Genomic DNA, 53721 nt, shown 5'->3' with positions numbered 1-53721 from the left:
GCTGGAGCAGAGTTACGCCATCAACCCGGCTGCGCCCTACCGGATCCGGGTGTTGCGTCCGGCACGCCAGGGCGACGGCCTGGTGATCCACAACCAGGCGGTGATCGATGAGCAGCGCTTCTGGGGTGCGGTGGATGATGCCGAACGCCGCAGCCGGATCCAGGCCCAGGATCTGCGCCCCCTGGACGGTTGCACCTACCGGGTGCGGGAAGAGCGTGAGGGGTTCATCGGTGAAGTGGAGCCCGGCTGCCGCTGCCTGGTGGAGCGCAAGGGTGCCACCACCTACCTGGTGAGCCGGCTGGAGCTGGATGCCCATGGCATGCGCACCATCGACACGGGCCATGACCCCACCACCCACGAACAGGTGTGGGGATCGCTGGCCGGGCCCTTCGAATTCAGCCGCACCGACGATTACAGCGGGGAGATTCCCGCCGCCTGGCAGGCCGCCTTCAGGCCGTGAGGAACCCGCGGTAGTCGTGTGCAGGGCCTGTTGGGGGCTCGGGGCCGGCCTCCAGTTCATCGAGGAAGGGCTGTTCAGGTTCCTCCGGAAACGGTCCATCGATGTCGTGAACACCGGCGGCACGGGCAGCTGGCCCGGCAGGGCTGTCAGTGGCTGGCTCGATCCCGGTGAGCAAGGCTTCGACCCGCTTGAGGCGCTCCTCGGTCTCCTCCAGACGCCCCTGGGCGGCGGCGCCCATGCCCAGGTCCGGCTGTGGGGTCTCGGCCAAGTCCTGAAGGCGTCGATCCTGAACCGAGAGCCGTTCCTCCAGCTCCAGCAGGCGGTAGGTGAGCGTCTCCACCACCTGGGAGAGGGTGTGCAACTGCTGGGCCAGCCGCTGGCTGGCTTCAGGAGTGGGAGGCGTGGGCAGCCGGAGGGGCGAAGGGCTGGGCGACTGGAGGGGCATCGCTGGTCACAACCGGCGGTGGATCAAAGCTAAAGCTGAAGCCCCAGGGTTCCGGAGCAGGGTTTCCAGAGCAGGGGTGTCCAGAGCAGGGTTTCCAGAGCAGCGAAGCTGGTGGTGGCGCTGGATGCACAGGAACGGAATGTGCGCCGATGGTATCGATGTTTGCCCGCGACGCCAGGGCGAGGCCCATGGCCGGGTTTGTAACGATTCGGGAAAGCCTGTGAAGAGGCTCAGGCACACCCATAGGATCGGTCAGCAATTCCTGTCACGCGCTGCCTGTCACGCTGAGAGCTGCCTAGCGATGGGTACACGAAGGCCGCGAACGAACTCCATACGTCGCACTCCATACGCCCGTCCCCGCAAGTTCATGACCCTCGCCAACGCGTCCTACCTGGGCATTGAGCGTTTTTCCAACGACCGCACCAAGGAAAACTGGACCAACGCCTCTGAAAATGACAAGGAGGGGCTGATGCGTGCTGTCTACCGCCAGGTGCTCGGCAACCAGTATGGGATGAAGAGTGAGCGGCTCGAAGGGCCCGAATCACTGTTCAGGCGCGGCTACCTGAGTGTGCGTGAGTTTGTTCGCCAGGTGGCCAAGAGTGGGCTCTACAAGCAGAAGTTCTTCGAGAACTGCAACCCCTACAGGATCATCGAGCTCAACTTCAAGCATCTGCTGGGCCGTGCCCCCCAGAACAAGGCCGAGATGCTCGAGCATTTCACCATCCTGCAGGAGCAGGGCTACGACGCTGAAATCGACTCCTACATCGATAGCGCCGAATACCAGGGCCGCTTCGGTGAAGAGGTGGTGCCCTTCCTGCATCGTTTTAACGACAACGCCGGCCAGCAGGGGCTGCAGTTCTCCTACATGCTGCAGCTCACCCGCGGGGTGGGCGCTTCGGTTCGGGGCGATCTGCTCAAGACCCAGTCAGGCCTGAACCCGGCGGTTCACGCTGAGCAGCCGATGGCCGTGGTCAGCCCCAACGCCAAGGGCGCCGTGTTCCGCAAGGTCACCAGCGATGGCGTGACCCGTCAGGGCGTGGGCTCAGGAGAGGAAGGTCGCACCTTCCGGGTGGAGATCACCGGTTACAACAACTACAGGCTGCACAAGCGCAGCAACCCCGTCCGCTTCATCCCCTTCAACAAACTGCTGCAGACCCAGCAGCAGATTCTGCGTGAAGGTGGCCGCATCGCCAGCATCACCCCGGTGAACTGACCACCAGCGGCCAGTTCTCCCTCCCTTTCTTGCCATCCACTTTGCTTCGTCAGCCATGAAGGTTTCTGCAGGTAGCCGCGGCACCAGCTTCAGCAGCGGTCGCCAGGTCACGTTCACGGTGACCGGCCTGGCCAACAACGACTATTCGCGCACAGCGGACATGGTGATGAATGTGCCCTACACCCGCATGAACGAAACCATGCGCATGGTGCAGCGCATGGGCGGCAGAATCACCGGGGTGGCTGTAAACGGCGGCGATCTGGCTGCCACCAAGGTGGCCCCGGCCCGGAAGAAAACCCGCTCGAAGGCCGAGAACAACTGAGGCGCGCTGAGCGGCGCGGGCATCCCCAGCCATCCATTGGGGGCCCGATGGGGCTCCTTTGTCTGAGGCGCACCGGAATGCACAGGCCTGGCCAACGAACCCGTGCCACCCCGACCCATGCAAGCCAAGGGCAATGACCGTTTGTGAACCAGATCCCAGTCATCAGCCCCTTGGCGTCAGCATGATCAGGTCAAGTTGACGAGTACCTGGCGCAGCGGGTTTGCCCGCCGGCTGTGACTGGTTCAAGTCAACCTGCCCCCGTATCCACCCTCCCCGACAGCCCGTCGAGAAAAGGAGCTCCTCAATGTTCGACGCCTTCACCAAGGTCGTTGCCCAGGCTGATGCCCGCGGCGAATTCATCAACGCTGGTCAGATCGACGCCCTCGCGGCGATGGCCGCCGACAGCAACAAGCGGATGGATGCCGTCAACCGCATCACCTCCAACGCTTCCGCCATCATCACCAACGCGGCCCGCGACCTCTTCGAGGCCCAGCCCTCTCTGATCGCCCCCGGTGGCAACGCGTACACCCAGCGCCGCATGGCTGCCTGCCTGCGCGACATGGAGATCATCCTCCGCTACGTTACTTACGCCGTGTTTTCCGGCGACGCTTCCGTGCTGGAAGACCGCTGCCTCAACGGCCTGCGTGAGACCTACCTCGCCCTCGGCGTCCCCGGCGCTTCCGTGGCTGAAGGCGTGCGCAAGATGAAGGATGCCGCCATCTCCATCGCCAACAATCGCAGTGGTATCACCGCTGGTGACTGCTCCGCTCTGATGAGCGAGATCGGCACCTACTTCGATCGCGCTGCCGCCGCTGTCGGCTGAATCCCTCAGGACTTCACCTCCTGATCATCGGATCCAACTCCTTCTCTCAACCCAATGAAGACCCCCCTCACCGAAGCCGTCGCCTCTGCCGATTCCCAGGGCCGCTTCCTCTCCAACACCGAGCTCAATGCTGCCTTCGGTCGTTTCGAGCGCGCCAAGAACGCCCTCGAGGCCGCCAAGGGACTCACTGCCAAGTCTGATCAGCTTGTGAACGGCGCAGCACAGGCCGTCTACAGCAAATTCCCCTACACCACCCAGATGCAGGGGCCCAACTATGCCTCCGACGCCCGCGGCAAGGCCAAGTGCGCCCGGGACATCGGCTACTACCTGCGCATGGTCACCTACTGCCTCGTGGCTGGTGGTACAGGCCCTATGGATGAGTACCTGATCGCCGGTCTCGACGAGATCAACCGCGCCTTCGAACTCTCCCCCTCTTGGTACGTCGAAGCCCTCAACTACATCAAGGCCAACCATGGTCTTGCCGGTGAAGCTGCCACCGAAGCCAACAACTACCTGGATTACGCCATCAACGCGCTCGTCTGATCCAACCCTTGGTTCAGATCTCTCGCCAGGCCTCCCCACCGGGAGGCCTTTTCTATGGTTTTCCAAAGCGATCAAAACTGTAGCTTGCCCAGCCTGTCCCACAACAATGGGGGGAGTTAAGGGCAATCATAAGCAAGGGGAGGAGATGCCTGCCCGAAGTACAACGATGTCACGGCTGTGAATATGACAGAAAGTCCTGACTGTCGTGACACTCCACAGATTGATCGTCCATTGACAAGAGCACAGTCTCAGTTCCTGATCAGACCGAAAACACTCCCATCTGCTCAATCCCACACCATGCCCAGGCGCGAAGTGAGCTTCTGACCCCCTTGAGAGCTTGATCCAGAACCCTTTGCAAACCACCGCCGTCGGCGAATCCTCGATTCAGACGGCCACGAGGTCGGTTACGATGAACACAAGTGGGCCGCTGAGGCCGCCAGAGTCCTCTCCAGCTCCACATCCGCAATGTCACCTGAAGGAATCCCAGGCATCGAACGCTTGATCGAAGAAGCCGGGAAAGGGCAGGAACTTCAGTATGGAACCAACCAAGATCGTCTACGCATCGACCTCAGAGTTGATGACATCGAACTCTGGCAGGCCCATCGTGCATCCCATCCTGACAACGCCAATCTTCTACTGGCCTGCGAAAGCGGCAGCGGAGAACTTCTCGATACCCGTCTGACATGGGTCGTAGGGGCGGCCATCCGGCCAGCCTGGGTTGGAGGGTCAGCCCAGGCCATGGATCTGCTCAGGACGCTCGGGGTATCGGCGCAACTCGTGGAATTGGCATCTCTACACTGTCCTGGGCTGGGTGAATCGATCATCTGGGCATTCCATCTCGAACGGCATGGCTGGCTCACCGCTACCCCTGTGCAATCGTGGACCTGACTGCAGACCCACAGCGAGAGTTCCAGATCGGCCAACTCGCCCAGGCGGCTCAGGTGTGCGGTCTGAGCCAACGAACCACTGTTCCCTCAGAAGCGAGAATACTTGTCGCCAGAGCCGATGCGGCCAAACGCCCCCTGAGCCCAGACGAGCTGAAGATAGTATGCAAATATTGCGGAACCTCTGAGCATGCCGTTCGGGAGCTGATGGCGCAGTCAATCCAGCTGGTCGATGAGGCAAGGCGGCGCTTGCTGAACCAACATCCCCATCTTGTTCTTCCTGGGGGACAGCTTTACCCAGAGCAGCGAGCCGAGGCTTGCTGGCGGGATTGCCAGCAGTTTCTGCGGGTGATCACCTACGGAGTGGCGTGTGATTGTGCAGAGATCACTGACAAGGACGGGATGAACCCCTTGCTAGCGCTGTACAAACTTGTTGATGTCCCAGTGCCGGCTCTGCTATACGCCCTGACCCAGATGCGAGCCCTGACGACACACCTGCTAGAAGGAACAGGGCATGCCCGTGAGATCCGCTGCCTGAACATGGCAATTGATGATCTGATGAAGGCTCTGCTCCCTGCACAGATCTGGTGACGCAAGGGTGATGGCGCCCCAGCCATCCACTGCAATGCATCGGAACTGACCCGAGAGTGGGGCACAATCGCAAATGGCTCACACACTGTCCAAGCGCATGGAACAAACCAAAGGCAATACAGGTCTGCTGCCGAAAGACCCCGGGCAGTGGCTGGCTCCGGAGAAGCGCGAACCTGATGGTTCGCAGCCGCCGCCGGTTGACGCACGAGGGGCCCGCTGGGATCACCGTGTTCTGCCACCACTGGATTTGAGAGGGGCGAACCTGTGCCGTACAGACCTGAGGGGCACAGACCTTTCGGCCTGCCTGCTGGAAGGCTGCAGACTCACACTGGCCCGCTATGACAGCAAGACCCAGGTACCGGAAGGATTCAATCTGGGCAAGTCAGGAGCCGTGGGCCCCGGGGCAATTCTCAACGGCGCCTTTCTCAATGGCGCCGATCTCAGGGGGATGGACCTGCGTGCCGCGAATTTTATGGGCGCCTACCTGAGCGGCTGCGACCTGAGTGGCGCCGTGCTGAACGGTGCGCGTTTTGTAGGTGCCGACCTGAGATTTGCAAAACTACAAGGCTGCCACTGCGTGGGGGCACGCTTTGGCGGCAGCCAGCTCAATCAAGCCGACCTCCGGGCGGCCGAGTTCACGGACGCAGCCCTGGACAGGGCGGAGAGCATTCAGGGTGCTGATTTCAGCCTGACTACGGGTATCGCCATGGAGCAGCTGGAGAACCTCCTATCTCGTGCGCACACCGAACTGGATTGCTGGAACCCGCTCACCCGCGAGACCACCCGCAGCTCACTGGAATCGCTGTTGCAGTCAGCAAAGCAGCCCTGAAACCGGCCCAAAAAGTGACGGTTGACGGGGCCCTGCCAGGAGCCGCGGGCAGCGAGGACAGGAGTCAGGCAACACAATGATGTAAAAGATTGAGGTTTATAAAGTTCGACCGTGGAGGCACTGGATGAAAGCGATGATGACCATGTTTCGCCAGCAATGACATGCCCTTTGGCCCCGCCTCCATACTGGGTGTTGAACGGTTCTCACAGGAGTGTGAGGCGCCACTAGAACTCATCCCCGGAGACGATAACGAGAAGAAGGAAGCTATTGTCCGGGCAGTTTATAAACAGGTCCTTGGCAATGCTTACGTCATGGAGAGTGAGCGTCAGGTCGTCGCCGAATCGCAATTCAAACTTGGCGAGGTGAGCGTACGGGAGTTTGTACGTAGCATCGCAAAGAGCGACCTCTACCGCACACGGTTTTTCGACAGCTGCACGCGCTATCGGTATATCGAGCTTGCTTTTCGGCATCTCCTTGGTCGCGCACCAGTCGACTTCGAAGACATGCGCACCCATGCTGAACGGCTAGACGCCAGCGGCTACGAGGCAGATATCGACAGCTTCCTGGACTGCGACGAGTACCAGAACAGCTTTGGTGAGTGGACGGTTCCATTTCAGCGGGGCTGGAAGACTGAATCCTGCACAACACTACAGGAATTCACCTGGTCATTCCAGTTGCTGCGGGGTAACAGCAGCAGCAGCCTGAAGGGCAATCTCGCAGGAAACAAGAGCCGCTTGGGTGGCGCTGCTTACCAAAACCGGGCGCTTCCGGTGGTGCCTCCATCGTCACAAGATTCCCAAGGCTGGAGCTTCCGTCCAGCAGCCAACCTCACGGATCCAGTCACGCGCATTGGCGTGATTGCTGGGGAAGAAGGCAAGATTTATCGCGTTGAATGCACGGCCTATCGCGCTAATGATATACGGCGTGTCTCTCGTTACAGAAAAGCTAACCGGGTATACTTCATACCCTTCAACAAGCTTTCAGAGCAGTATCAGCGCATTCACCGTGAAGGTGGCAAGATTGCCAGTATCACGCCAGTAAGCTGATTAGCCAGGCTGGCTTGAGCTCTCCTGAGCCACCAGAAAAGCTCAAGTCTGCAACCTAGAACGCAATCACAATCATCATGCTGCTTGCAGGTACACATCCAGCACCAGCAGAACACCACTCCCTTCCTGCCATGACTGTCAACCAATCCAAAGCCCTTGGCTTTGGCGCCACACAGTTGCTTGACGCTCCAGCCACCTTCTCGCGGAATCGAAACGGAGCCGCAGAAACTGCCACCAGCGCTGATCGGTTCCGGAATCAGCAAGAACTCAATGCGCCTTCACCATTCACAGCAAACGACAACACTGCCTATCAGATTGCGGTGACAGCCGCCTATCGCCAAGTGTTCGGCAATGTTCAGCCGATGGAAAGCGAACGGCTGCTCAGCTCTGAGTCTAAGCTCCGCAATGGCGATATCAACGTACGAGAATTCGTGCGTCGATTGGCACAGTCGGGATTTTATCAATCACGCTTTTTTGATGCCGTGTCTCCGCATCGGGCGGTTGAGTTGAACTTCAAGCATCTGCTGGGTCGCCCCCCGCACAATGAAGCCGAAATATCCAACCATGTGGCACTGATCGCCTCCAGTGGTTTCGCAGGCGAGATCAATAGCTATCTTGACTCTGATGAATATATTCAGACGTTTGGTGAGGACACTGTTCCATACCCCACCAGCTGGAACTCTCCAGTAGGTCAGCCACAGTGTGTCTTCAACCGGATGGCAGCACTTGAGCAGAACTTCGCAGGTAGCGACACAGCCATAGGATCGAAGAGTCAGCTGCTGGGTAATCTGGTGAGCGGCTATAGGCTCTCAATCAAGATTCCCGCACAGGTATACCGATCTGATTCGTCTCAGCTGATGGGTAGATCAGGGACTGGTTCGGCGCGTGGCATGTTTGAACCTGTGAAGCGGAACAGTGCCGACGGCGGCGACTCGGCACCCATGCGGGGTGATCTCTACGTAGGTTTTGGGCTTGGCCAACGTCAGCAGGAAGTGTTTGAGCGCTGCAGCGGCGATTCAGCTGATCAGATTGCCGCGCTAGTCCGCTCGGTGTACCGGCAAGTTCTGGGAAATGCCCACGTGATGGAGAGCGAACGCAGCCTCACTGCCGAAAGCCAGTTTGCAGAGGGAAGGCTCAGCACCCGCGAATTCGTGAGAGCTGTGGCAAACTCGGCAGACTATCGCCGCCGCTTCTTTGAAGCCAATGCTCCCTACCGATTTGTAGAGCTCAACTTCAGACATCTTCTTGGACGTGCACCTGCTAATCAGGCCGAGGTGAGCGAGCATGTGCAAAGGCTTGCAATGCAGGGCTACGAAACTGAAATCAACAGTTACGTCGATAGCGAGGAATATCAGAATACGTTCGGCGAAAATACTGTTCCCTATCTACGCGTAGCAACTGAGAGTGGCCGCAAACAGGTTTCCTTCAATCGGCAGATCGCGCTCGTTCAGGGCTATGCAGCAAGTGACACCGTGCAATCTGGCTCGAGTCTGCTGAATTCTGTGGCCACAGGCTCGTCACCCTCAAACTGGTCCACCACCACGGTGAGAGTCAACAGACTTGCCGCAACCTCTGGATCTGCGGATCCCACAACAAAGCGGTTCCGGATTGTCGTCAATGCCCAGCCTGCAGGCGGTCGCCAGCGCACCCCCAACGCCAGTTACGTGGTCAGCGGCAGCGACATCACCACCCAGTTGGGATACATCCATCGGCGTGGTGGAAGGATCCTCTCGATCACCGAGATCGCCTGAACCCAAGCGTACCCACCTTCCCGCCACGCCAGCTCGCTTTCTCCCATCCTCTCCCCAAGCCCCCATAAAAGCCATGCTCAACTCAACTCTCGCCGGCCCCAATTCTGATTTGCGCCAGTCAGAGGCCCAGGCCCAGCTGAATGCCGCCTACCGCCAGGTCTTCGGCAATGCCCACCTCTTTGAGGAAGATCGTTCCCTCACAGCCGAAAGCCTGTTTTGCAATGGCGATCTCACTGTGCAAGGCCTGATCAATGCCTTGGCCCTGTCTGACACCTATCGCCGCCTGTTTTTTGATGCCAATGGCCCCTATCGCTTTGTTGAACTCAACTTCAAGCATTTGTTGGGCCGGGCCCCACGAAATCAAGCTGAACTCAGTGAACATGTACAGATCCTGGCTGATAATGGCTATGAAGCAGAAATTAACAGCTATATGTACAGCGCTGAGTACTTGGAAGTCTTCGGATTTGACACAGTGCCTTTTGACCGAGGCGCCATAAGCCAGTGTGGCGAATCAAACGTGACGTACAACAGAACGCGTGCATTAGCTTCAGGTTTTGCTGGTTTTGATGGTGATCAGCAATCACAATTGCTGATCAGCCTGGCCACCGGCTCAACCCCGAGAGACAGCCAAAAAACTCCAGGCCCAGGTGGCCGTGACAGCCAGCGCTTTGTGATTCGCTGGACAACTGCCAATCCTGTTGGCGTCAATCGCCGAGTCAAACAAATCACCACCGTTCCCTTCAGCTCGCTCTCATCCGCCATCCAGTCGGTTCATCGGCGTGGAGGTCGAATCGCATCAGTCACCGAATCCTGAAAAGGATTACAAAGAGGCGGGAAGGGGGGTGAAACGAGCCCCATGCCAAAAAGATTCTAACCATGATTCGGCAGGGCCTTATCGCCCCAATCCCCATTCTCACCGATTTCGTAAATGACAACTATGAACTCCAGAAACAGCAACAATCGATGGCTATATGTGCCACAGGCGAATCAAAGCACTGACGCACAACCACCCGCCATCAACATGATGATCGAAACCTGGGTGCATATGGTCCAAGGAGGTCGTCTCCCATCCGGGAGGACAGCTCACCAAGACAAGGCCTGATCAGCGTTGATGCAGCTTGAAACCTTCATTGCACGCAGTCTGGGCCGCTGGCGTTCCATGAGAAGCGGTCATTCTCTTGCTTTTCAGCAATTTGAGGACGTCCGCAGTTCGGTCTTGATCGAAGCAATGGATCCCCAAGATCCACTGGTTCTTCAGCTACTGCACGAATCCTCAGTCAGCACCACCGAACCATTGCTTCCTTTTAGAATGGAATGGCATGCTGAAAGCGACTGGGAACCCGATGACCCCAGCGAGATATCGGCTGGATCATGTGTTCTCGTCCCAGTGCCATCAGATCATTGCAAGGGGATCATGCTGCGAAGCGCCGGATACGCAGAATCTGAACAAGCAATATCAAACTACACATTTCTCGAAGATGATACTTTCATACTGCACACACAATATGGTCAATCCATTGCAGAGGAGCGGATTTGGTTCGTATCTGAGAATGTTCGCTGCCGCTCTTCAGTGCTGCGCACCTCGGCCGGTTCAGGGGTACTGCAGACATCCTTCGCATCCGAAATCCGGCGCTTGGAGTCATTAGATTAAACAAGAACCAACGTGACTGAACTTGCCTTGAGATTCGCGAAGACACTGGCGGGCCACTATAGCAATGCCGCCCAGTCACAATGTGACCCCATAAAGTATGCGCACATCAATATCTATTTCCGACCTCTTCCATGGGAAGTGTTTAACGGCCCTGGTTTTTACTCTGAACAAAGCTACGATCACGATCCTTGGCGACCCTATCGACAGGGCGTTCATCGACTGATTCCATCGGAACAAACTCAGGTCGTTGAGAACTATGGATTCGACACACCGATACGGCTGGCTGGGGGAGGCTTCACACCTGAACTGCTCAAGATCATTCGTGCTGATCGGCTCAAGCAGCGCTGTGGTTGTGCTATGCATTTCCGTGAGACGGCTCCAGGCTGTTTCAGCGGTGGATTGGAACCTGGTCAGATCTGCTTAGTGCCACGCAATGGACGGCGCACCTATCTGGTGAGCGAGGTGTTGGTCGACCGCGAGCGTTGGATCAGTCGAGATCAGGGTTTTGATCCAGCCACCGATGAGCTGCAGTGGGGCTCCGAACATGGGCCGCTGCAGTTTGAACGTGTTGCCAGCTTTGAGAGCGACATCACCGCCGAGTGGGTGAGCCGAATGGCAGAGAAAGAAACAGACTCAAATATCATTATTTAGCACAGGGATTATGGATATTGATAGGGCTAACCAGCAATTCCGTAGCTGGATCCGCTCGCAACACCTGATCTGCCTAGGACAAGACTTTGTGTTTGAAACAGTCGATCAAACGCAGTTGGAGCGATTTCAAGACTGCCTTAGAGTTCTAGGCGGGGACGTACGTGTGGTACGCGCCGTCGGCAACTGGCCCATGGGACCGCGGCGCACATTCAAGATCTTGAGGGCAGAAGCAGGTGTACCACGCCCGAGAGGGCTGGAGATTCAGCGCTATTGGGCAAATCATGGTTCCTTCCAGACCCGATTTTCAGAGATCAGTAGCTGACGTTTTCGGTCAACGAAAGGATCAGGGTCTTGACAGGTCAACACTTCCGGCAAGTTCGCAAGGAGGCGATCAAGAACTTTCCCACCACCGATGGATTCAACACCCATCCAGGCTGTATAGCGGAGCTCCCAGTTCGGTGAGCGATCAGGGGAGAGCCAATGCTGGAGGTCATTGCTCCAGATAGCGTGATAGTGCTTATTCAGCGCCAGACAGGCAGCCGGTTTTGACTTCATAAATTGTGGTCGCTTGCTGTTGATGGCCTCAAGCAGCAGGGCCTGAATGGTTGGTAAGGCATCGGAAGGCCAGTCGACCACACTGCCGAGGAGTTTAATGAAGAAGTAGTGGGCGCCATAGTCGTTATGGGCATCCTCCAGCCATCGCTTCCAGAAAACAGGCCAGAGCTCAGCTGGGGACCTCTGCTTCAATGTGGCCAGAGCTAGATAGCAACGACTGAAATCGGTGCCAAAGAATTCCTCAAACAGGAAGGACGTGGTCGGCTCCGTGTCGTAACAGTGCACCAACACGAGATCTTCGGGATGGTCGCGCATCAAGGCATCCAGACAGGCCAGTAGATCGAGGCCAGCGTGTTGTGTGTCCTGCACCGGCCAGAGTGCCCGCAGGGCGCGTAGCCTGAACACAGGTGAAACAGGCGCTTTGAGGATTGAAGGCAGCAACCAAGAAGCCCGGCTGTCGATCAGATCCTGAATCGCCGACTGCCGGTCCATCTGGTTCGGCAGGGTGAGATGATCCTCCAGGTCCTGCAGGCGACTGCCATCGCCAGTGAGCTGGGCCACACCCGCCAGAGCCGCCCCGCGCACCCCTGGATTCTCATCGTCCTGCAGCAACTGAAGCACGGGCAGCGCAGCACGAACTCCCAGCCCCGCCAGAGCCTGAATCAACACCCTGCGGCTCTGGCTTGGATCGCTGAGACGCTGACACATCGCCTGGTGCAGTTCGGCGTCCTGACACTGAAGTTGCAGAAGAGCCCAGGCGGCATTTTCAACAAGATAGCGATCATCGCTCCGCAGACAGCGGCCGATGCAGGGGATGGCCCGCTGAGTCCCCAGTCGCCCCAGAACTTCCACGGCTTTTCGGCGCGCGTGGTTGACAGCCTGTTCAGCTGAAGGATTCTCGATGAGCCGTAGCAGCGCGTCTTCCGTGACCTTGCCCGGGAAGTTCACGAGATGAGCAGCCGCCATGTAGTAGTCGCTGGCGGAATCAAGCTCACTCAGGGACTGCTCGAGAATGGCCAGCGCATCGCGATGACTGAGCCCCGGATGAATATTGTCGTAGCTGTTGCTTGAACTGGGCACAATGCTGTTCTCAGGTTTCGCAGCGGTTGAAGCCGTGCAGCTCGAGGGGGAGCTGATTCCAACTCTGCTCGGCAGCGGGGCGACAGCGACGCAGTTTTAAGAACTGTGAGGCTTGATACGGTTCACCCAGAAGACGACCAACCTGAAGCCAACCAAATCGGAGACGCCATGGGCCCCCATCTCGCTGATGCACTTCTGGTTGTGACCGGTGTGCGCTCTGAAACGACCCAGAGGCCGTGCCAACAGCTTCGGGTTCCACGAGAGATGCTGAGCCACAGCCTGCAGCAGCTCCACCAGAACGGAATCACGGTTGCGACCGTGCGCGGCTTGGAGGGGGATATAGCGGCGACCGGACTGGCCATGGAGCCTGGTCAACCACCTGTGTCCGAACCGAAACCGCCACGCCGCCGGCGCAAACAGCGCTGATCACCCCCGAAGCTCAAACACACCATCGGCAGCACGCCCCTGTTTGAGCTGTTCCCAGTTAATCGACTGCAAGAACGCGACAACATCCAGCGTTTCCACCACATCAACTCCCCAGTCACCTTGTTGCAGCACAGCCCCAGGGCCGGCGGGATCATCCTTGCGACCGCCCAAGGCCAGCAACTGGCAAGTGTCAACGGAAGCGCCCGCACTGGAGCGCAACCGTCTCCAGGCCAGGAGCACGGCTTCGGCCAGATCGGCGGGCAGCAGATCGGCTTCCACCTGAACCAACCAGTGGGGGTGACTGAGGGCCTGGGCCTGGATACCGGTGGGCACGTGTGCCGCAAGGCCAGTCGCCAGATCCACGGCACTCAGAGCAGGCAGGCGGTCGGAATCGACCTGGAGATTGTGGGACAGCAGAAAGCGGGTCATGGCCTGATCTTGTTAAGCACACCATAGAAACACCACGGCTGCCCCCGATAATTCAGATTGAGATGAGCGAGGCCCTTGTCTGACGAGCTGTCCATGGCCCCCGGCTCTGGGAACCAGAAACTGAGCGTGGAGGAGGCCAACACCTTGGCGGCAGAGCTCCGCTCCCAACTACGCGAGGGGCTGGTGCCTGCCTCCGACAGCGAAGCAATTGAACGCATGGTGGCCGGCCTGGGTGATGCCAGGGGCTTGATGCGGCTCACATTTGCCGAAAGCCTTGGCGTGGTGGGTGGGGCGGCTGTGCCCGCACTCTGCCGTGCATTGCGCTGCCATGAAAATGTCACCGTTCGCCGCGCCGCGGCCAAAACGCTGACCCTGATCGCCAATCCCGCTGCCTTGCCCACATTGCTCGAGGCCTTGCTGGCAGATTCGGATCCCGTTGTGCAGGGATCGGCTGTCGGAGCGATGGCTGCAGTCGGTGAGCTTGCCCTCGATCAGCTCTTCTCGGTGCTGGTGCATCCAGAAGCTTCAGCCATGCAACAGGGTCTGGCCAGCTGGGGGATCGCCTTCATCGGCGCCAAGGCCCCCGAGGCACTTCGCCAGGCAGCCAGCTCGCCGGATGCCGGGATCAGGGCAGCGGCGGTTGCAGCCCTCGGCGATCAGATCCAGGCCCTGGGAGATGTTCGGGCGAGACAACTGCTGCTGTACGCGCTGGATGACCCGGACACCGAGGTGCGCGCAGAAGCGGCAACCTTGCTGGGGAAGCTGCACGAGCCCGAATGGGCCTGCCCGCGTCTGCTCCCTCTGCTCACCGACGCGGAAGAACAGGTCCGCAAGAATGCAGCCCTTTCGCTGATGAAGCTGGGAGCCAAGCACGCACTGCCTGCTTTGCAGGCCAGTGTGGACCGGGAAGAACACCCTGATGTCCGGGTTGTTCTGGAACTGGCCATCAATCAGTTGAACAGATGACGAGGTTGTTCGCCCCGCATCAGCGCGACTGCGGTTGACGAGCACGCAGATCGCTCATGCGAGACAGGGCCGACTCCAACGACTCGAGCACATAACGGTCGACCTGTGGCTGCTGCTGCAGATCACGCAGACTCTGCACAACGGCCGGATCATCAATCTGGGCGAGTGCATTCACAGCAGCCACGGCCTGGGCTGGGTTGTCACCGTTCACCACGTTCAGCAGCAGTGGCAACGCCTGCTGTCCCACCTGCCCAAGGGCCATCACTGCAGCCACAGCAACAACCGGTGAGGGATCGCTGAGGGCCTCCTCGATGGCCTGCATAGCCGCCTCGGGAAACTGAATCCCCGGCTTGTTGGAGGCCACCTGGGCATAGGCCTTCACGCAGCTGGCTCGGATGGTGCTGTCCGTGCTGGCCTGCAGCAGATCAGCCAGGGGCAGCAAGGCGGCAGCGCCAAAGGCGCCGATGCCGCGCACGGAAGCCCGGCGCAAGCTGATGTCCGGTTGGGCCAAGAGACCGAGCAGACGGGGAAGAGCCTGCTGGGGCCAGTCGCGGACCATGGCCGTGAAGGCCTGGTTCTGGATGTAGGGATTGGGGTGAGCCAGATCCTCAAACAACAGATCCAACGGTTCCATGTCCATCCAGGGGAAAGGGGTCAGTGAAGGTTTATTTTCTCACAAAAAAAGGAGGCCCTGAGGCCTCCTGGTTTCTCCTCAACAAATGATCAGAGACTGATCAGGAGAGGGCATTGATGGCATAGTCAATGTAAGACTTGAACTCATTCAGGGCCTGGGGGCTCATGTCGCGAGGGGAACAAGCCCGGTCACGGGTGAAGGTGAGAGCTTCCACGTAGGCAGCGGTAGGCAGTCGCAGGCTGCGATATACCTCCCGGGCACCAGCAATGCCCCACTCATCCAGAGGGCCGGTGCCGCCAACCACGAGGCAGTAGTTGATCAGGCGCATGTAGTGGGCAATGTCGCGGTAGCACTTGTCCACCTTGGTCTGGTTCTCACCAGCCTCGCCGGCTTGCTTGAGGTAGGGGTACTTGCTGAAGCAGGCATCGCCGGCTTCCTTGGTCACCTTGTCGAGCCCGGCAGCCAGCTTTTCAGCAGCCTCAAGACGCGCAGTAGCTCGTTGAATGTTGCCCTGAACAGCTTCGAGGTCGTTCTGGGAAGGGAAGCGACCGGCGGCATCAGCGGCGGTCACAACGGTGGTCACAACGGACTTCATCGTGGAGATCCTAGGTTAAGGGTGTGGTAGTTGGTGAAAAGAGAGCAATCTCTTCGGATGAATTAGCTGAGGCCGCCGATCACGCGGTCAAAGTAGGTAGCGGCTTCAGCCACCAGAGCGGAGCAGTCGCCCTGAACGGTTTCCATCTTGCGGAAACGGGTCTCCACAGGGTTGGTTCCGGTGGTGTTGGTCTCGTTGATGTGGGCGGTGGACGAGGCCTTCATGATGGCCACGGCGCGGGCGGCAGACTGAAGGGGAACGCCCAGAGCGATGTAGGTTTCCTTCAGGCCGTTCAGGCAGCGGTCGTCAAGTACCGAAGCGTCACCGGCAAGCAGCGCATAGCTGATGTAGCGCAGCACGATCTCGCCGTCGCGCAGACAGGCGGCCATGCGCCGGTTGGGGTAGCAGTTCCCGCCCGCCTGGATCAGACCAGTGTTTTCGCAGATCATGCCGGTGACCGCATCAGAAACGATGCAGGAGGCATTGCTGGTGATGGCATTGACAGCGTCGAGGCGCTTGTTGCCTTCGGCTACATAGTTGCGAAGTGCAGCAAGTTCGCCGCCACCGATCGGAGCATTTTTCGCATCGGCGCTGACGACAGCGCGTGAAAAGGCGTCGAGCATGGGGGGTAGGGGGCCAGGGATGGTTTCGAACAGCTGGTATCAACCAACAAAGGCCTGAGCTGCCTATGGGGCTGACTATCAGCTGAGCGGCCTCTTGGGCGAGGCACTTGTCCAAGTTACGCTCAGGCCCTGCAAAGCTCAGCTCTCAGCCCGATCACGCAAACTTTCGACACCACGAAGAGGGCGGGCCTGAAAAGCCAGATGGGGCCAAGCAACTGCCGGAGAAGCCAACAAGCTCAGGCGACGATCCGCCGAGCGGACCGCAGCGAATTTTCTTTTTGCTTCCAAATCTCCTCCTTAAGGCTCCGAGAGGGGGCCTGAGGGGTGGGCTGGCGGAGCGCGGCGATCGACTCCGTATGCTTCTCTTGAACGGATCCGACCCATGCCCGACGGCACCCCTGCTCGCGCCGACACGTCTGCGATCAACGCCGCCGTACCCAGCCAGGAGGAGCTGGAGGAGTCGATTGAGCAGCTCACGGCCTATCGCGATCGGCTGATCAAGGATGTGATCGGAATGGGCCAGAGGCTGAAGCTGCCGCAGAAGCAGGTGGATTTCACCCTGACGCAGCACCCGGAGCTGGCGAGGATCGAAGCCATCCTGGCCCAGCTTGAGTCTCAGAAGGCCGAACAGGCCTAATCCCACGCCCCTTTCCTCCTGCTCGAGACACCCAATGGACCCAGCCCGATCGATGGCCCAGTTCCTGGCGGCCAGTCGAGGTGTCTGGCTGACAAGGCGGGCCGTGCACCACTTCGATCACCAGGACGATGAGTTCGGCGATTCCAACCTGGTGATCGAGCCCTTCTGCGCTCTGGATCCCGCCGTCGAGCAGATCTGTCTTGCCCTTGGCATCGATCCTGGATTGGCCGCCGGCGGGGCCCGCTTCTGGTGGGAGAGCAATCTCAAACCCCTGGCCAGAACAGAAGACCAAGCGGCTCTACTCATTGACATACCTTTGGTGGGAGATCCCTCCCAGGGATTTCTTGTCCGTGACAAGGGCTACGTGGAGAAACAGCCCGTGCTTAGTGAATACACATTTTCCCCAGATGGCGTCATGGCTGTAACCACTCGCTACGACAGCAATGTGGGTACGGAGCGCTGCTGGTTCGTGACGGATCAGGTGCGCATGCGGGTGAGTTCGGTGCAGTGCCTGGATGGTGTGTCGATGACCACCTTCTGCACGGAGCTTCGCTGCCCCTCTTTCGAGGCTCTTGAGTCGCTTCGGGAAAGCGCCGATGCCCTGGCCGCCGGTCTCAGTTAACCCCCCCACTGCTCTGTAGCGCTCCGAGATGTTTGACCCTTTTCTGCAAGAGCTGACCAGCAAGCTGCAACAGTCGGGGGGGCACCTCCTGCCCACCCCCGAGGGACTGGCCGAGTGTCGTTCCCTGAAGAGGCAGAGCGTGATCCGTAGCTGGCTGTGGCAGGTGCCGGGTTTCCGGCGCTGGCGGGTGACCAGCCTGGACGCGGGCGACAGCCTGCAGGTGCTGAATTCGGTGGCCTATCCCGAATTCAGCAACGATCAGCCCTTGCTTGGAATCGATCTTCTCTGGTTCGGCACCCGCGGCAAGCTGGTTGCTGTGCTTGATTTTCAGCCACTCCTGCAGGATCAGGAGTATCTGGATCGTTACTATCAAGGGCTAAAGGAGCTTGTCTCTCGCCACCCGGATCTGCACGGTGCTGAGGCCATGCGCTCCTTTGATCCACACCAATACTTCTCGCCCTGGTTACTATTCTGCCGTGGCGGAGCTGAGCAGGCGCAGGAATCGTTGCCCGGGGCTTTTACTGCCTTTCTCGGCTGCTACTGGCAGCTCAGCAGTGAGGCCAGCCATCGCACCTCAGTGATCACGCCTAAGAGGGTTCAGAGCCTGCAGGAGGCTTACGACGTTTATAGCGCTGAGCGAGATCCAGCCCATGGCCTCTTCACGAGCCACTTCGGCAAGGCCTGGTCGGATCGTTTTCTGCACGAGTTCCTTTTCCCTGCCAGCCAACAGCCATCACCATGAACCGAACCACCAGTCTTGAGCCTGTCAACCTTGCGAACTGGCGATGGCAGCCCTTTCTCGATCATGCGGTCGAGGTGCTTGAGGAGTTCAATCCCACAATTTACCCAGTACCAGAGCAGTTTTTGGAGCGAGCCGGAGCTACCGGGTCGAGGGCCCAGCCGGTTGCGGTGCACACGGCTACCTGGGCGTGTCAGACGGACAAACTACGCCAGGTGCGGGCCGCCTGTGTTGAGGCTGGAGCGGCGGCTTCCGTTCTCAACCTGGTCATCAACCCCAGCTGCCGGTTTGACCTGCCATTCTTCGGGGCCGACCTTGTTTCCCTGCCCTCCGGTCATCTGCTCGCACTGGATTTGCAACCGGTCGACAGCGGAGATGTCCTCCACACACAACCTGTCTGGAATCGTTTACTGCCCATCTTTCAGCGCTGGAAACCACGCTTACCCGATGGCGGCCCGATTCCTGCCGAAGCGCAGCCTTATTTCTCTCCTGGGTTCCTCTGGACTCGCCTGCCATTGGGAGCGGCCTCGGATGAGCTGATCTCCAGCGTGGTGTTCCAGGCCTTTGTCGACTACCTGAAGCTCTATGTGCAGCTCGTGTATGAAGCAGTTCCCGTAGTAGACCATCGCTCAGCGTTATTACTCGATGGCCAACGCCGTTACACCCGCTACCGCGCAGAGAAGGATCCGGCACGAGGGATGCTCAGCCGCTTCCACGGCGCTGAATGGACCGAAGCCTACATCCATGAAGTGTTGTTTGATCTGGATCGGCACCACCCTGAATAAAACAAGGATCAAAGCAGGCCGATGGCATGGAGGGGCCCCCGACCACTGATCAACTCGAGCAGAAAAGCAGAAAATCCCACCATCGCCAAGCGACCGTTCCACACTTCGGAGCTGTTGTTCCAGCCCCAGGCCCAGCGGTCCTGGGGGTAGAGCTTCACCTTGGTGGCCAGAGAGGCGGCCTGATCGAGGTTCACCTCCGGGCCCTCCAATGCCTGCTGCACCAGCTGGGCCAGGCCTTCGATGAAGGAGGGGGTGGTGTCGAGGGCAGGCACCCGGCGGAAGTTGGTGATCCCTGCCTCGGTGGCGATCTCGCGGTACTCGATGTCGATCTCCTCGAGGGTTTCGATGTGTTCGCTCACGAAGCTGATCGGCACCACCACCAGGTCCTTCACCCCTTGCTGCCCGAGTTCCTGCAGGGCTTCATCGGTGTAGGGCCGCAGCCACTCCACCGGACCCACCCGGCTCTGGTAGGCCAGGGTGTGGGGATTGGCGTGGCCGAGGTCGCGCTCCAGGCGCTCGATGATCAGCCGGCTGCAGTCCTCGATTTCCCGCTGGTAGGGATCGCCTGCTTCCTCCACGTAGCTCTTGGGCACCCCGTGGGCGCTGAAGAACACGTGGGCCGTGGCTGGGTTGGGGCAGGCCTGGATTTCGCGGGCGATCAGCTCGGCCATGGCGCCGATGTAGCCGGGATCGTCGTGGTAGCTGCGGATGCAGCGGATCGGCAGGGCGGCGAAGGCGGGATCGGCCTGGCGCAGGCGCTGCAATTCCCGGAAGCTGGAGCCGCTGGTGCTGATCGAGAAGTGCGGGTAGAGGGGCAGCACCACCACTTCATCGACGGCGTCGGCCTTGATGTCGGCTACCGCCGATTCGGTGAACGGATGCCAGTAGCGCATCGCCACGTAGCTGGTGGCTTCGATGCCCCGCTGGCGCAGCACGCTCTGCAACTCCCGCGCCTGCTGCTCCGTGATGCGCCGCAGGGGGGAGCCGCCACCGATGGAGCGGTAGGCCTCCTGGGATTTACCCGCTCGCAGGCTGCTGATCAGCCAGGCCAGTGGTTTCTGCAGCGCCGGGTTCGGCAGCCGGATGATTTCCGGATCCGAAAAGAGGTTGTACAGAAAGGGGCCGACGTCCTGGATCCGCTCCGGACCCCCGAGGTTCAGCAGCAGCACGCCCACTTTGCCGCCCACCTTGGCCATAGCCTGCCGATCCCGCTGTTGGCCAATGGTAAATCCGGGTCTGGGGTCAACAGGCACCCCTGGAGCCTCAGGTGGCAGGTGCGCAGGAGGAGACGTTTGGGATGGCGCAGAGGAGTCGAAGAAGACACCTCACGGTCGAAACGCTGCAAGCTTTCAGCTGCCGGAATTGAACGGCAGACAATCACACAAGATCAAACCATCGCTCGGCCAGCTGCGGCTTGGTCCCAGGGCTGCCCCTCATCCGGGCCTCTGATCAGCATGACAGGATCAGACAATGGCATCTCGGTGCTGAGCTGATGACCATGGAAGACACAACCAACCGGACCAACGCAGGTGCTGATCGGCAGTGGGATCTGATGCGAGCCAGCTTCGATGGCGACTGGTTAGGGATGACGACCTGGTACGGCCGAGACGCCCACGGCATGGATCTGAACCACGGCACATGCAATCCGACCGGATCGCTGTATGCCATTCGATTTTCTGATGCTGATACAGGTGAGTGGCATGGAACCGGTCTGCGATTCGCCCCGGGTAGAGAACGCCGATTCCCCCTGAATCGACACCACTACAACCTGGGCAACAACTGCTGGCATTTTCCGGAGACCGCAGGTCAGTCAAGCCTGGAGATGGGCGGGAGCGCTGCGCGCGCGGGACATGAAGTGAATTTCTTCACCGGCCGCTCACGATCGATGCTGGTTGCGCTCTATCAGCGGCAGGCTGATGGCCGAATGATTCTGGATTCAATCGCAGCCATCCCGTTTCGCTGCCAACGAGCACACCAAGATCCCGTGCGGGATCAGCCAGAGTCTGTGGATGCTCTGATCATAACCGTAGCAGGCTGGCTTGGAGTGGAGCAAGAGCTGAGACCCGGTCTATCGAGCGAACTCGCAACACAAATCAAGCCACTGATGCCATTCAATGCAGAAAGCTTTTGCCGACATGATGTGAATGGCTTCCTTCTGGACAATCTGATCTGCAGCCTGCCAGGTTGTTTACCGGAGGGGTCATTTGCGCTCCACTTCGGATGTCTGTTGGATGCCAGCAGTTTTGTGCATCTGATCATCGACTACGATGAAAATCACCACCTCATGCGCTGGGTGGAGCGCAGGTATCACCCCACCATGCATGGGTGAGTGAAGGCGAAGCCAAGCTGCTTGATCTTGTCATTGCTGACGCGCGCGTTCAGCACCCGATCGCTCGTGTTGATCGTCATCCACATGGCTAGGGGCAGGCCAGCCTTCTCACAGAGGCGATCCGTGAGCTCCTGTCCGCTGAGCTGGGTGTCATTGACAAGATTGTATGTGTCGTTCAGCCCCTGCTCGAAAGCGAAGCAGACACCTCGAACGATGTCGTCGCGGTGGATCCAGCACGGCACGTTCAGACCATTGCGTTGAACCAAGCCGCCAGCCGCCGACAACAGCATCGCTGGAATATCGCGACCGGGTCCATAGATACCGCCCAGTCGCAGCACGCAGACCTTGATCCTGTCGGAGCGGATGGACGCAATCATCTCTTCGGCCTTGACCAGAACCTGGTTGACGGGGTGATCAAAGTCTGTGGGGGCGGTTTCGCTGGTGACAGCACCCTGCCGGTTGCCGTAAACGCCACAGCTGCTCAGATGGACCAGCTGCAGCGGTGTGCCGTGGGGGCGCCGATCCAGCGTCTCAGTGAGACGCTGCAAGCCACCAAGAAACGTCCGCCGGTATTGGGTGAGATCAACCTCAGAACTCTTCGAGGGCGCGAAGGACACCAAAATCCCATCGAGATCTGCGGCGAAATCGAGGTTGGTGCTGGAGTCGGTCGAATCAAAGATCAGTGGGGTGTCCACCAACTCGGAGAGTTCGCCCAAGCGCTCGCGCCGGGTTGTGGTTGCCCACAGTGCATGCCCCTCCTGCTTCCAGGCCCTGGCAACCGCCTCGCCCACGTACCCGCAGCCGAGGATGGCGCGCCGCTCACCCGAGGGCAGGATGGGCCTCTGCTGCCTGGCCAGCAGCTGGTAGAGGGAGGCCAGATCAGGGGAGGAGGTCATCTGGAGCCACGCAGCCCGTAAATATTTGTAAATCTTAGTGGCCGGCATCAGGGCTGTTGTGATTCTTGCTACCTGCTCGCGGCGTCGGGCTCCGTTCACCGCTTCGCCATGGGAAGGTGGGCCGAACACGCGGCATGGCCATGCCTACCTATCGCGTTGCTGTCGCAGGCCTGGCGGATGTGCACATCAGCTGCCCCGGCTGCAGTGGAGATGCCCTCAGCCTGGCCCTGAGGGAGCTGGGTCTGTGCAGTTTCAAGGTCGATCGGCGTAGCCAGGACGGGCGCCAATGGTTCTTTCAGGCGACCTTCAAGGCCGGCGCCATCGAACCACCTGACGCTGGGCCTGTCACCAGGCTGGCGAGCGTCGATCGCATCGACGACTGAAGTTCTGAACTGATGCTTTCAACAGCTACAGGGCTTGCCGAGGGCCTGGGGTGCGGCTGTTGGTCTGGTTTGCCGGTGCGAATGCACTGGTCGGCTACAGCCGGGTTCGGGCGACGGTGGACCAACCGCGGACGGGGCCCAGGCCCGGCGTGCGGCCTCAGGCCACCACCGCCTCGGTGCTGCCGGCGCGCTGGCGGCGGGTGAGGAAGCCGAACAGCACCTTGCCGATCGCGGCCACCAGGTTGCCCTCCAGCTCCTGGAACATCTTCATGTTCAGGTGGAAGGCGTGGTTGGCCTCCGCCACGATCCGGTCGGCGGTGGCCTGGTCGATCGGCAGGCTGTCGAGGGTGGCGCGGTAGGCGGTCTTGAACGCCTTCTCGTCGGCGATGGCGTCGAACTCGTAGAAGCGCAGGCCGTCGTGCTCACCCAGGTTCATGGCCTTCTGGGCGATGGCCTTGAGGATCTGGCCGCCGGAGAGATCGCCGATGTAGCGGGTGTAGTGGTGGCCCACCAGCAGCTCCGGGCTCTCGGTCCCCAGCTGGTGGATGCGGGCCACGTACTCCCGGGCGGCGGGGGTGGCCTCGATGGCCTTGCGCCAGTCGGCGCCGAAGTAATAGGCGAGGTCCTGCTCGAGGGCCTCCCGGCGGTTGAGCTCAGGGGAGCCCACCGGTGCCACCACCGGGTGGCCCTGCTCGCGCAGCTTGCCGATCTCCTCTTCCATCGCCGAATACACGAAGTAGAGGTCGGCCACCAGGGTGCGGTAGCTGGCCTTGTCCACCACGCCCTTGAGGAAGCAGCTCACGAAGCCGGTGTTCTCGGCCATCGTGTGGGCTTTCTTGGTCCCTTCACGCAGCTGGGAGGCAAGGGCAACGGCCATGGGTGGAAATCATGAGGTCAGTTGTGCCGGCAGGGCACAGCGTCAACCTAAGGGGAGCGACATGCACGGGCGCCCCTCTTTGCGAAGGGTTGCGTGTCTTCACAACGCGACCAGCCCGCGGGAATCCGGTGCGCAGCGATCAAAGCAGCACTGGGGGCCAGCCAGGGCGCCATGGGCCTGCGGCTGCAGCTGCGGCGATGCCTTCTGAAGCCCTCCCGAGTCGCCAAGGGTTGTGCAGAGAGTGACCGTTGCCAAGCAAAGACTGCCGGACAGGTAGGCCTGCCTCCGACCACTGCACCCTTTGATAGTCCGACTCCCATGACGAGAACAGGAGCTCCACAGTGTTTGACGTTTTCCCCAAGGACGTTGACCAGGCTGACGCCCGCGGCAAATTTATCAATGGTGATCAGATCGACATCCCCGCGACGAGGGTCCGAGACAGCGACAAGGGGTTGATGCCGTCAACCGCACCACCTCCAACGCCTCCCAGATCAGCACCGTCGCCGTTGGCAATCTCTTCGAGACTCGGCCTCCGCTGTGTTCGCTGGCGACGCTTCCGTGATGGAAGACAGCTCTCCCAACGGCCTGCGTGAGGACCACGCTGTCGACAACAATCCTTACGGCATCACTATGGGCGACTGCTCCATTAGTCCCTGCGCAGGGTCACCGACTGCATCGTGGTGGTGGCACCATCCCCATGGATGAGCACCTGATCGCCGGTCTCGATGCGTTAAAGGACGACTTCGAACTCTCCCCTCCCGGTATGTCGCCCTGAACCAAATCCAGGCTAACCACGGCAACTCCGGCGACCCTGGGGTGATTGCCAACAACTCCAGCTTCGTCGATGCAGTCTCCGCTCTCGTATGAGCCTTTCTGTGGTTTCAGACCATTCCCCAGGGTCTTCCTTACGGGAGACGTTTGTCTTGGGGAGTGGTCATGAACACGCGGAGCGCACAAAAGGCTCCGAGAACACCCTGACGTCTGCTTGGGGGGCTGCGGTGTCCATGCGGTGCAGGGGTGCTTTCGTAATCTGCACACGATCCACCGGAAGCCATGGCGGGTCCACCAAATAACAGCCCTGAGGCGAGCCCCTCAGACGAGCAGGTCGGCGCACCGATCAGCGAAGCCGAAGCCATCGAACGCCTGCGGCAGAGCCAGGATCCCTCCCAGCAGTACTACGGAGCCTGGTGGCTGGGACGCATGCGCAGCCAGCATCCCGAAGCCGTGCCTTTGCTGAGGCTCGCCCTGCGCCAGCGCCGTCCCCGCGACCTCGGGGCCGGTGTTGAGGAGAACGCCGTGGCCCGCAACGCCGCCAGGGCCCTGGGCAAGCTGGCGCCGCTGGCGTTGGCGGTGGTGAGCGACCTGCTCGAGGTGCTGGAGGACCCGGACGACGGTCTACGGGAAGCTGCGGCGCGGGCCCTGGGCGACCTGCGCGCCCAGAAGGCGGTGGCACCGATCTGCCGGCGGCTGGCCAGCGGGCCGCAGCAGGCCGGCGCCCCGCGTCCCGGCACCCCGCGGCTGATGGAGCCCTGCGAGGCCCTGCTGGAGGCCCTGGGAAGCATCGGCCTGGCCACAGAGCCGGTGTTGGCCGTGGTGGAACCCTTCGTGGATCACGAACGGCCCCTGATCCGCAGCGCCGCCGCCCGCGCCCTGCTGCAGCTCAGCGGCGAAGCGCGCTGGGGTGCGGTGCTGGTGAACCTGCTGGAGCATCCCCAGTTGCAGGTGCGACGCGCCGCCCTGATGGATCTGGGAGCGGCCGGCTGGCGACCCGCCCTCGAGCCGATCCGCCGCACCCTGGCGGAAAACAGCCTCAAGCTGATGGCCCTGCGCGGGCTGGTGGAGCAGGGCAGCGGCGAGCCCAGCCAACCGGCCTTGCTGGCCTGCATGGACGAACTGCTGTGACCCCCATGGATGAGTGCACGGCAGCGGGGATCCACCGCCCAGAACAGAACGATGGCAGGGGGCTTGAGCGGCTGGTAGCTGCCGTGCGCGGGGCCGACAGCAGCGAGGCACTGCTCTCGTCCACAGAGGACCTGGCCGCCAGCGGCGACCCCGAGGCCGCACCGGTGCTGGTGGAGGTGCTGGGCTTCAACAACCCCGGTGCCGCCGTGGCCGCCGTGGATGGGCTGATCCGGCTGCAGGGGGCGGCGGTGGAGGCCCTGCTGCAGCTCGATGCTGAGAACTACGGCGCCAGGGCCTGGGCGGTGAGGGCCCTGGCCGGGATCGGCGACGTGCGCGGCCTGGAGCTGCTGGTGGATGCCCTGGGGAGCGATGTGGCCGCCAGCGTGCGCCGGGCTGCCGCCAAGGGGCTGGGCAACCTGCAACTGGCCCAGCTGCCGGCGCCGGAGCAGGAGCGGATCCTGCAGCGCTGCCTGCAGGCCCTGCTGGCCGCCAGCGCTGACGGTGAATGGGTGGTGCGCTACGCGGTGGCCGTGGCCCTCGAAGCCCTGGCCAGCCGATTGCAGAGCCGTGGCCAGCCTCTCCAGGCCCTGCTGGCGGGGCTGCGCAGCCTGGACGGTGATCGAGACGGCAACCCTCCGGTGGTGCAGCTGCGCGCCAGGCTGGCCCTTGAACGGATCCAGCAGTCATGGGTGTGAGCCAGCGGGTGCTGTTCGTCTGTCTCGGCAACATCTGCCGCTCACCCGCCGCCGAAGGGGTGTTTCTGCAGCGCCTGGCCCAGGCCGGGCTGCAGGAGCGCTACGTGGTGGATTCAGCCGGCACGGGCAGCTGGCACGTGGGCAAGCCGGCCGACGCGCGCATGCGCAGCGCCGCCGCCCGCCGCGGCATTCACCTGCCCAGCCGGGCGCGCCAGCTGGAGGCGGCCGACCTGCAGCGCTTCGATCGCATCCTCACCATGGATGCCGACAACCTGGCCGCGGTGCAGGCGCTGGCCCGCCGCACGCCCCAGGAGGACTGCCGGGCCGTGGTGGAGCCCCTGGTGCGCTACTGCCATCGCCTCAGTGCCAGCGAAGTGCCCGATCCCTACTTCGGCGGGGAGGAGGGATTCGAGCGGGTGCTGGATCTGCTCGAAGACGCCTGCGACGGCCTGCTGATGGCCCTCGAGCGCAGCTGAGCCTTTCTAGTCGGGGCTGGGATCGGGCCAGGCCTCCTCGGGCACCCGCTGCCGGAACAGATCCACCAGGGCCTGGACCACCGCCGCGATGGTCATGCCGTCGGTCACCAGCTCCTCGGCATCGTCGGCCTGCAGCAACGGCGCCACCGCCCGGGTGGAGTCGAGCCGATCCCGCTCGGCGATCTGGGCTTCGAGTTCCGCCAGAGGCGGCACCACAAAGCCGCGCTGCTCGAGATCGTGGGCGCGGCGCCGGGCCCTCTCCGCCACGGTGGCGGTGAGGAACACCTTGAGCTCGGCGTCAGGAAACACGGCCGTGCCGATGTCGCGGCCCTCCGCCACCAGCCCGCCCCGAGCGCCCATGGCCTGCTGCTGGGCCGTGAGGGCTTTGCGCACGCAGCCGTGGGCCGCCACCAGCGACACCTGGACGGTGACCTGGGGACTACGGATCGCCGCGCTCACCTCATGGCCATTGATCTGCACGGTGGTGTCGCCGGCAGCGCCGATGCCCAACCGCAACTCCAGCCCCTGCAGGCAGTTGTCCACGGCCGCGGCATCGGCAGGATCCACCCCCTGGCGCTGCACCCACCAGGTCACCGCCCGGTACATGGCGCCGGTATCGAGGTAGAGCAGGCCCAGACGCTCGGCCAGGGCACGGGTGACGGTGCTCTTGCCGGCTCCCGCCGGCCCATCGATGGCAACGATCGGAGGGCGACTCATCAAAACGGTGTGATCGGTCAGGCGGCTGGAACCGCAGCGGATGGCCGCCGCCAGCACACACAGCCCCCGAGGGCGTGACAGGGGAGCCAGGCTATGGGCTGCCACCAGCTCTGCATACTCCACCACGGCGCCGGCCTGCTCCAGCGCCTGGCGCAACCGGGTGGCCGGATCCACCGCAGCCCCGCTGGGGCCCTCCAGCGGCCGGCTCAGAGACTCCCGAACAGCCTGGAGCGAGGCTGGCAGCACGGCGGCCTGGCGCCGCTCGCCTGGATTCAGGTAACGGTTGCGGGAGCTGCAGGCCAGTCCGTCGCTCTCCCGCACCGTGGCACAGCCCTCCACCGCCACCGCCAGACCCAGATCGGCGAGCACCCGGCGCAGGATCACCAGCTGCTGCCAGTCCTTCTCGCCGAGCAGCAACCGCCGGGGCCGCACCAGGGTCAGCAGGCGCACCACCACCGTGGCCACACCCTCAAAGTGCCCCGGCCGCCTGGGGGCGCAGAGGCTGCTCAGCAGGGAGGCGGGCGGGCGGATCCGGGTGAGGCCCTCCGCGCCTGCCGGCTGGATCTCGTGCACGTCAGGCGCAAACAGGGCCTGGGCACCGACAGCCGCGGCCAGCTCCAGATCCGCGGCCAGGTTGCGGGGGTAGCGCTGGAAATCCTCCCGGGGCCCGAACTGGAGCGGATTCACGTAGGCGCTCACCAACACGGCCGGGACGCCGGCGCCGCGGGGCTGGGCGGCACGGCGGATCAAGGCCTGGTGGCCGGCATGCAGCGCGCCCATGGTGGGCACGAAATGGACGGGACGCGCCTGATCACGGCGCCAGGCCAGCAGATCACGGCGGGTGCGTAGCAGCTGCATCGGGAGCACAGGGATGGGGAGGCCGGCTCAGCCCAGCAAAAAACCCACCTGCTCAAGCGGCAGGTGGGTCGTCAAGCTGGGAAGCGAGCACCCTGATCAGGGTTGGCAAACTCGCCTCAGCTCAGCTGAGCGACTGTCAGCGCAGCACTTCCAGGCGCACGGGGGCCAGGCCGCTGGACACCAGGCCGATCTCATGGGCGGCTCCGTGACCCAGATCGATCACGCGGTTACCCGTGAACGGACCGCGGTCATTGATGCGCACCACGGTGCTGCGACCGTTGTTGAGGTTGGTGACGCGTACGCGGGTGCCGAAGGGCAGGGTGCGGTGGGCTGCCGTGAGGGTGCCAGGCCGGAACACCTCGCCATTGGCGGTGCGGTTGCCGAAGAAGCCGGGGCCGTACCAACTGGCAGTGCCCTGGCTCACCTGCACCACTTCAGAGGCTGAGGCCAGCAGAGTGGAGGGAGCGATGGGCAGGGAATCGAGCTGAAACGTCGGCATGGGTTCCAGATCACGCACAGCCAGGGGGCGTGCTGAGCCATGGCTGGTACCGGCCAGAGCGGGTGTTGCGGTGGCCGCGACTGCGGCAGCGCCAGCAAGGAGAAGGGCAGCGGCGCTTCGGGAAAAGTTACGTCGCATAACGAACGAAACTCCTGATCGCAACATCGATTCCTGAGGAGGTGAATCCTGCGGAGATGGAATCGGTGATGTGGCGATGACGAAATCCTGTAGCTCGAAAGTTACGGGAACCGTGTGGGAGTTCCTCACCAAACAGAGAACGGCGCCAACGTAATGGCTCCGCCGGGACGTTTCCAGCACCGACGCGAGGGCCAACCGCGATCAGATTTCATGATCTGTCATGTCATCGCTGGCCACTACAGGGCTCTGCAGCGAGGAGCAAGGCGCCAAGGCATCAGCAAAGCGAATAGGCGCCATAAGCGCCGCTGATTGAGTTGTATGCCGATCTGGCAACCGTCCACCATCCGTGGTCGCTGGACGGTGCCGGCAGGGGCGTGGCGTCGGAGGATCACCCCACCCACTCACCGCCGCACCAGGGGAGCAGCCATGGACTACCGCACAGCCGGCGTTGATGTGATGGCCGGCCGCGCCTTCGTGGAGCGCATTCGCGCCAGCGTGGAGTCGACCCGGCGACCCGAAGTGCTTGGTGGGCTGGGCGGTTTCGGCGGCCTCTGCCGGCTGCCGGCCGGACTGCGCCAGCCGCTGCTGGTGGCGGGCAGCGATGGGGTGGGCACCAAGCTCGAGCTGGCCCAGGCCCACGGCCGCCATCACGCCGTGGGGATCGATCTGGTGGCCATGTGCGTGAACGACGTGATCACCAGCGGCGCCGAGCCGCTGTTCTTCCTCGACTACATCGCCACCGGCAAGCTCAGCCCCGACGCCCTGGCTGCCGTGGTGGAGGGCATTGCCGATGGCTGTCGGCAATGCGGCTGCGCGCTGCTGGGCGGGGAAACCGCGGAGATGCCCGGTTTCTATGGGCCGGGTCGCTACGACCTGGCCGGCTTCTGTGTGGCCGTGGTGGAAGCCGATGGGCTGATCGACGGTCGCCGGATCGAGGCCGGTGATCGGATCCTCGCCGTGGCCAGCAGCGGCGTGCACAGCAACGGCTTCAGCCTCGTGCGCCGCATCCTTGAAGAGCAGCAACCGGCCAACCCCGCCACCGCCGCCCCGCTTCCCGGCGAGGAGCGACCGATCATCGAGGCCCTGCTCACCCCCACCCGGCTCTACGCCGCCCTGGTGAAGACCCTTCTGACAGCGGAGATTCCCGTGCGTGGCATGGCCCACATCACCGGCGGCGGCTTGCCGGAAAACCTGCCTCGCTGCCTGCCCCAGGGTGTGCACGGTGCCATCGACCCCCACAGCTGGCAGCGCCCAGCCCTGTTCCGCTGGTTGCAGGAGGCCGGACAGGTGCCGGAAACCGACCTCTGGAACACCTTCAATCTGGGCGTGGGCTTCTGCCTGGTGCTGCCCCCCGCAGCCACCGACCCCGCCCTGGCTCTCTGCCGTGAAACCGGTCACGTCGCCTGGGTGATGGGGGAGGTGCGCTCAGGAGGGGTGCCGTCAGGGGGCGCCCTGGCGGGACTGCCGTTCTGAGCGCACCTCCCCCCTGCCTAGGGTGCCGGCAGGATCCGTGATCCAGGCCGGCCCTGACGATCCACGGCCGCTGGCCCCGGGTTCTTTCGATGACACGGGTTCTTTCGATGACGTCGTACTGCGTTGAAGAGGTATTGCATGCTCAATAACCAGGATCCAATCCGTTTTCCGGCGGGGCAGCGCCTGACCCGCCGCCGCAGTTCGGCCGGTCCGCTCCCCCCGATGCGCCCCCAGCGGCCCCGCACCCCCCTGAACCGGGGCCTGCGCCCCACCTATCTGGGCCTGCGCGACCACGGGCGGGTGTACGTGGCCGATCTGCCCCGACTCTCCGATGGTCAGCTGGCGCGACTGCTGCAGGAGGCCCAGGAGATGCACGGCAGCCTCAGCCGCCGGCTGGCGGAACCGGGCCTCGGCGACCAGACCGACGCCCCCCAGACCAGCGCCCTCCAGACCCCTGCCCTGGATGAGGACACCCGCATCCGCGCCGCCACCAAGCTGGATGTGACCGAACGCTTCCTGCGCGCCATCGCCGAAGAGCAGGAGGGCCGCCGCTCCAACCCCGCCCTGCGGGCCGCGGCGGATGAATCCCTGGCCCGCACCTTTCTGGAACTGGCCCGGCACCGCCTGCCCGGCCCCACGTTCGAATCGCTCCTGCAGGAAGCGCTGTCGGCCTGCTGCGGCGAACAGGATTCAGCCCCCAGCCAGGGCCAGGCCCTGCCCGTGGTGCTCACACCGGCTGTGGAGGCCACCGCCTCCTGAGCCCTGGAGCGGCGGTTCAGGAACTCTGAAACGGGTTGGCCGGCATCCGCCGGTTCAGCCCCAGGGCCAGAGCATCCAGTCGTCGGCGCTCCTCGGCGCTGAGCTGCCAGGCCAGGGCGTCAGCCGCCAGCTCCGCCTGAGCCGGCGTGCGCAGACCCACGATCGGCAGGGCCCCGTGGGCCCGGCACCAGTTCAGTGCCACCGCCGCGAGCGAGGCCCCATGGGGCTCGCCGATGCCGGCCATGCAGCTGCGCAGAGGCTCCAGCTGGGGTTCAAGGCGAGCGAACAGCGCCCCTCGGGGGCCTCGGGGCCGCAGTGCTGCTTCCTGCCCGCTGCGTGCCAGCAGGCCCAGGGCCAGGGGGCTGTAGGCGATCAGATCGATGTTGAGGTCGCGGCACACCGCCGCCAGGCCCCCCCTAAGGATGGGGTCGGGAGACAGCAGCGAGAGCTGCACCTGCAGGCTGGTGAGACGCACCCCACGCTCGGCGAGGCGGCGCTGCACCTGCCGCAGGCGCCGCGGCCCCATGTTGGAGACGCCCAGCTCGGCCACCTCGCCGGCCAACACCAGATCGGCCAGCCCATCAAGCAGGGGATCCTCCTGCCAGGGGGCATAGCGGGCCGTGCTCCAGTGCAGCTGCACCCGCTGCAGATGGCCATCCAGCCGGCGGCGGGAGGCCTGGAAGGCGCGACGCAAGCCCCCCCGGCCCAACCGCCAGGGGAACGGCGCCAGCTTCGTGGCCACCCGCACCCGCCGCTGCAGATCGGGGGGCAGACCGGTGCAGAACCGCCCCAGCAGAACTTCACTGCGACCGTTCCAGCGACCGGTGCCATAGGAATCGGCCGTATCCACAAAGCTCAGCCCCAGCTCCAGTGCCCGGCGGAAGGTGACCTCCAGCAGGCCATCCTGGGCCGGGTCATAGCCCCACAGGAAGCGATTGCCCCAGGCCCAGGTGCCGATCCCGATCGCGGGCAGAGGCAGTGCGGTGGGGAGATCGGCCATGGTGAGCAGAACCACCTGCAGCGCCATCGCCACTATGGGTGACTTCGCCTCACCACCTCACCCCCGCACCGCCGGCCCCTCCACCGCTGCCAACCGTTGCTCCAGCCCCATCACCCCCCAACCCAAGGCCGCAGACGAGCCGCTGCTCTGCCAGCACTGCGGTCGCACCGCCAGCAATGGCATCAGCTGCCAGGGCTTCTGCGTGGCCGACTCGGACTACTGACCGGGTCGGCCGCCGCTGCCCTGGTTCTTGCCGGCCCCGGCCCCGTGGTGGAGCTGCTGTCCGCAGCTCCGGTGAGGGCGGTGGATTTCGGGCGCTGGCAAACCAGCACCAGCCGCTGCAGCTGGCAGCGGGGCCCATCCAGCCCACGCCACGACTGCCAGGGCCTGCGGCTGGAGCAGAACCTTGAGGGGTTTCTGAACGTGCGCTTCCTGGCTGATGGCCAGGGCGATCCGATTGCCCTCGAGCAGCTCGTGTTCGCCGGTGCCCTGGAATCCGACCATGGGGCGATGCGCTGCGACAGCGATGGGCGCTGCCGGCCGCAGTGGCCGGCGCGGCTGGCCGTGGCCACTGTGGCCGATGCCAGCTTCAATCAACGCGGCCTGGTGATGGGGCTGCCCCGCACCCATCTGGCCCGCGGTCACTGCCAGCTGGAGCGCACCCGCGTGCACTGCCAGGCCCGGGGGCAGGGTGGTGAAACCTGGATCGCCGAGGCCGAGCTCTCAGGCCAGCCCGCCCACAATGGGCCTGCTGGAACAATGAGGGCAGCGGATTGACGCCGATCCCTGCAAAGGCGGCACCCAGATTCGAACTGGGGATAAAGGATTTGCAATCCTCTGCCTTACCACTTGGCCATGCCGCCAGCCGGGGAGCAAACTCCCACGGGCGGATCGTATCAGCCGTGGCATGGGCTCTCCGCTGCTGGTTCTGAGCAACGGCCACGGGGAGGACGCCATCGCCCTGCGGGTGATTCAGGCCCTCAGGCGGCGGCGACCGCAGCAGCAGGTGTGGGTGCTGCCGCTGGTGGGGGAAGGCCGCGTCTTCGCCGCCGCTGAGCGCGCCGGGGAGCTGCAGCGCGTGGGTCCCCGGCAACCCCTGCCCAGCGGGGGCTTCTCCAATCAGAGCCTGCGGGGCATGGCCAGCGATCTGGCGGCGGGGTTGGCGGCGCTGACCTGGCGGCAGTGGCGCTGGGTGCGGCGCTGGGGGACCAGCGGTGCCCCGCTGCTGGCGGTGGGTGACCTGCTGCCCCTCGCCCTGGCCTGGGGCAGCGGCGCGCCATTCGCCTTCCTCGGTACCCCCAAGAGCGACTACACCTGGCGATCGCCGGCACCGCCGGACTGGGGCGACAGCCCGCTGGCCGATGCCTATCACCGCTGCAAGGGCAGCGAGTGGGATCCCTGGGAATGGGCCCTGATGGCCAGCCGTCGCTGCCGGCTGGTGGCCGTGCGCGACCGGATCACGGCCAGGGGCCTGCGGCGCTGCGGGGTTTCGGCGCTGGCACCGGGCAACCCCATGCTCGATGAGCTCGACGGAGAGCCGCTGCCCGCCTGGCTCAGCCAGCGGCGGCGCCTGCTGCTGCTGCCGGGCAGCCGGATGCCGGAAGCCCTCGGCAATGGCACGCGGCTGCTGGAGGCGTTGGCGCTCTGGCCAGCGCCGCAGGCCTGCACCGTGCTGCTGGCCTGCGGCAGCCAGCCGGATCAGGCGCACTGGGATGGGTTGTTGCAGGGCCGGGGCTGGCAGACCGAACGGCTGAGCGGCGCCGCTGCCGCGGCGGGCGCCAGCGCGGCCTGGCGACGGGGCGCGCTCAGCCTGCTGCTCGGCGGCGGGCGGTTCGAGGCCTGGGCCGGCTGGGCGGAGGTGGGGCTGGCCACGGCCGGCACAGCCACCGAACAACTGGTGGGGCTTGGGATTCCGGCGCTGTCACTGCCGGGGCCCGGGCCCCAGTTCCGGGCCGGATTCGCCAGGCGGCAGAGCCGCCTGCTGGGAGGAGCGGTGGTGCCCTGCCACACACCGGCGGAGCTGGCGGCCCGGCTCCGCCACCTGCTCGACGACCCGCCGCTGCGGCGGCGGCTGGGGGCGATCGGCCAGCGCCGCATGGGCCCGACGGGCGGCAGCGCGAGGCTGGCCGCGCTGCTGGAGCAGCGCCTGCTGGCGCCCCCGGGGCCCGCCGCCGATGGGCTGGGATGATGGTCGATGTTCCACTGGTGGCGCCACCATGGCCGGAATTTCCGATCGGGCCTACACCGCCATCTGTGCGCGCCTGGCCTCTGCGCTGGGGGTGAGCCTGGCCTCCGCGCGCCGCCGGGTGGACATCCGGGCCGCCCAGGCCGGCATCCGCGAACCGGAGGCCAAGCGGGACCTGGCGGAGGAGTTGCTGGCCGAGCTGCAGTCGAGCGCCAGCGACCACCACAACCTGCTCACCGCCCAGCTGGAGGCGGTGGGCAATGACGAGAACTTCATGCTGGACGACTGAGCGTCCCGGAGCCCGCCCGGGGAGCCGGGACGCTCAGCGGTTGCCGCCGCTGGAGTGCTCGAAGAGCAGGTGGAAGCGGTTGCGGTCGAGCTCCGCCATCACGGGCAGACAACCGAAACAGCGCTGGGCCAGATCCCAGCGCTCCTCGCGCCTGAGCATCGTTTCCAGCCGGTCGCGGGCCGGCAGCAGATAGCGCACATCCCCCGCCGCGTAGGCGAGCTGGGTGTCGCTGAGATCCTCCACCCGGCCCCAGTCGGAGCTCTGGGCCTGCTTGTCGAGCTCGATGCCCACCAGCTCCTGCACCACCTCCTTGAGACCGTGCCTGGGGCTGTAGGTACGGGCCAGCCGGCTGGCCACCTTGGTGCAGAACAGCGGCTGCACCGTGATGCCCAGGTTCTCGGCCAGGGCGGCCACATCGAAGCGGGCGAAGTGGAACACCTTCTCGATCGCGGGGTTCTCCATCAGTCCCTGCAGCCGCGGCGCCTGCCGCTGGCCGCGGGCCAGGCGGATGCAGCACACGTTGTCGCTGTCATCACAGATCTGCACCAGGCAGAGGCGGTCGCGGCCGTGGATCAGCCCCATCGCCTCGGTGTCCACCGCCAGGGCCCGGGCTGCCCCGAAGCGATCCGCCCAACCGGCGTCGAGGTCGCCATCAAAGACAGCGAAACGGGCCGGGGCGGGCAGGTTGCTGCTGGGGGCGGCGGTCATCGGCGGGGGCTGGCGGAATCGCCCATGCTGACAACCCGGGCGGACCTGCACGACGGCGGCGGATCCAGCAGAATCCCGCCATGGCCACCTCAGGCTCCACCCTGCTGCTCACCCTGTTGCTGGCCATCGGGCTGGTGTTTTTCCTGCGCGCCGCCAGCAAGGACCGCACCACCACCGTGGAGGTGCGCAGCTCCAGGCCCGCCCTTGAGGTGCTTCCCGCCCTCAGCACCTGGCTGGAGCAGCGGGGCTGGCAGGCGCAGACGTCCGACCCCGAGCGCCGCAGCCTGCTCTTCCGCGGCCAGGTGAGCTCCAGCCCGCTGCTGGCCGTGCTGCTTTCCCTGCTCGGCGGGCTCGGAGCCGGCTGTCTGGGGCTGGTGTGGCGCCAGCTGCTGCCCGCTCTGGGCTGGTGGCCGCTGCTGCTGGCCCTGCTCGGGCCGCTCGCAGGCCTGCTCTACCGCCGCCGTGCCTCCCGCGACGAAACCGTGGAGCTGCGCCTGATCAGTCACGACCAGTCCACCGGCAGCGCCCTCAAGCTGCGGGCCCACCGCGATGAGCTGATCGCCCTGGAACAGGAGCTGGGCTCCACACTGGGGCTCTACAGCGACGCCAACCTGCTCAAATCCCCCCTATGAATCCATCCTGGCGCCGCTGGTTTCGATTCCTGGCCCTGGGCGCTCTGGTGGCGGCCCTGGCCGTGGGTGTGGGGGCCGGCGCCCAGGCCCCGGGCTGGGCCGGGAGCGACCCCCTCACCGGGCCCCGCAGCCGGCTGAGCGACCGCAAGGACTGGCTCGGTGCCAGGGCCCTGCCCGAGACCGTGGACATCCTGCTGCTGGCCGGCCATGCCGATTCCCAGAACATGGCGGGTTCCGGCACCCCGGGCGAGGCGGTGGCCCTGCGGGGGGCGGCGCCGATGCAATCCGGCATGAGCGACGAGCTCTACTGGAACCTGCTCACCGCCCGGACCGTGGAAGCCCTTGGCCGCCAGCGAGGGTTGGCGATGCGCTTCTACGACCCACCGCTGCGCACCATCCACAACGGAGATGATCCGCGCACCAACTGGAGCGTTGGTCGCAACCATGCCCGCAGCGGCGGCTACGCCCTGGAGATTCACTACGACGCCTACGGGCCCGATGGGGTGGGCTCGGGCCTGATCCCGCCGCTGCAGCGCCGTCCCAGCCGTGTTGATGAGAGCCTGGCCCAGGCCTTCGGTGCCTACCCCCTGCACTACCGCGACGGCCTTGGGGCCCCGCGCCGGGGCATCGCCATGCTGGAGATCGGCAAGCTGGAAGGCCCACTGGAGGTCGCCCTGCGCGATCCCAGCCGCCGTCAGGCCACGCTCAACGCCATCGCCAGCCGGGTGGTGGATGGAATCGAACGGGGCCTTGGTCGCCTGCCCGTCACACCCCTCGAGCCAGCTGTGGCAGCCGGGGGCGGTGCCGACCCCGACCTCAGCGACCTCAGCCCAGCGCCTGGTGGGGCGCGCAGCGTTCGCTGAGGGCTGGGTCCTCCAGCCAGTTCTGAGGTTTGGTGAACAGCTCGGTGAGCAGGGACTCACGGCTGCCGGGCTCCACGGTGTAGCCGTACTCCCAGCGCACCAGGGGAGGCAGCGACATCAGGATCGACTCGGTGCGGCCGTTGGTCTGCAGACCGAAGATGGTGCCGCGATCAAACACGAGATTGAACTCCACGTAGCGACCGCGGCGGTAGAGCTGGAACTGGCGCTCCCGCTCGCCGTAGGAGCTGGCCTGGCGCCGCTCCACAATCGGCACGTAGCTGGGCAGGAAGGCGTTGCCACAGGCGCTGGCGAGCTGGAAGAGCTGCTGCCAGCTCTGGCTGATCGCCCCGATCCGGCCACTGGCGGCGGCGGCGGGTCCGGCCGCATCCTGCCCCTTGTAGAGAACGCCGGCGGGGTCCTGGTAGTCGTAGAAGATGCCGCCCACGCCGCGGGTCTCGCCGCGGTGCTTGAGGTAGAAGTACTCGTCACACCAGGGCTTGAACACCTGGTAGTAGGCGGGGTTGACGCTGTCGCAGGCCGCCTTGAGGGTGCGATGGAAGTGCTGGGCGTCCTCGAGATAGGGGTAGTAGGGAGTGAGGTCGGCTCCGCCCCCGAACCACCACACCGGGCCGGCCTCGAAATAGCGGTAGTTGAGGTGAACGGTGGGGATGTAGGGATTGCGGGGATGCAACACCATGGAGGTGCCCGTGGCAAACCAGGGATGTCCCTTGGCTTCCGGGCGCTGACTGAGGATCGAGGGGGGCAGTTCGGAGCCCTGCACCTCGGAGAAGTTCACCCCTCCCTGCTCGAACACCCGGCCGGCCTTGATCACGCGGGAGCGACCGCCACCGCCCTCCGCACGCTCCCAGCTCTCCTCGAGGAAGCGCCCCTCCCCGTCAAGCTGCTCCAGACCGGCACAGATGGAATCCTGCAGACCGAGCAGAAGAGCGCGGGCCCGCTGGCGGGAATCGGCCGGTGGAGCCTCGAGGGCCTGGAGCATGGATTCCGCGCCGCATCGGCGTACGAATTGGAGATACCTTTTCAGGCCGCCCAACCCCTCCACAAGAGGGGTGAGAGCCTCTGTCACGCCGCCGGCCCTGCCCCGGAGCGACATCCCTAGGATCAGCGCTTGTCGCAGCAGCGCTTGGATGGCCACCCCGGAGCAGGCCCGCGATGCCCTCAGTGCGGTGAAGGATGCGGGCAGCGGCCGCGATCTGCTTGAGCTGGGCTGGATCCAGAACCCCCGACTGCAGGGGCAGCGGGCCGTGATCCGCCTGGCCCTGCCTGGCTTTGCCCAGAGTCAGCGCGACCGGATCGTGCGTGAAGCCCAGGCGGCGCTGCTGGCCCTCGAAGGCATCGACGAGGTGCAGTTCGAACTGGCCCAGCCCAGCACCCCGCCGCCGTCGGGGGCCCCGATCGGCGCCGCCGGCCATGGCCCCGGCGGACAGGGACAACTGCCTGAACGCCAGCCCATTGCCGGCGTGAAACAGGTGATCGCCGTGAGCAGCGGCAAAGGTGGGGTGGGCAAGAGCACCGTGGCCGTGAACCTGGCCTGCGCCCTGGCCCGCGATGGCCTGAAGGTGGGGCTCCTCGACGCCGACATCTACGGCCCCAACGCACCCACCATGCTGGGGGTGGCCGATCGCACCCCCGAGGTCCGCGACGAGGGGGGCACCCAGATGCTCGTGCCGATGCAGAGCTGCGGCATCGGCATGGTGTCGATGGGCCTGCTGGTGGCGCAGAACCAGCCGGTGATCTGGCGTGGCCCCATGCTCAACGGCATCATCCGCCAGTTTCTCTATCAGGTGGACTGGGGCGAACGCGATGTGGTGGTGGTGGATCTGCCGCCAGGCACCGGAGACGCCCAGCTCACATTGGCCCAGGCCGTGCCCATGGCAGGCGTGCTGATCGTCACCACACCCCAGGAGGTGTCCCTGGCCGATGCCCGCCGAGGGCTGGCCATGTTCCTGCAGATGGGGATCCCCGTGCTTGGGGTGGTGGAGAACATGAGCGCCTTCATTCCTCCCGACGCCCCCGACAAGCGCTACGCGATCTTCGGCAGCGGTGGCGGCGCCCGGCTGGCCGCCGAGGGAGGTGTGCCTCTGCTTGCGGAGCTGCCCTTGGAACTGCCGGTGCGCGAGGGCGGCGACCAAGGCGTGCCGGTGGTGCTGTCAGCCCCGGAGTCGGCCACGGCCCAGGCGTTCTCGGCCCTGGCCCGCAGGATCGCAGCGCTCACTCCCGTGCCGGCCTGAGGGCCATGCTCAGCCTGGACGGGCGCAACCGATCCCTGTTTGCCCGCCGCGAACGCAGCCGGCGGCGGCCCCTGGCCGGGGTGGATCTGCTGCTCTGGGGCATCCCCCTGGCCATGATCGCCCTGGCTGGCATCCTGATCGCCAGCACCCAGCGCCAGGCCGACTACGCCGACTGGTATCAGCACTGGATCACGGCGGCCGCTGGCCTGGGGATCGGCCTGCTGCTGGCGCGCCTCCCCGTCGATCGTCTGGTCCGCTGGCAGTGGCCGATCTTCGCCGTCACCATGGTGAGCCTGGTGGCGGTGCGGGTGGTGGGCACCACGGCCCTGGGGGCCCAGCGCTGGATCAGCATCGCCGGCTTCAATGTGCAGCCGTCGGAATTCGCCAAGCTAACGGCGATCCTAATGCTGGCTGGCGTGCTGGCCCGCCACCCGGTGGAGCGTCCCGTTGACCTGGTGCGGCCCTCCGCCCTGATCAGCCTGCCCTGGCTGCTGGTGTTCATTCAGCCCGATCTGGGCACATCGCTGGTGTTCGGGGCCGTGTTGCTGGTGATGCTGTTCTGGTCGGGGATGCCGGGGGGCTGGTTGCTGCTGCTGCTCTCGCCCCTGGCCACGGCGATCCTGGCGGGCACCCTGCCCTGGGGGCTGCTGGGGTGGATTCCGTTCACCGCCTGGCTGGCCTGGACCAGCCTTCCCTGGAAGCGCCTGGGGTTGGCGATCGTGGTGGGGGTGCAGGGCTTCTTCGCCGCCATCACCCCCTGGTTGTGGCTCAATGTGCTGCAGGACTACCAGCGCGACCGGCTGGCACTCTTCCTCGACCCGGCCAAGGACCCCCTGGGCGGGGGCTATCACCTGCTTCAGAGCACCGTGGGGATCGGCAGCGGCCAGCTCTGGGGCACGGGGCTGATGCGCGGATCGCTCACCAAGCTGCGCTTCATCCCCGAGCAGCACACCGATTTCATCTTCAGCGCCCTGGGGGAGGAAACCGGCTTCATCGGATCGGTGCTGGTGGTGGCCGGGTTTGTGGCCCTGGCCTGGCGGCTGCTGCATATCGCCGGCCGCGCCCACAGCGATGTGGAGTCGCTGGTGGTGGTGGGGGTGGGCACCATGCTGATGTTCCAGGTGGTGGTGAACATCAACATGACCATCGGCCTCGGGCCGGTCACCGGCATTCCCCTGCCCTTTCTGAGCTACGGCCGCTCCGCCATGCTGATGAACTTCATGGCCCTTGGTCTGTGCGCCTCCGTGGCACGCCGCGGTGGCGGGCAGCCCCGCCCTGGCCAGACCCGCTGGTAAACCAGCAACGCGAGACTGCACCATGCCCCCAGAGGCAGCCCAGGCCATGGGGCCCGATAATCCTGGCCCTCCCGATCGGGTGACCCTGGATCGGGTGCGTGCCTGCCTCGGGGCCGGCGTGCCGGCGGGCCGCAACGACGAGGATTCGGTGCGCCGCCAGTGGTGGGCGGCGCTGGCCACTCTGCAGAGCGACTGTCTGCTGCTGCGGCCCGATCAGGGGGGAGTGTGGCTGGCGGCGCCGCTGCCGGCCCTCTACGAACCCCAGCTGCTGGCCCGACTGCGCGGATGGGTGTGGGCACCGCCGCAACTGGAGACGCTGCTGAGCGCCGCGCCGCCCCTGCTTCCCGGAGCCGGCGGCAGGCCCATGACGTTGGCCAGCGGGTTTGAGCGACTGCCGCTGGAGCCCGATGACGGCACCGATCCACTTCTGATCGTGATCACACCCAGTCTGCAGGTGGCGCTGTGCCTCGATGGCCCCAGCGCTGGCCGGCGGCTGCTGGTGCGCTTCGAGCCCAGCGTGCTCAGCGAAGCCCTGGGCCTGATCCACGCCCGCCTGGCAGCGGGGAATGCGGCCAGTGCCGAGCGGCTGGAGGAGGCCATGCGCACGCTGGGATCGTTACAGAATGACCCGCAGCTGGGCCTGCGGTTCTGGCCGCAGCTGGCCGACCGACTGGCGGCGATGGCCCCGAGCGTGACCCTGCAACCCCTGGCGCAGCGCAGCCACGGCCCGCCTGAGGGCGACGTGAGCGGCGAGCTGGCCCTTTTGGAGGCACTCACCCATGAGGTGCGCACGCCGTTGGCCACGATCCGCACCCTGATCCGCTCACTGCTGCGCCGCCGCGATCTCTCCACCGTGGTGCGGCAGCGGCTGGAGCACATCGATGGGGAATGCAGTGAGCAGATCGATCGCTTCGGGCTGATTTTTCTGGCGGCGGAACTCCAGAACCGCCCCGGCAACGGCAGTCACGGGACAGGCGTGGAGCAGGAGCTGGCCCGCACCGATCTCAGCGCACTGCTGGGACAGCTCGAGCCCCTGTGGCAACGGCAGCTGAGCCGCCGAGGTCTGGAGCTGCAACTGGCGATCAGCGCCGACCTGCCACCGGTGCTCAGTGACCCGGCCCGTCTGGAAACGATGCTGGGGGGACTGATCGATCGCTTCAGCCGCTCCCTGCCCTCCGGCAGCAGTGTGCGGCTGCGGCTGCAGGCGGCCGGACCCCGGCTGAAGCTGCAGCTGGACAGCACCGCCGCCGGTCCTGCGGCTGCGGGCGGCGGTGACCCCGATGGCGCACCGGTGCGGGCGGTGGGACCGGTGCTGAGCTGGAATCCCACCACCGGCAGCCTGCAGCTCAGCCGCCAGGCCACCCAGCGCCTGTTTCAGCGTCTCGGTGGCCGGCTCACCGAACGGGGCGGCAGCGGCCTGACGGTGTTCTTCCCGATTTGTTGACGGGTGTGAAGACTGCTGGGCAGGGCCACGGTGGCCCAAAACCACGGTGCTAGCTTCCGCCTGAACCAGTCTGCCGACATCTGATTTAGCCATGACAGCAACGGCGCTGAAGGGTCAACTCCCCAAGTACATCGGCAGCACGGGCGGCTTGCTGAATTCTGCTGAAACCGAAGAGAAATACGCGATCACCTGGAGCAGCCCGAAGAGCCAGATCTTTGAGCTGCCCACCGGTGGTGCCGCTGAGATGAATGAGGGTGAAAACCTCATGTATTTCGCCCGCAAGGAGCAATGCTTGGCGCTCGGAACCCAGCTGCGCACGCGCTTCAAGCCCAGAATTGAAGACTACAAGATCTACCGCATCTATCCTGGCGGGGATACCGAATTCCTGCACCCCAAAGACGGCGTTTTCCCCGAGAAGGTCAACGAGGGTCGCCCGATGGTGGGGCACAACCCGCGCCGGATCGGTGCCAACACCAATCCAGCCAATATCAAGTTCAGCGGCAAAAACACCTACGACTCCTGAGGGCAATCCGCATCTGCTTATGGCCGGGGCCCTCAGGGTCCCGGTTTTTTCATGGGCTGACTTCTGGTGATCGTGTCGTCATCACCCCAGGGATCCGCCCCCGTCATCAACCTGGCCCTTGATGCTGAACGCGATCCTGCAACGCACCAAGATGGCCCGGCTGGGGTTGAGCCCAGCGGCACCGCATCCCCACCGCTGGGGCACAGCTGTGGTGCTGGTGGTGCGCAACGAGGAGCGCCACATCGGCGAATGGGCCCGCTTCCACCGGCTTGCCGGAGTGCGGCAGGTGATTGTCTACGACGACGGCAGCAGTGATGCAACCCTCGATCAGTTGGCAGCAGAACTGGCGGCCGATCAGCTGCGGGTGATTCCCTGGGGCCAGCGGCTGGCCGATCAGCTGCTGCGCCGCGAGATTCACAATCAGGTGCTGGCCTATGCCCACGCGGCGGCGAATTTCGGCGGCGCGTTCCGCTGGATGGCCTTCATCGATGCCGATGAATTCCTGGTGCCGAAGCAGGCCGCCAGCCTCGATGCAGCCCTGGCCCACCTCGACCCTCAGGTGCGCAATCTCTCCCTCCCCTGGCACATGTTCGGCCGCTGCGGCCACCAGCAGCCGCCCAGCGGCGGCGTGGTAACCAACTACCGCCTGCGGGCAGCCGATCCCATGGCTGGGGTGAATTTCAAGTGTGTCGTTGACCCCTGCCACCTCACAGCGGTGCGGGTGCACCGGATGGAGGTGGACCACGGCAGCCTCACCTGGAATGATCAGGGCGAGGCCTGGCCGCTGCGCCGGCGCTCCCAGGCGAGTTTCTACTCCGCCGAACACATACAGCTCAACCACTACTACACGCGATCGGGCGAGGAACTGGAGCAGAAGATCCGGCGCGGGCCCAATCTGCGCTCCAAGGCGGCTGCCTACCGGCGCAAGGTGATGCGCACCGTGCACCAGATCGAGCAGCAGGTGGTGCCCGACGACGCCGCCATCCGTTTCCTGGAGCGGATTGGAGCCAGCGCTTCGTGGTGATCCGCGCTGCTCAGAAGCAGTAGTTGAAGTGCTCGATCTCGGCCCGGTAGAGCCGCCCCACCAGACGTTCGAGCTCGGGGGTGTAGTGGCTGCGATAGCTGGAGCCAACCTCACCGGCCGCCGCTCGATGCCCAGCCTTCGAGCGGGGCAGCCAACCATCCCAGTCCACGCCGAGCTGCTGCAGCGCGGCGGTGAGGTCGCTCTGGAGGGTCTCGAAGCGCACCACCTGGTCGGCCACCACCTGGCCGTCGATCGCCAGCATCGGCCAGTTGTCGTGGAAGGCCAGCGGCACCACCCCGCCCAGGTCGTGTCCGGCCGCCAGCGCCCGCACATAGGCGGCGAAGCTGGGGGGGCGGCGCAGCCGCTGAACGCGCCAGAAGTAATCCGACACGGTCTTGTCCCAGGGATTGCGCACCACGGCCAGCTTCCGGTAGTCGCGCCACTCGCGCGGGAACGCCACCGCCAGCCGCCGGGCCGGGGCATGGGGAGGTTTCCGGCCCAGCAGGGGCCGGTAGGCGTGATCGATGGCACGGGCCACGGCCCGGCCGTGCATCCGGGTGCCCAGGCCGCTGGCCAGCACCAGGCTGGCGGGGTTGTGGCGCCAGGCTTCTCGGCGCACCCGTCGGGTCAGGGGAATGCCCTCGCTGAGGGTTTCCACGATGGAGCTGATCTGCAGATCGGCAGGACCCAGCAGCCGGGCGAGCGACACACAGATGGAACTGCCGGCGGCCTTGCGGCAGTGCAGCACGATCAAGCGGTGGCGATGGCTGAGGATCATCCCTGGCTGCGCGGGCGGTGGTGGGACCACCAGCGCTTGGCCAGCGCCAGAGGCGGCGGCAACTGCCGATCACGACTGCGGCCGATGTCGCTGAAGTGTTCGGGCCTGAGGCCATAGGCGCTCAGGCGGAGCACCAGATCCTCGATGGAGCTGTGGTCGAGCTGAAAGTCAATCAGCTGCTGCGGGCGAGTGGCCATGAAGCCGCGCACCGCCGCCAGGTGCTGATCCCACTCCCGCCGCCAGGCCCCGGCCAGCTCCTCGCTGCCGGACAGTCCCCTGAGGCGCCGTTCACGGGCTGCAAATTCACCATGTCCGTGCCGCATCCGAGAGCGAATCCAATCCTCCCGATCCCGCCAGTTCAGCAGCAGGATTGTGTCGGGATAATCAGCCAGAATGCGTTGATAGAGGGTATTGCCATCGAAGCTACCCTGCGCGCTGCTATCAATCAGATCACCGTAGAAGATGTGGTGTTCCGCCCCGAAAAACACCGGACGGCCGGCATCCACATTGAGCCGCATCAAGCGTCCGATCCTGCGCGTTGTCCACAACCGCGCGGGCCAGCCGACCCGCAGTTTGTGATGCACCACCGGATGGCCGGCCCTGGCGAACAACCGGGCCAGGCTGCGGGTGCCGCATTTGTTGAATCCCACCGCCACCACCCGCGGCAGCGCTGGATCTCGATCACCGGGCTGCGTGATGGGCACGAACACGTCGGCATGGGCGGGGGGACTGGAGGCCCACAGACATTGTCTAGCGTCACCCGCAGCGACCGCAGCGCGCCCCGTGCCCCCCGCCATCCCGCCGCAGGGCCCTGAGCTCTCAGGCAGCCTGCGGTGTGACCTCTGCCGTCGCACCGCCAGCCTGATCACCCCGTTCTGCCAGCGCTATCCCTACAGGGGCCGGATGGATCTGTTCAAACTCGACCCCCGCGGCTGCTACTCCCCGGCGGAACCGTTCTTCTACAGCCGCATCCCCAAAGCGGCCAACACCACCATCGTGGCGGCTCTGGCCAGCCAGATTTCCTACCGGCCGCGCTACCGGCGTCGCAAGGATCCGAAATACAGCTTCCAGCGACCCCTGTTGCTCTCCAGCCGCGAAGTGCAGCGCCTCGAGCGGGAGGCCTTCGTGTTCACGTTCGTACGTAACCCCTTCAGCCGCGTGCTCTCGGCCTACCTCGACAAGGTGGGGCGGCTGCGCCACCAGGGCCGGCGCTTCCTGGCCTGGGCAGAGATGCACGGCCAGCCCGGTGACTTCCTGGGCTTCTGCCGGTTTCTGGAGGCCGGCGGCCTGCACCTGGACATGCACTGGGCACCCCAGGTCGAGATCCTCTGCCTGCCCCTGAGCCGCTTCGACTTCATCGGCCGCGTCGAATCCCTCGACCGCGACCTGCCCCAGGTGCTGGAGCGGCTGTTCGGCGAGCAGGACCTGGCGCCCAGTGAGCGCCGCGGCACCACCACCAACGCCGCCCATCAGCTCCAGGAGGCCTATGGGCCTGAACAGCGGCAGATCATTGGCCGGCTGTACAGCCGCGACTTCGAGCTGTTCGGCTACGAGCCCACGCTGCCTCAGCCATGACCCGCCGCCCTGCCGCCAGAGCCGGGCGCCGGGCGGCGCCTATAAAGGCAGGGCCTGCAGCGCCGCCCGTGGAACCCGGAGTCCTGGACCAGGCCTTCCGCGATCAGGTGGCAGCCGGTCGCACGTTCATCCCGCTCTGGAAACGCTGGCCCGCGGATCTGGAAACCCCCCTCACCACCTGGTTGAAGGTGGGCGCCAGTCACCACCACGGTGTGCTGCTGGAGTCGGTGGAGGGCGGCGAGCGCATCGGCCGCTGGAGCTTCATCGTGGCCGACCCGCTCTGGACCCTCACCAGCCGCGGCGACAGCAGTGAGCAGCAGTGGCGCGATGGCCGCCGGGAGCGCCTCAGCGGCAATCCCCTCGAGCTGCTGCAAACCTGCCTGGCCCCGCTGAGCAGCGAGGCGCTGCCAGGGCTGCCGCCGGTGGGGCAGCTGTTTGGCTTCTGGGGTTACGAACTGATCCGCTGGATCGAGCCCAGCGTGCCCATCCATGCAGCGGACGCCGCCGCGCCCCCCGATGGTTGCTGGATGCTGGCCGACAGCCTGCTGGTATTCGATCAGGTGAAGCGCCAGATCACGGCGGTGGCCTATGCCGACCTCAGCCGCGGCGACGACCCGGAAACGGCCCACGCCGCCGCCAGCGAGCGGATCCGCCGGCTCGAGGCCCAGATGCACCAGCCCCTGCCCCCGGGGGTGGTGCCCCTGCGGTGGCACGACGCCACGGCCGAGGCCATCGACGAACGCCTGCGGCCGCTGAGCAACTGCCAGCAGGCCGACTTCGAGGCCGCGGTGGTGCGGGCCCGCGACCACATCGCCAACGGCGATGTGTTCCAGCTGGTGCTCAGCCAGCGGCTGGAAACCGGCATCGAGGGCGATCCCTTCGATCTCTACCGCAGCCTGCGGATGGTGAATCCCTCGCCCTACATGGCCTTCTTCAACTTCGGCGGCTGGTATCTGATCGGCTCCAGCCCAGAGGTGATGGTGAAGGCTGAACCGATCGCCGGCGGCGATCAGGTGAAGGCCTGCCTGCGACCGATTGCCGGCACCCGCCCACGGGGTGCCGACGAGGCCGAGGACCGGGCCCTGGAAGCCGAACTGCTGGCCGATCCCAAGGAACGGGCCGAGCACGTGATGCTGGTGGACCTGGGCCGCAACGACCTGGGCCGGGTGTGCCGGCCGGGCAGTGTGCAGGTCACCGACCTGATGGTGATCGAGCGCTACTCCCACGTGATGCACATCGTGAGCCAGGTGGAGGGCGTGCTGGCCGAGGGCAAGAGCGTGTGGGACCTGCTGATGGCAGCCTTCCCGGCCGGCACGGTGAGCGGCGCCCCCAAGATCCGGGCGATGCAGCTGATCCACAACCTCGAACCCGATGCCCGCGGTCCCTATTCGGGGGTGTACGGAGCTGTGGATCTGGCCGGGGCCCTGAACACCGCCATCACCATCCGCACGATGGTGGTGCTTCCCGCCGGCCCGGGCAGCTGGCGGGTGCAGGTACAGGCCGGTGCGGGGGTGGTGGCCGATTCGCGGCCGGAGGCCGAGTATCGCGAAACCCTCAACAAGGCCCGGGGCATGCTCAAGGCCCTGGCCTGCCTGCAGTGACGCCGGATTCGATGGCCAGCCCACGCCTGCTGAAGGGCTTCGAGGTGGAACTGTTCACCGGCCGCCCCGACGGCACGGTGGTGGGTTGCAGCCCCGCCGTGGTGGCGGCCCTGGAGGGGTTTGTGATCGAGCCCGATCACCGCAACCTGGAGTACATCACCCCACCGGAAGCCGACTACGGCCGCCAGCTGGAGCTGCTGCTGGAGCCCCGCCGCCGGCTGCGGGCCTGGCTGGCGGCGCAGGGGCTGACGCTGCTGCCCGGCAGCACCCTCAGCCGCGGCGACAGCTCCCGCTTCGAGCGCTCCGATCCCGACCACCCCTATCACGCCTACATCGAAGCCACCTACGGCACCCGGGTGGTCACCGCCAGCGTGCATATCAACCTGGGCCTCACCCCGGGCACCGCCTTTGCGGGGCAACCAGCCCTGTTCGCCGGCCTGCGCGCCCTGCGCTGCGAGGCGGCCCTGCTGCTGGCGCTGAGTGCCAGTTCCCCCTTCCTCGACGGCCAGGTGACCGGAGCCCATTCCCAGCGCTGGCTGCAGTTCCCACTCACCCCAACCGAGGTGCCGCTGTTCGCCGATCACCAGCACTACGTGGGCTGGATGCAGGAGCAGCTGTCGGCCGGGCAGATGCAGAACGTGCGGCACCTGTGGACCTCGGTACGCCCCAACGGCGACAACCGTCCCCATGACCTCAACCGGTTGGAGATCCGCATCTGCGATCTGGTGAGTGATCCCCAGCTGCTGCTGGCGATCACCGCCTTCTGCGAACTGCGCCTGGAGCAGCTGCTGCAGGCGCCGGAGCGCTGGGATCCGCTGCGGGCCAGTGCCCTGAGCGCGGTGGAGCTGGCCCGGCTGGCTGACGCCAACGAGCAGGCCAGCGCCCGCTCCAGCCTCGATGCCCTCCTCCACCACTGGCGCGACGGCCGCCCGATCCGCTGCCGCCAGTGGATCGAGGAGGGCCTTGAAGAGCTCAGGCCCCTGGCCCGCCAGCAGCAGCTGGAGCTCCAGCTGGCGCCGCTCGAGCGGGTGCTTCAGGAGGGCAACCAGGCCATGTGCTGGTTGGCGCAGCACCGGGCCGGGGCCTCGATTGCCGCCATCCTCAGCGCCGAGGCCAAAGCCATGGCAGCACAGGAGCAGCGGCTGGCCATCGACCACACAGACCGGCAGGCGGGTGTTTTGGGATGATCGACGCGTCTCGCACTGCCACCCCGGTTCCCATGCGGCAGTTCGTGCCCACCATCGCCGCGCCCTCCCCCCGGGCCACGCGCCTGCTCGGCGAGCGCATGGAGCTGGTGGAAGACCTCTGGCAGACCGTGCTGCGCAGTGAATGTCCAGCCGATCAGGCCGACCGGCTGCTGCGCCTCAAGCAGCTCAGTGATCTCAACGAAGACGCCGACGACGAGGCCGACAGCAGCGCGGCCTTCGTGGAGCTGATCCGGGAGATGGATCTGGCCGAGGCCATCGCCGCGGCCCGCGCCTTCTCCCTCTACTTCCAGCTGGTGAACATCCTCGAGCAGCACATCGAGGAGGACACCTATCTCGACAGCCTCAAGAGCCAGGCCGAGCCGGTGGCCAGCGACCCCTTCCTGCCGCCCCTGGCCAGCCAGACCGAGCCCGTCACCTTCCGCCAGCTGTTCGAGCGGCTGCGCAGCCTCAACGTGCCCCCGGCCCAGCTCGAGACCCTCCTGCGCGACCTAGACCTGCGGCTGGTGTTCACGGCCCACCCCACGGAAATCGTGCGCCACACGGTGCGGCACAAGCAACGGCGGGTGGCGGCCCTGATCCAGAAACTGGAGCAGGGAGCGGGGATCATCAACCCCCTGGAGCTGCACAACCTGCGCCTGCAGCTCGAGGAGGAGATCCGGCTGTGGTGGCGCACCGACGAACTGCACCAGTTCAAGCCCACGGTGCTCGACGAAGTCGACTACGCCCTGCACTACTTCCAGGACGTGCTGTTCGACGCCATGCCGCTGCTGCGGCAGCGGATCCGCTCGGCCCTGGCCCAGAGCTATCCCGATGTGGAGGTGCCCCGGGAAGCCTTCTGCACCTTCGGCTCCTGGGTGGGATCCGACCGGGACGGCAACCCCTCGGTGACGCCGGAGATCACCTGGCGCACCGCCTGCTACCAGCGCCAGATGATGCTGGAGCGCTACATCAAGTCGGTCACTGAGCTGCGCGATCAGCTCAGCATCTCGATGCAGTGGAGCCAGGTGAGTCCGGCGCTGCTGGAATCCCTGGAGATGGACCGGCTGCGCTATCCCGAGATCTACGAGGAGCGGGCGGCCCGCTACCGGCTGGAGCCCTACCGCCTCAAGCTCAGCTACGTGCTGGAGCGGCTGCGCCTCACCGAGGCCCGCAACGAACTCCTGGCCGAGGCCGGCTGGGAGTCCCCCTGCGACGCCATCGCCAACGTGCCCCTGCCCGGCGGCAACCTCAGCAACACCAGCCCCACCCCCGAGCTGCACTACGGCTCCGTGGAGGAATTCCGCAACGACCTCGAGCTGGTGCTGGAGAGCCTGGACAGCACGGGCCTGAGCTGCGAGGCCCTGCAGCATCTGATCAGCCAGGTGCAGATCTTCGCCTTCTGCCTGGCCAGCCTCGACATCCGCCAGGAGAGCACCCGCCACAGCGACGCCATCGACGAGCTCAGCCGCTACCTGCAGCTGCCGGTTCCCTATGGGGAGATGGCTGAGCCCCAGCGGGTGGCCTGGCTGCTCGACGAACTGCAGACCCGGCGCCCCCTGGTGCCGGCCGCGGCCCGCTGGAGCGATCCCACGGCCGAGACCTTCGCGGTGTTCCGCATGCTGCAGCGGCTGCAGCAGGAGTTCGGCACCCGCATCTGCCACACCTACGTGATCTCCATGAGTCACACGGTGTCGGATCTGCTGGAGGTGCTGCTGCTGGCCAAGGAGGCGGGGCTGGTGGATCCGGTGACCCAGCACGCCTCCCTGCTGGTGGTGCCGCTGTTCGAGACGGTGGAGGACCTGCAGAGGGCGCCGGCGGTGATGGAGGAGCTGTTCCGCCAGCCGATGTACCACCAGCTGCTGGGGGGAGCCGAGGGCACCCCGCCTCTGCAGGAGGTGATGCTCGGCTACTCCGACAGCAACAAGGATTCCGGCTTCCTGTCCAGCAACTGGGAGATCCACAAGGCCCAGATCGGCCTCCAGCATCTGGCCACCCGCCACGAGCTGGCGCTGCGCATCTTCCACGGCCGCGGCGGCTCGGTGGGTCGTGGCGGCGGTCCGGCCTACCAGGCGATCCTGGCCCAGCCCAACGGCACCCTGGGGGGCCGCATCAAGATCACGGAGCAGGGGGAAGTGCTGGCCTCCAAGTACTCCCTGGCGGAACTGGCGCTCTACAACCTGGAAACCGTCACCACCGCCGTGATCCAGAACAGCCTGGTGAGCACCCCGGTGGACGACACCCCCAGCTGGAATGAGCTGATGGGCCGGCTGGCCACCCGCTCACGCGAGGTCTACCGGGCTCTGGTGCACGACAACCCCGATCTGGTGGCCTTCTTCCAGCAGTGCACCCCGATCGAGGAGATCAGCAAACTGCAGATCTCCAGCCGCCCGGCCCGGCGCAAGAGCGGTGCCAAGGACCTCTCCAGCCTGCGGGCGATTCCCTGGGTGTTCGGCTGGACCCAGAGCCGTTTCCTGCTGCCCAGCTGGTATGGCGTGGGCAGGGCGCTGCAGGAGGAACTGGAGCGCGATCCCGAGCAACTCGACCTGCTGCGGCTGCTGCATCAACGCTGGCCGTTCTTCCGCATGCTGATGTCCAAGGTGGAGATGACCCTCTCCAAGGTGGATATGGAGCTGGCCCATCACTACGTGCAGGACCTGGGCCGCAGCGAAGACCTGGACTCCTTCGAGCGGATCTTCGCCACCATCGCCGGCGAATTCACCCTCACCCGCGATCTGGTGCTGAAGATCACCGGGCGGCGGCGGCTGCTGGATGGCGACCCGGCCCTGCAACTCTCGGTGGACCTGCGCAACCGCACGATCGTGCCCCTGGGTTTCCTGCAGGTGGCACTGCTGCGCCGGCTGCGGGATCAGAGCCGACAGCCACCGATGAGCGAAACCGTGGGCTCCCGCCAGGATGGACGCACCTACAGCCGCAGCGAGTTGCTGCGCGGCGCCCTGCTCACCATCAACGGCATCGCCGCGGGCATGCGCAACACCGGCTGATCACCACACGAGGGCACCCTGGGCTCCCTGCTCCTGCCATTCCGAAACCATCCACCGGCACCGCGACTGGGCGAGGGCTATCGCCTGGTGAGCGAGGGTCTGCCCGATCTCCTGGCCCTGGATGCCCTGTTGCTGCAAACCGGTGAGCGGGCCCGCGGCGAGCACCGCTGGCGCCGGGTGCTGGAGCGCAGCCTCTGGCATCTGCACATCCTCAACCGGGAGGAGCAGCTGGTGGGTTTCGTGCGCAGCACCAGTGACCTGGCCCTCAACGCCAACCTCTGGGACCTCTGGGCCGACGCCGGTGATCCGGCTCAGCCGGAGCTGCTGCTGGCCCTGGTGCAGGCGTCCCTGGGCAAGCTGCGGCGCGAGCTGCCGGGCTGCAGCATCTCCCTGTCGGCCCCGCCCCAGGCCGTAGCGGCCCTGCAGCGGCAGGGATTCGTGGTGGATCCCGGTGGCATCCGGGCCATGGGCCGGGGCCTCTGAGCTCCCCCGAGCGCCACCCGAGCGCGGCAGCGGGGCTGATCACAAGCCTCAGGCGAACACAAAAAAAATCCCCCCCTGCTGCGGCAGGGAGGGTGGACAGACAGCGAGCATGGAGGGACTCGAACCCCCGACTTTCAGAACCGGAATCTGACGCTCTATCCAACTGAGCTACATGCCCGTGAGCACGGGTCGGGAACGGCACCGCCCCGGGGACCGCTCTCGATCGGCTTACCTTAGCCGCTGGCCGCCTGCGACCCATTCGGCTGCACCGCCTGGAGCTGAGCCAATACCGCAACATCGAGCGGCTGGAGCTGGTGCTGGATGCCCCACGGCTGCTGGTGGTGGGAGCCAACGGTGAAGGCAAATCCAACCTGCTTGAGGCGGTGGAGCTGCTGGGCAGCCTGCGCTCCCACCGCAGCTCCAGCGACCGGGATCTGATCCGCCACGGCCAACCGCTGGCCGTGCTGCGGGGCCTCAGCGATGACGGTGACCGGCTGCGACTGGAACTGCGGCGCCAGGGGGGGCGGCAGGCCAGCCGCAACGGCAAGACCCTGGAGCGCCAGCAGGATCTGCTGGGGTCGCTGCGCTGTGTGGGCTTCAGCGCGCTCGACCTGGATCTGGTGCGGGGGGAACCGGCCCTGCGGCGCCAGTGGCTCGATCGGGTGGTGCTGCAGCTCGAGCCCCTCTACAGCGAACTGCTCAGCCGCTACGGGCGGCTGCTGCGGCAGCGCAGCCAACTGCTCCGCCGCGGCCTGGGAGGAGGGGATCTGGGCGCGCTGCTGGATGCCTTCGACCAGCAGATGGCCCTGGTGGGCACCCGTCTGCACCGGCGCCGGCATCGGGCCCTGCGTCGTCTCGAGCCCCTGGCAGCCGCCTGGCAGCACCGCCTCAGCAGCGGCCGCGAGGTGCTGAGCCTGCGCTACCGCAGCGGCAGCGAGCTGCCGGGGGAAGAGGCTGAAGAGCCCTGGCGGCAGGCTCTGGCCGGGCAGCTGGCCCGCCAGCGGCCGGAGGAACTGCGCCTGGGCCAGTGCGGGGTGGGGCCCCATCGCGACGAGGTGGAGCTGCTGCTGGGGGAGCGTCCCGCCCGGCGCTACGGCTCCGCCGGCCAGCAGCGCACCCTGGTGCTGGCCCTGAAGCTGGCGGAGCTGGAGCTGGTGGGCAGCGTGGTGGGCACCCCGCCGCTGCTGCTGCTCGACGACGTACTGGCCGAGTTGGACCCTGGCCGCCAGCAGCAGTTGCTGGCGGCCGTTGGCGAGGGCCACCAGTGCCTGGTGAGTGCCACCCATCTGCAGGCCTTCAGCGGCGGCTGGCGCCGGCACTGCCAGGTGGTGCGGATGCGGGCCGGGCAGCTGCAGGAGGAGGAGCCCCCCGCTGCCGCGTCCGGCTCGTAAGGTGAGCCGCCCCATCGGCCCATCCTTGATGCCCCAGAGCCTGCCCTGCCTCCACCCCAACCCGGGATGGACCGCTGCCCCCCCCAGCTGCGACACGGTTGGCAAACACTGCATCCTCGAGCTCTACGACTGCGATCCAGGTCGGCTCGACAACCAGGCTTTCCTCAGGGACACCATCACCGCCGCC

General features: G+C 65.1%; 60 protein-coding genes and 2 tRNA genes (2 of these 62 running past the window's edge). 44 read left to right on the top strand and 18 right to left on the bottom strand.

From position 1 onward, the window contains the following. On the top strand, window positions 1–460 hold the 3' portion of the coding sequence (locus tag KBY96_RS08620) for a chromophore lyase CpcT/CpeT (RefSeq protein ID WP_254978954.1). It extends 143 nt beyond the left edge of the window; the window shows 460 of its 603 coding nt (coding positions 144–603); the start codon falls outside the window, past its left edge; it ends in the stop codon at window positions 458–460. On the opposite strand, the gene KBY96_RS08615 is transcribed toward KBY96_RS08620, so the two are convergent. Continuing rightward, window positions 450–905: a hypothetical protein gene (locus tag KBY96_RS08615; protein WP_254978953.1), complete on the bottom strand. Its 456-nt coding sequence runs from the start codon at window positions 903–905 to the stop codon at window positions 450–452. The genes KBY96_RS08620 and KBY96_RS08615 overlap by 11 nt on opposite strands. Window positions 906–1272: 367 nt before the next feature. On the opposite strand from KBY96_RS08615, the gene KBY96_RS08610 reads away from it, so the two are divergent. The 13 genes from KBY96_RS08610 (at window position 1273) to KBY96_RS08550 (ending at window position 11531) form a co-directional block, all read left to right on the top strand. Next, complete coding sequence (locus tag KBY96_RS08610; protein ID WP_254978952.1) at window positions 1273–2118, top strand: phycobilisome rod-core linker polypeptide; 846 nt, start codon at window positions 1273–1275, stop codon at window positions 2116–2118. 55 nt (window positions 2119–2173) lie between these two features. After that, complete coding sequence (locus KBY96_RS08605) at window positions 2174–2440, top strand: phycobilisome linker polypeptide (RefSeq protein WP_254978951.1); 267 nt, start codon at window positions 2174–2176, stop codon at window positions 2438–2440. Between the two features lie 304 nt (window positions 2441–2744). Then, window positions 2745–3263, top strand: coding sequence for a phycocyanin subunit beta (locus KBY96_RS08600; protein ID WP_254978950.1), 519 nt, complete (start codon window positions 2745–2747; stop codon window positions 3261–3263). Window positions 3264–3317: 54 nt separating this feature from the next. Continuing rightward, complete coding sequence (gene cpcA, locus KBY96_RS08595; RefSeq protein WP_254978949.1) at window positions 3318–3806, top strand: phycocyanin subunit alpha; 489 nt, start codon at window positions 3318–3320, stop codon at window positions 3804–3806. A gap of 465 nt (window positions 3807–4271) precedes the next feature. Further along, window positions 4272–4694: a hypothetical protein gene (locus tag KBY96_RS08590; RefSeq protein WP_254978948.1), complete on the top strand. Its 423-nt coding sequence runs from the start codon at window positions 4272–4274 to the stop codon at window positions 4692–4694. After that, a complete protein-coding gene (locus KBY96_RS08585) occupies window positions 4685–5281 on the top strand; it encodes a phycobilisome polypeptide (RefSeq protein WP_315859483.1) in 597 nt (198 codons plus the stop codon). Before KBY96_RS08590 ends, KBY96_RS08585 begins: the two co-directional genes overlap by 10 nt. A gap of 97 nt (window positions 5282–5378) precedes the next feature. Next, window positions 5379–6110, top strand: coding sequence for a pentapeptide repeat-containing protein (locus KBY96_RS08580; protein ID WP_396122302.1), 732 nt, complete (start codon window positions 5379–5381; stop codon window positions 6108–6110). 161 nt (window positions 6111–6271) lie between these two features. Next, entirely contained in the window at window positions 6272–7156 is an 885-nt protein-coding gene (locus tag KBY96_RS08575) for a phycobilisome linker polypeptide (RefSeq protein ID WP_254978946.1), read from the top strand. A gap of 131 nt (window positions 7157–7287) precedes the next feature. Next, entirely contained in the window at window positions 7288–8907 is a 1620-nt protein-coding gene (locus KBY96_RS08570) for a phycobilisome rod-core linker polypeptide (protein ID WP_254978945.1), read from the top strand. 73 nt (window positions 8908–8980) lie between these two features. Next, window positions 8981–9721 carry a phycobilisome rod-core linker polypeptide gene (locus KBY96_RS08565; RefSeq protein ID WP_254978944.1) on the top strand — a complete coding sequence of 247 codons (741 nt, stop codon included), beginning with the start codon at window positions 8981–8983 and terminating at the stop codon, window positions 9719–9721. 297 nt (window positions 9722–10018) lie between these two features. After that, window positions 10019–10558, top strand: a complete 540-nt coding sequence (locus KBY96_RS08560; protein WP_254978943.1) for a phycobiliprotein lyase — start codon at window positions 10019–10021, stop codon at window positions 10556–10558. A gap of 12 nt (window positions 10559–10570) precedes the next feature. Further along, the gene (locus tag KBY96_RS08555; protein WP_254978942.1) at window positions 10571–11209 is read left to right on the top strand and encodes a chromophore lyase CpcT/CpeT; all 639 of its coding nucleotides are present in this window, start codon (window positions 10571–10573) and stop codon (window positions 11207–11209) included. A 10-nt stretch (window positions 11210–11219) separates the two neighbouring features. Then, complete coding sequence (locus KBY96_RS08550; protein ID WP_254978941.1) at window positions 11220–11531, top strand: CpeR family transcriptional regulator; 312 nt, start codon at window positions 11220–11222, stop codon at window positions 11529–11531. Here KBY96_RS08550 and KBY96_RS08545 read toward each other — a convergent pair. Both KBY96_RS08545 and KBY96_RS08540 read right to left on the bottom strand, forming a co-directional pair. Further along, window positions 11489–12844 carry a HEAT repeat domain-containing protein gene (locus KBY96_RS08545; RefSeq protein ID WP_254978940.1) on the bottom strand — a complete coding sequence of 452 codons (1356 nt, stop codon included), beginning with the start codon at window positions 12842–12844 and terminating at the stop codon, window positions 11489–11491. The genes KBY96_RS08550 and KBY96_RS08545 overlap by 43 nt on opposite strands. 426 nt (window positions 12845–13270) lie before the next feature. Then, window positions 13271–13699 carry a DUF2656 family protein gene (locus KBY96_RS08540; RefSeq protein ID WP_254978939.1) on the bottom strand — a complete coding sequence of 143 codons (429 nt, stop codon included), beginning with the start codon at window positions 13697–13699 and terminating at the stop codon, window positions 13271–13273. Window positions 13700–13774: 75 nt separating this feature from the next. On the opposite strand from KBY96_RS08540, the gene KBY96_RS08535 reads away from it, so the two are divergent. Further along, window positions 13775–14665, top strand: a complete 891-nt coding sequence (locus tag KBY96_RS08535) for a HEAT repeat domain-containing protein (protein WP_396122299.1) — start codon at window positions 13775–13777, stop codon at window positions 14663–14665. A gap of 19 nt (window positions 14666–14684) precedes the next feature. Here KBY96_RS08535 and KBY96_RS08530 read toward each other — a convergent pair whose 3' ends face one another. The 3 genes from KBY96_RS08530 to cpeB form a co-directional block, all read right to left on the bottom strand. Continuing rightward, window positions 14685–15299, bottom strand: coding sequence for a HEAT repeat domain-containing protein (locus tag KBY96_RS08530; RefSeq protein ID WP_254978938.1), 615 nt, complete (start codon window positions 15297–15299; stop codon window positions 14685–14687). A 100-nt stretch (window positions 15300–15399) separates the two neighbouring features. Then, the gene (gene cpeA / locus KBY96_RS08525) at window positions 15400–15894 is read right to left on the bottom strand and encodes a class 1 C-phycoerythrin subunit alpha (protein ID WP_254978937.1); all 495 of its coding nucleotides are present in this window, start codon (window positions 15892–15894) and stop codon (window positions 15400–15402) included. A 62-nt stretch (window positions 15895–15956) separates the two neighbouring features. Beyond that, window positions 15957–16517 carry a class 1 C-phycoerythrin subunit beta gene (gene cpeB / locus KBY96_RS08520; protein WP_254978936.1) on the bottom strand — a complete coding sequence of 187 codons (561 nt, stop codon included), beginning with the start codon at window positions 16515–16517 and terminating at the stop codon, window positions 15957–15959. 382 nt (window positions 16518–16899) lie between these two features. Between cpeB and KBY96_RS08515 the strand changes: the two genes are divergently transcribed. Genes KBY96_RS08515 through KBY96_RS08500 form a run of 4 tightly spaced genes read left to right on the top strand, consistent with a single transcriptional unit; the run spans window position 16900 to window position 19300 of the window. Next, window positions 16900–17154: a hypothetical protein gene (locus KBY96_RS08515; protein ID WP_254978935.1), complete on the top strand. Its 255-nt coding sequence runs from the start codon at window positions 16900–16902 to the stop codon at window positions 17152–17154. Between the two features lie 34 nt (window positions 17155–17188). After that, window positions 17189–17776, top strand: a complete 588-nt coding sequence (locus KBY96_RS08510; RefSeq protein ID WP_254978934.1) for a phycobiliprotein lyase — start codon at window positions 17189–17191, stop codon at window positions 17774–17776. 28 nt (window positions 17777–17804) lie between these two features. Then, entirely contained in the window at window positions 17805–18518 is a 714-nt protein-coding gene (locus KBY96_RS08505; RefSeq protein WP_254978933.1) for a 15,16-dihydrobiliverdin:ferredoxin oxidoreductase, read from the top strand. Further along, on the top strand, window positions 18515–19300 hold the full coding sequence (locus KBY96_RS08500) for a phycoerythrobilin:ferredoxin oxidoreductase (RefSeq protein WP_261358252.1): 786 nt from the start codon (window positions 18515–18517) through the stop codon (window positions 19298–19300). The genes KBY96_RS08505 and KBY96_RS08500 overlap by 4 nt, the downstream gene beginning before the upstream one ends. A gap of 8 nt (window positions 19301–19308) precedes the next feature. Here KBY96_RS08500 and hemH read toward each other — a convergent pair whose 3' ends face one another. Next, window positions 19309–20496, bottom strand: a complete 1188-nt coding sequence (hemH, locus tag KBY96_RS08495; RefSeq protein WP_254978932.1) for a ferrochelatase — start codon at window positions 20494–20496, stop codon at window positions 19309–19311. Between the two features lie 296 nt (window positions 20497–20792). On the opposite strand from hemH, the gene KBY96_RS08490 reads away from it, so the two are divergent. After that, window positions 20793–21629, top strand: a complete 837-nt coding sequence (locus KBY96_RS08490; protein WP_254978931.1) for a hypothetical protein — start codon at window positions 20793–20795, stop codon at window positions 21627–21629. Here the strand turns inward: KBY96_RS08490 and KBY96_RS08485 are convergent. Next, window positions 21608–22525, bottom strand: a complete 918-nt coding sequence (locus tag KBY96_RS08485) for an NAD-dependent epimerase/dehydratase family protein (RefSeq protein WP_254978930.1) — start codon at window positions 22523–22525, stop codon at window positions 21608–21610. The genes KBY96_RS08490 and KBY96_RS08485 overlap by 22 nt on opposite strands. Before the next feature lie 140 nt (window positions 22526–22665). Between KBY96_RS08485 and KBY96_RS08480 the strand changes: the two genes are divergently transcribed. Beyond that, window positions 22666–22908 (top strand): hypothetical protein, encoded by a 243-nt coding sequence (locus KBY96_RS08480; protein WP_254978929.1) that lies wholly within the window; start codon window positions 22666–22668, stop codon window positions 22906–22908. A 157-nt stretch (window positions 22909–23065) separates the two neighbouring features. Here KBY96_RS08480 and KBY96_RS08475 read toward each other — a convergent pair whose 3' ends face one another. Further along, the gene (locus KBY96_RS08475; protein ID WP_254978928.1) at window positions 23066–23785 is read right to left on the bottom strand and encodes a heme oxygenase (biliverdin-producing); all 720 of its coding nucleotides are present in this window, start codon (window positions 23783–23785) and stop codon (window positions 23066–23068) included. Between the two features lie 1053 nt (window positions 23786–24838). Here KBY96_RS08475 and KBY96_RS08465 point away from each other — a divergent pair. From KBY96_RS08465 to KBY96_RS08455, 3 genes are read left to right on the top strand one after another with little or no spacing between them, the layout of a single operon-like run. After that, window positions 24839–25687 carry a HEAT repeat domain-containing protein gene (locus tag KBY96_RS08465; RefSeq protein ID WP_254978927.1) on the top strand — a complete coding sequence of 283 codons (849 nt, stop codon included), beginning with the start codon at window positions 24839–24841 and terminating at the stop codon, window positions 25685–25687. Between the two features lie 5 nt (window positions 25688–25692). Then, window positions 25693–26382 (top strand): HEAT repeat domain-containing protein, encoded by a 690-nt coding sequence (locus KBY96_RS08460; protein ID WP_254978926.1) that lies wholly within the window; start codon window positions 25693–25695, stop codon window positions 26380–26382. Then, window positions 26373–26858, top strand: a complete 486-nt coding sequence (locus tag KBY96_RS08455) for a low molecular weight protein-tyrosine-phosphatase (protein ID WP_254978925.1) — start codon at window positions 26373–26375, stop codon at window positions 26856–26858. The genes KBY96_RS08460 and KBY96_RS08455 overlap by 10 nt, the downstream gene beginning before the upstream one ends. 6 nt (window positions 26859–26864) lie before the next feature. On the opposite strand, the gene KBY96_RS08450 is transcribed toward KBY96_RS08455, so the two are convergent. Beyond that, window positions 26865–28433: a bifunctional pantoate--beta-alanine ligase/(d)CMP kinase gene (locus tag KBY96_RS08450; protein WP_254978924.1), complete on the bottom strand. Its 1569-nt coding sequence runs from the start codon at window positions 28431–28433 to the stop codon at window positions 26865–26867. Between the two features lie 136 nt (window positions 28434–28569). After that, window positions 28570–29070 (bottom strand): septal ring lytic transglycosylase RlpA family protein, encoded by a 501-nt coding sequence (locus KBY96_RS08445; protein WP_254978923.1) that lies wholly within the window; start codon window positions 29068–29070, stop codon window positions 28570–28572. A gap of 426 nt (window positions 29071–29496) precedes the next feature. Between KBY96_RS08445 and purM the strand changes: the two genes are divergently transcribed. Beyond that, on the top strand, window positions 29497–30543 hold the full coding sequence (gene purM / locus KBY96_RS08440; RefSeq protein WP_254978922.1) for a phosphoribosylformylglycinamidine cyclo-ligase: 1047 nt from the start codon (window positions 29497–29499) through the stop codon (window positions 30541–30543). 159 nt (window positions 30544–30702) lie between these two features. Beyond that, entirely contained in the window at window positions 30703–31302 is a 600-nt protein-coding gene (locus tag KBY96_RS08435; protein WP_396122301.1) for a hypothetical protein, read from the top strand. Window positions 31303–31318: 16 nt separating this feature from the next. On the opposite strand, the gene KBY96_RS08430 is transcribed toward KBY96_RS08435, so the two are convergent. Continuing rightward, the gene (locus KBY96_RS08430) at window positions 31319–32302 is read right to left on the bottom strand and encodes an aldo/keto reductase (RefSeq protein WP_254978920.1); all 984 of its coding nucleotides are present in this window, start codon (window positions 32300–32302) and stop codon (window positions 31319–31321) included. On the opposite strand from KBY96_RS08430, the gene KBY96_RS08425 reads away from it, so the two are divergent. Continuing rightward, entirely contained in the window at window positions 32301–32525 is a 225-nt protein-coding gene (locus tag KBY96_RS08425) for a hypothetical protein (protein ID WP_396122298.1), read from the top strand. The genes KBY96_RS08430 and KBY96_RS08425 overlap by 2 nt on opposite strands. Before the next feature lie 47 nt (window positions 32526–32572). Further along, complete coding sequence (locus KBY96_RS08420) at window positions 32573–33079, top strand: hypothetical protein (RefSeq protein ID WP_254978919.1); 507 nt, start codon at window positions 32573–32575, stop codon at window positions 33077–33079. Between the two features lie 15 nt (window positions 33080–33094). Here KBY96_RS08420 and KBY96_RS08415 read toward each other — a convergent pair. Beyond that, a tRNA-Cys gene (locus KBY96_RS08415) sits at window positions 33095–33165 on the bottom strand. Window positions 33166–33209: 44 nt separating this feature from the next. On the opposite strand from KBY96_RS08415, the gene KBY96_RS08410 reads away from it, so the two are divergent. Together KBY96_RS08410 and KBY96_RS08405 are read left to right on the top strand one after the other, a co-directional pair. Beyond that, window positions 33210–34490, top strand: a complete 1281-nt coding sequence (locus KBY96_RS08410) for a lipid-A-disaccharide synthase-related protein (RefSeq protein ID WP_254978918.1) — start codon at window positions 33210–33212, stop codon at window positions 34488–34490. 28 nt (window positions 34491–34518) lie between these two features. Further along, complete coding sequence (locus tag KBY96_RS08405) at window positions 34519–34776, top strand: hypothetical protein (protein ID WP_254978917.1); 258 nt, start codon at window positions 34519–34521, stop codon at window positions 34774–34776. A gap of 33 nt (window positions 34777–34809) precedes the next feature. On the opposite strand, the gene KBY96_RS08400 is transcribed toward KBY96_RS08405, so the two are convergent. Further along, window positions 34810–35484, bottom strand: coding sequence for a ribonuclease D (locus KBY96_RS08400; protein ID WP_254978916.1), 675 nt, complete (start codon window positions 35482–35484; stop codon window positions 34810–34812). Between the two features lie 80 nt (window positions 35485–35564). Between KBY96_RS08400 and KBY96_RS08395 the strand changes: the two genes are divergently transcribed. Then, window positions 35565–36116, top strand: coding sequence for a cofactor assembly of complex C subunit B (locus tag KBY96_RS08395; RefSeq protein ID WP_254978915.1), 552 nt, complete (start codon window positions 35565–35567; stop codon window positions 36114–36116). After that, the gene (locus KBY96_RS08390; RefSeq protein WP_254978914.1) at window positions 36113–36979 is read left to right on the top strand and encodes a dehydrogenase; all 867 of its coding nucleotides are present in this window, start codon (window positions 36113–36115) and stop codon (window positions 36977–36979) included. Before KBY96_RS08395 ends, KBY96_RS08390 begins: the two co-directional genes overlap by 4 nt. Here KBY96_RS08390 and hemF read toward each other — a convergent pair. Beyond that, on the bottom strand, window positions 36942–37979 hold the full coding sequence (gene hemF / locus KBY96_RS08385; protein ID WP_254978913.1) for an oxygen-dependent coproporphyrinogen oxidase: 1038 nt from the start codon (window positions 37977–37979) through the stop codon (window positions 36942–36944). The genes KBY96_RS08390 and hemF overlap by 38 nt on opposite strands. Before the next feature lie 148 nt (window positions 37980–38127). On the opposite strand from hemF, the gene KBY96_RS08380 reads away from it, so the two are divergent. From KBY96_RS08380 to KBY96_RS08360, 5 genes are all read left to right on the top strand, one after another. Then, the gene (locus KBY96_RS08380) at window positions 38128–39231 is read left to right on the top strand and encodes an Mrp/NBP35 family ATP-binding protein (protein ID WP_254978912.1); all 1104 of its coding nucleotides are present in this window, start codon (window positions 38128–38130) and stop codon (window positions 39229–39231) included. A 5-nt stretch (window positions 39232–39236) separates the two neighbouring features. Next, entirely contained in the window at window positions 39237–40526 is a 1290-nt protein-coding gene (rodA, locus tag KBY96_RS08375) for a rod shape-determining protein RodA (RefSeq protein ID WP_254978911.1), read from the top strand. Window positions 40527–40548: 22 nt separating this feature from the next. After that, the gene (locus tag KBY96_RS08370; protein WP_254978910.1) at window positions 40549–41970 is read left to right on the top strand and encodes a sensor histidine kinase; all 1422 of its coding nucleotides are present in this window, start codon (window positions 40549–40551) and stop codon (window positions 41968–41970) included. 91 nt (window positions 41971–42061) lie between these two features. After that, window positions 42062–42493, top strand: a complete 432-nt coding sequence (locus KBY96_RS08365) for a photosystem I reaction center subunit II PsaD (protein WP_254978909.1) — start codon at window positions 42062–42064, stop codon at window positions 42491–42493. Window positions 42494–42614: 121 nt separating this feature from the next. Beyond that, on the top strand, window positions 42615–43517 hold the full coding sequence (locus KBY96_RS08360) for a glycosyltransferase family 92 protein (protein ID WP_254978908.1): 903 nt from the start codon (window positions 42615–42617) through the stop codon (window positions 43515–43517). Between the two features lie 10 nt (window positions 43518–43527). On the opposite strand, the gene KBY96_RS08355 is transcribed toward KBY96_RS08360, so the two are convergent. Together KBY96_RS08355 and KBY96_RS08350 are read right to left on the bottom strand one after the other, a co-directional pair. Next, complete coding sequence (locus KBY96_RS08355) at window positions 43528–44295, bottom strand: sulfotransferase family protein (RefSeq protein ID WP_254978907.1); 768 nt, start codon at window positions 44293–44295, stop codon at window positions 43528–43530. After that, the gene (locus KBY96_RS08350; RefSeq protein ID WP_254978906.1) at window positions 44292–44999 is read right to left on the bottom strand and encodes a sulfotransferase; all 708 of its coding nucleotides are present in this window, start codon (window positions 44997–44999) and stop codon (window positions 44292–44294) included. Before KBY96_RS08350 ends, KBY96_RS08355 begins: the two co-directional genes overlap by 4 nt. A gap of 79 nt (window positions 45000–45078) precedes the next feature. Between KBY96_RS08350 and KBY96_RS08345 the strand changes: the two genes are divergently transcribed. From KBY96_RS08345 to KBY96_RS08325, 5 genes are all read left to right on the top strand, one after another. Continuing rightward, a complete protein-coding gene (locus KBY96_RS08345; RefSeq protein ID WP_254978905.1) occupies window positions 45079–45870 on the top strand; it encodes a sulfotransferase family protein in 792 nt (263 codons plus the stop codon). Then, a complete protein-coding gene (locus tag KBY96_RS08340; RefSeq protein ID WP_254978904.1) occupies window positions 45867–47471 on the top strand; it encodes an anthranilate synthase component I family protein in 1605 nt (534 codons plus the stop codon). The genes KBY96_RS08345 and KBY96_RS08340 overlap by 4 nt, the downstream gene beginning before the upstream one ends. Window positions 47472–47482: 11 nt before the next feature. Then, entirely contained in the window at window positions 47483–48658 is a 1176-nt protein-coding gene (gene gshA, locus KBY96_RS08335) for a glutamate--cysteine ligase (protein ID WP_254978903.1), read from the top strand. 32 nt (window positions 48659–48690) lie between these two features. After that, complete coding sequence (gene ppc / locus KBY96_RS08330) at window positions 48691–51660, top strand: phosphoenolpyruvate carboxylase (protein WP_254978902.1); 2970 nt, start codon at window positions 48691–48693, stop codon at window positions 51658–51660. An 87-nt stretch (window positions 51661–51747) separates the two neighbouring features. Beyond that, window positions 51748–52143, top strand: a complete 396-nt coding sequence (locus tag KBY96_RS08325; protein WP_254978901.1) for an N-acetyltransferase — start codon at window positions 51748–51750, stop codon at window positions 52141–52143. Between the two features lie 104 nt (window positions 52144–52247). On the opposite strand, the gene KBY96_RS08320 is transcribed toward KBY96_RS08325, so the two are convergent. Further along, window positions 52248–52321: transfer RNA gene (locus tag KBY96_RS08320), tRNA-Arg, on the bottom strand. A gap of 94 nt (window positions 52322–52415) precedes the next feature. On the opposite strand from KBY96_RS08320, the gene recF reads away from it, so the two are divergent. Next, window positions 52416–53534, top strand: coding sequence for a DNA replication/repair protein RecF (gene recF / locus KBY96_RS08315; RefSeq protein WP_254978983.1), 1119 nt, complete (start codon window positions 52416–52418; stop codon window positions 53532–53534). A 28-nt stretch (window positions 53535–53562) separates the two neighbouring features. After that, a protein-coding gene (speD, locus tag KBY96_RS08310; protein WP_254978900.1) for an adenosylmethionine decarboxylase crosses the window boundary here: on the top strand, window positions 53563–53721 show its beginning. The gene runs 297 nt beyond the window's last position; only the first 159 of its 456 coding nucleotides appear in the window; its start codon is at window positions 53563–53565; its stop codon lies beyond the right edge, outside the window.

The sequence above is a fragment of the Cyanobium sp. ATX 6A2 genome (genome assembly GCF_024346355.1).
GTDB lineage: Bacteria > Cyanobacteriota > Cyanobacteriia > PCC-6307 > Cyanobiaceae > NIES-981.
The sequence above is the reverse complement of the archived record's forward strand: the minus strand, read 5'-3'. Positions and strand labels throughout refer to the sequence as shown.

What these genes read in the sequence shown, in the direction of transcription:
- KBY96_RS08360 (WP_254978908.1), top strand. Translation starts at nt 42,615, where the DNA reads ATGCTGAACGCGATCCTGCAACGCACCAAGATGGCCCGGCTGGGGTTG.
- KBY96_RS08480 (WP_254978929.1), top strand. Translation starts at nt 22,666, where the DNA reads ATGCCTACCTATCGCGTTGCTGTCGCAGGCCTGGCGGATGTGCACATC.
- KBY96_RS08475 (WP_254978928.1), bottom strand. Translation starts at nt 23,785, where the DNA reads ATGGCCGTTGCCCTTGCCTCCCAGCTGCGTGAAGGGACCAAGAAAGCC.
- KBY96_RS08485 (WP_254978930.1), bottom strand. Translation starts at nt 22,525, where the DNA reads ATGACCTCCTCCCCTGATCTGGCCTCCCTCTACCAGCTGCTGGCCAGG.
- KBY96_RS08395 (WP_254978915.1), top strand. Translation starts at nt 35,565, where the DNA reads ATGGCCACCTCAGGCTCCACCCTGCTGCTCACCCTGTTGCTGGCCATC.
- cpeA (WP_254978937.1), bottom strand. Translation starts at nt 15,894, where the DNA reads ATGAAGTCCGTTGTGACCACCGTTGTGACCGCCGCTGATGCCGCCGGT.
- KBY96_RS08405 (WP_254978917.1), top strand. Translation starts at nt 34,519, where the DNA reads ATGGCCGGAATTTCCGATCGGGCCTACACCGCCATCTGTGCGCGCCTG.
- KBY96_RS08340 (WP_254978904.1), top strand. Translation starts at nt 45,867, where the DNA reads ATGACCCGCCGCCCTGCCGCCAGAGCCGGGCGCCGGGCGGCGCCTATA.
- KBY96_RS08460 (WP_254978926.1), top strand. Translation starts at nt 25,693, where the DNA reads ATGGATGAGTGCACGGCAGCGGGGATCCACCGCCCAGAACAGAACGAT.
- KBY96_RS08610 (WP_254978952.1), top strand. Translation starts at nt 1,273, where the DNA reads ATGACCCTCGCCAACGCGTCCTACCTGGGCATTGAGCGTTTTTCCAAC.
- KBY96_RS08400 (WP_254978916.1), bottom strand. Translation starts at nt 35,484, where the DNA reads ATGACCGCCGCCCCCAGCAGCAACCTGCCCGCCCCGGCCCGTTTCGCT.
- KBY96_RS08450 (WP_254978924.1), bottom strand. Translation starts at nt 28,433, where the DNA reads ATGCAGCTGCTACGCACCCGCCGTGATCTGCTGGCCTGGCGCCGTGAT.
- KBY96_RS08570 (WP_254978945.1), top strand. Translation starts at nt 7,288, where the DNA reads ATGACTGTCAACCAATCCAAAGCCCTTGGCTTTGGCGCCACACAGTTG.
- KBY96_RS08510 (WP_254978934.1), top strand. Translation starts at nt 17,189, where the DNA reads ATGGACCCAGCCCGATCGATGGCCCAGTTCCTGGCGGCCAGTCGAGGT.
- KBY96_RS08365 (WP_254978909.1), top strand. Translation starts at nt 42,062, where the DNA reads ATGACAGCAACGGCGCTGAAGGGTCAACTCCCCAAGTACATCGGCAGC.
- KBY96_RS08355 (WP_254978907.1), bottom strand. Translation starts at nt 44,295, where the DNA reads ATGATCCTCAGCCATCGCCACCGCTTGATCGTGCTGCACTGCCGCAAG.
- cpcA (WP_254978949.1), top strand. Translation starts at nt 3,318, where the DNA reads ATGAAGACCCCCCTCACCGAAGCCGTCGCCTCTGCCGATTCCCAGGGC.
- KBY96_RS08465 (WP_254978927.1), top strand. Translation starts at nt 24,839, where the DNA reads ATGGCGGGTCCACCAAATAACAGCCCTGAGGCGAGCCCCTCAGACGAG.
- KBY96_RS08455 (WP_254978925.1), top strand. Translation starts at nt 26,373, where the DNA reads ATGGGTGTGAGCCAGCGGGTGCTGTTCGTCTGTCTCGGCAACATCTGC.
- gshA (WP_254978903.1), top strand. Translation starts at nt 47,483, where the DNA reads ATGGCCAGCCCACGCCTGCTGAAGGGCTTCGAGGTGGAACTGTTCACC.
- KBY96_RS08540 (WP_254978939.1), bottom strand. Translation starts at nt 13,699, where the DNA reads ATGACCCGCTTTCTGCTGTCCCACAATCTCCAGGTCGATTCCGACCGC.
- KBY96_RS08500 (WP_261358252.1), top strand. Translation starts at nt 18,515, where the DNA reads ATGAACCGAACCACCAGTCTTGAGCCTGTCAACCTTGCGAACTGGCGA.
- KBY96_RS08560 (WP_254978943.1), top strand. Translation starts at nt 10,019, where the DNA reads ATGCAGCTTGAAACCTTCATTGCACGCAGTCTGGGCCGCTGGCGTTCC.
- KBY96_RS08490 (WP_254978931.1), top strand. Translation starts at nt 20,793, where the DNA reads ATGACCATGGAAGACACAACCAACCGGACCAACGCAGGTGCTGATCGG.
- KBY96_RS08530 (WP_254978938.1), bottom strand. Translation starts at nt 15,299, where the DNA reads ATGGAACCGTTGGATCTGTTGTTTGAGGATCTGGCTCACCCCAATCCC.
- purM (WP_254978922.1), top strand. Translation starts at nt 29,497, where the DNA reads ATGGACTACCGCACAGCCGGCGTTGATGTGATGGCCGGCCGCGCCTTC.
- KBY96_RS08565 (WP_254978944.1), top strand. Translation starts at nt 8,981, where the DNA reads ATGCTCAACTCAACTCTCGCCGGCCCCAATTCTGATTTGCGCCAGTCA.
- KBY96_RS08605 (WP_254978951.1), top strand. Translation starts at nt 2,174, where the DNA reads ATGAAGGTTTCTGCAGGTAGCCGCGGCACCAGCTTCAGCAGCGGTCGC.
- hemF (WP_254978913.1), bottom strand. Translation starts at nt 37,979, where the DNA reads ATGCTCCAGGCCCTCGAGGCTCCACCGGCCGATTCCCGCCAGCGGGCC.
- KBY96_RS08425 (WP_396122298.1), top strand. Translation starts at nt 32,301, where the DNA reads ATGGTGAGCAGAACCACCTGCAGCGCCATCGCCACTATGGGTGACTTC.
- KBY96_RS08615 (WP_254978953.1), bottom strand. Translation starts at nt 905, where the DNA reads ATGCCCCTCCAGTCGCCCAGCCCTTCGCCCCTCCGGCTGCCCACGCCT.
- KBY96_RS08600 (WP_254978950.1), top strand. Translation starts at nt 2,745, where the DNA reads ATGTTCGACGCCTTCACCAAGGTCGTTGCCCAGGCTGATGCCCGCGGC.
- KBY96_RS08580 (WP_396122302.1), top strand. Translation starts at nt 5,379, where the DNA reads ATGGAACAAACCAAAGGCAATACAGGTCTGCTGCCGAAAGACCCCGGG.
- KBY96_RS08410 (WP_254978918.1), top strand. Translation starts at nt 33,210, where the DNA reads ATGGGCTCTCCGCTGCTGGTTCTGAGCAACGGCCACGGGGAGGACGCC.
- KBY96_RS08505 (WP_254978933.1), top strand. Translation starts at nt 17,805, where the DNA reads ATGTTTGACCCTTTTCTGCAAGAGCTGACCAGCAAGCTGCAACAGTCG.
- KBY96_RS08430 (WP_254978920.1), bottom strand. Translation starts at nt 32,302, where the DNA reads ATGGCCGATCTCCCCACCGCACTGCCTCTGCCCGCGATCGGGATCGGC.
- KBY96_RS08445 (WP_254978923.1), bottom strand. Translation starts at nt 29,070, where the DNA reads ATGCGACGTAACTTTTCCCGAAGCGCCGCTGCCCTTCTCCTTGCTGGC.
- KBY96_RS08590 (WP_254978948.1), top strand. Translation starts at nt 4,272, where the DNA reads ATGTCACCTGAAGGAATCCCAGGCATCGAACGCTTGATCGAAGAAGCC.
- KBY96_RS08370 (WP_254978910.1), top strand. Translation starts at nt 40,549, where the DNA reads ATGCCCCCAGAGGCAGCCCAGGCCATGGGGCCCGATAATCCTGGCCCT.
- KBY96_RS08515 (WP_254978935.1), top strand. Translation starts at nt 16,900, where the DNA reads ATGCCCGACGGCACCCCTGCTCGCGCCGACACGTCTGCGATCAACGCC.
- ppc (WP_254978902.1), top strand. Translation starts at nt 48,691, where the DNA reads ATGCGGCAGTTCGTGCCCACCATCGCCGCGCCCTCCCCCCGGGCCACG.
- KBY96_RS08575 (WP_254978946.1), top strand. Translation starts at nt 6,272, where the DNA reads ATGCCCTTTGGCCCCGCCTCCATACTGGGTGTTGAACGGTTCTCACAG.
- KBY96_RS08380 (WP_254978912.1), top strand. Translation starts at nt 38,128, where the DNA reads ATGGCCACCCCGGAGCAGGCCCGCGATGCCCTCAGTGCGGTGAAGGAT.
- KBY96_RS08390 (WP_254978914.1), top strand. Translation starts at nt 36,113, where the DNA reads ATGAATCCATCCTGGCGCCGCTGGTTTCGATTCCTGGCCCTGGGCGCT.
- hemH (WP_254978932.1), bottom strand. Translation starts at nt 20,496, where the DNA reads ATGGCCAAGGTGGGCGGCAAAGTGGGCGTGCTGCTGCTGAACCTCGGG.
- KBY96_RS08550 (WP_254978941.1), top strand. Translation starts at nt 11,220, where the DNA reads ATGGATATTGATAGGGCTAACCAGCAATTCCGTAGCTGGATCCGCTCG.
- rodA (WP_254978911.1), top strand. Translation starts at nt 39,237, where the DNA reads ATGCTCAGCCTGGACGGGCGCAACCGATCCCTGTTTGCCCGCCGCGAA.
- cpeB (WP_254978936.1), bottom strand. Translation starts at nt 16,517, where the DNA reads ATGCTCGACGCCTTTTCACGCGCTGTCGTCAGCGCCGATGCGAAAAAT.